Below are 57,671 nucleotides of genomic sequence, written 5' to 3' on the forward strand. Positions count from 1 at the left end.
GTAGTTCGACTTGATGGGTCGCGGGATGATGTCACCCTTCGGGTTGGCCACCAGGCCGCGCATACCGGCGATCTGACGGACCTGCATCCAGTTGCCTCGCGCGCCCGAGCCCACCATGGTGTGCACCGTGTTGTGCTTCGGGAAGTTGTCACGCATCGACTTGTCGACCTCGTTGGTCGCCTGGGTCCAGATCTCGATGAGCTCCTGACGACGCTCGTCGTCGGTGATCAGACCGGTCTCGAACTGATCCTGGACCTTGGCGGCCTTGGACTCGTAGCGCTCGAGGATCTCGTGCTTGTTCCGGGGCGTGGCCACGTCGCCGATGGCGATCGTGATGCCCGAGCGGGTCGCCCAGTAGAAGCCGGCGGCCTTGAGGGCGTCGAGCGAGGCGGCGACCTCCACCTTCGGGTAGCGCTCCGCGAGGGTGTTGACGATGTCGCCGAGCACCTTCTTGTCGACGTTCCGGTTCACGTACGGGTACGAGACCGGCAGGGTGTCGTTGAAGAGCGAGCGGCCCAGCGTCGTGGTGAGCATGAATGGCTCCCCCGCCACGTGGCCCTCGGGCAGCTCGAAGTCGACCGGCGGGACGGTGTCGCCGTCCACGCGCAGGCGGATCTCCGCGTTGAGCGACAGCGTGCCGGCGTCGAGCGCCATCATCGCCTCGGACTGCGAGCCGAACACGAGGCCCTCGCCCTTCTGGTCCTCCTTCTGGAGGGACAGGTGGTAGAGGCCGATGATCATGTCCTGCGAGGGCATGGTCACCGGGCGGCCGTCCGACGGCTTGAGGATGTTGTTGCTCGACAGCATGAGCACGCGGGCCTCGGCCTGCGCCTCGGCCGACAGCGGCAGGTGGACCGCCATCTGGTCGCCGTCGAAGTCGGCGTTGAACGCGCCGCAGACGAGCGGGTGCAGGTGGATGGCCTTGCCCTCGACCAGCTGCGGCTCGAAGGCCTGGATGCCCAGGCGGTGCAGCGTGGGCGCACGGTTCAGCAGGACCGGGTGCTCGCGGATGACCTCCTCGAGCACGTCCCACACCTCGGAACGGCTGCGCTCGACCATGCGCTTGGCGGACTTGATGTTCTGCGCGTGGTTGAGCTCGACCAGGCGCTTCATGACGAAGGGCTTGAACAGCTCGAGCGCCATCTGCTTGGGCAGACCGCACTGGTGCAGCTTGAGGGTCGGGCCGACGACGATGACCGAACGGCCCGAGTAGTCGACGCGCTTGCCCAGCAGGTTCTGACGGAAGCGGCCCTGCTTGCCCTTGAGCATGTCCGAGATGGACTTGAGGGGGCGGTTGCCGGGGCCCGTGACCGGGCGGCCGCGACGGCCGTTGTCGAACAGCGAGTCGACGGCCTCCTGCAGCATGCGCTTCTCGTTGTTCACGATGATCTCGGGCGCACCGAGGTCGAGCAGACGCTTGAGGCGGTTGTTGCGGTTGATGACGCGGCGGTACAGGTCGTTGAGGTCGGAGGTCGCGAAGCGGCCACCGTCGAGCTGGACCATGGGGCGCAGGTCCGGCGGGATGACCGGCACGCAGTCGAGCACCATGCCCTCGGGCGAGTTGGTGGTCGTGAGGAACGCGGTCACCACCTTGAGGCGCTTGAGCGCGCGGGTCTTCCGCTGGCCCTTGCCGTTGGCGATGATCTCGCGCAGGTTCTCGGACTCCGCCTCGAGGTCGAACGTCTGCAGGCGCTTCTGGATCGCCTCGGCGCCCATCGAGCCCTTGAAGTACGAGCCGTAACGACGCGACATCTCGCGGTACAGCATCTCGTCGCCCTCGAGGTCCTGGACCTTGAGGTTGGCGAAGCGGTCGAAGATCGCGTCGAGGCGCTCGACCTCGGCGTCCGCGCGCTTGCGCAGGTTCGCCATCTCGCGCTCGGCGCCGTCCTTGACCTTGCGCTTCACGTCGGCCTTGGCGCCCTCGGCCTCGAGCTCGGCGAGGTCCTTCTCGAGCTTCTCCGCGCGGGCGTTGATGTCGACGTCGCGCTGGTTGACGATCGCCTTCTTCTCCTTCTCCAGCTCGTTGCGGAGCTGGGGAAGGTCCTCGTGGCGGCCCTCCTCGTCCACCTCGGTGACCATGTAGGCCGCGAAGTAGATGACCTTCTCGAGGTCCTTGGGGGCGAGGTCGAGCAGGTAGCCCAGGCGCGACGGGACGCCCTTGAAGTACCAGATGTGGGTGACCGGGGCGGCCAGTTCGATGTGGCCCATCCGCTCACGGCGGACCTTCGAGCGGGTCACCTCGACGCCGCAGCGCTCACAGACGATGCCGCGGTAGCGAACGCGCTTGTACTTGCCGCAGCCGCACTCCCAGTCGCGGGTGGGACCGAAGATCTTCTCGCAGAACAGGCCGTCCTTCTCCGGCTTGAGCGTGCGGTAGTTGATGGTCTCGGGCTTCTTCACCTCCCCGTGGGACCAGGTGCGGATGTCCTCCGCGGAGGCGAGGCCGATGCGCAGATCGCCGAACTCGTTCACGTCGAGCAAGGTTCTACTTCCTTACTGCCGGCGGGACGCCGGCACCGAAAACTTCTTCTGTATGGAGTGAGCGCGTACGGCTCGTCAGATCTCGTCGACGCTCGAGGCATCGGGGCGGCTGGACAGCGAGATGCCCAGCGACTCCGCCGCCTGATAGGCGTCGTCGTCCGACTCGCGCATCTCGATCACGTGGCCCTCGGTGTTGAGGACCTCGACGTTCAGGCAGAGCGACTGCATCTCCTTCATGAGGACGCGGAACGACTCGGGCAGGCCCGGCTCGGGGATGTTCTGGCCCTTGACGATCGCCTCGTAGACCTTCACGCGGCCCGCCACGTCGTCCGACTTGATGGTGAGGAGCTCCTGGAGCGCGTAAGCGGCGCCGTACGCCTCGAGGGCCCACACCTCCATCTCGCCGAAGCGCTGGCCACCGAACTGGGCCTTGCCGCCCAGCGGCTGCTGCGTGATCATCGAGTACGGACCGGTCGAGCGCGCGTGGATCTTGTCGTCGACCAGGTGGTGGAGCTTGAGGATGTACTTGTAGCCCACCGCGATCGGCGCCGGGAACGGCTCGCCCGAGCGGCCGTCGAACAGGCGGGCCTTGCCCTCCTGGTTGACCAGGCGCTCGCCGTCGCGGTTCGGGTTGACCACCGTGCGCAGGCCGCCCAGGACGTCCTCGCGCAGGCCGTCGAACACCGGGGTGGCGACGGGGCGGCCCGGCTCCGACACGCGGGCGTGGTCGGGCAGGTTCTTGGTCCACTCGCCCGTGGCGTCCGTGGCGTCCCAGCCGTGCTTCGCGATCCAGCCGGTGTGGGTCTCGAGGACCTGACCGACGTTCATGCGGCCGGGCACACCCAGCGGGTTGAGGATGACGTCGACCGGCGTGCCGTCCTCGAGGAACGGCATGTCCTCGACCGGCAGGATCGTCGAGATGACGCCCTTGTTGCCGTGGCGGCCGGCGAGCTTGTCGCCCTCCTGGATCTTGCGGCGCTGCGCGATGTGGACGCGGACCAGCTGGTTCACGCCGGCGGGGAGGTCGTCGCCGTCCTCCTCGGTGAACACGCGCACGCCGATGACCGTGCCGGACTCGCCGTGGGGCACCTTGAGGGAGGTGTCGCGCACCTCGCGGGCCTTCTCTCCGAAGATCGCGCGCAGCAGGCGCTCCTCCGGGGTGAGCTCGGTCTCGCCCTTCGGGGTGACCTTGCCCACGAGGATGTCTCCCGCGCGGACCTCGGCGCCGATGCGGATGATGCCGCGCTCGTCGAGGTCGGCGAGCGCCTCCTCCGAGGCGTTCGGGATGTCGCGGGTGATCTCCTCGGGGCCGAGCTTGGTGTCGCGCGCGTCGACCTCGTGCTCCTCGATGTGGATCGACGACAGCACGTCGTCCTGGACGAGGCGCTGCGACAGGATGATCGCGTCCTCGTAGTTGTGACCCTCCCAGCACATGAAGGCGACCAGCAGGTTGCGGCCGAGCGCGAGGTCGCCCTCGTCCGTCGCCGGGCCGTCCGCGATGACCGAGCCGGGCACGATCACGTCGCCCTCGTCGACCAGCACGCGCTGGTTGTAGCTGGTGCCCTGGTTCGAGCGCTCGAACTTGGCGATGCGGTACGAGCCGGTGGTGGCGTCGTCGTGCGCGACGGTGACGAGGTCCGAGGAGACCTCGGTCACCACGCCGGCCTTCGAGGCCACGACCACGTCGCCCGCGTCGATCGCGGCGCGGCGCTCCATGCCGGTGCCGACGAGCGGCGCCTCCGAGCGGACCAGCGGCACCGCCTGGCGCTGCATGTTCGCGCCCATGAGCGCGCGGTTGGCGTCGTCGTGCTCGAGGAACGGGATGAGGGCCGTCGCGACGGACACCATCTGGCGCGCCGAGACGTCCATGTAGTCGACCGCCTCGCGGGCGACGAACTCGACCTCGCCGTCCTTGGCGCGCACGAGGATGCGCTCGTCGACGAACTGGCCGTTCTCGTCGAGCTCCGCGTTCGCCTGCGCGATCACGAAGTGGTCCTCGTCATCCGCGGTCAGGTAGTCGACCCGGTCGGTGACGACACCCTTGACCACCTTGCGGTAGGGGGTCTCGACGAAGCCGAGCGGGTTGATGCGGCCGAAGGACGCGAGCGACCCAATGAGGCCGATGTTCGGGCCTTCAGGAGTCTCGATGGGGCACATGCGGCCGTAGTGCGAGGCGTGGACGTCACGGACCTCCATGCCCGCGCGGTCACGGGACAGACCGCCGGGGCCGAGCGCCGAGAGGCGGCGCTTGTGGGTCAGGCCCGCGAGCGGGTTGTTCTGGTCCATGAACTGCGACAGCTGCGAGGTGCCGAAGAACTCGCGGATCGCGGCGACGACCGGACGCGTGTTGATGAGCGTCTGCGGCGTGATCGCCTCGACGTCCTGCGTGGTCATGCGCTCGCGGACCACGCGCTCCATGCGCGACAGGCCGGTGCGGATCTGGTTCTGGATCAGCTCGCCGACGGCGCGGATGCGGCGGTTGCCGAAGTGGTCGATGTCGTCGGTCTCGACGCGGACGTCGCCCGTGGGCGAGGACATCGAGTCCATGCCGGCGTGCGCGGCGGCGATGTACTTGATGGTCGCGACGATGTCGTCGACGCCCAGCACCGAGTCGCCCAGCTCCTTGCCCACGCCCAGCTTCTTGTTGAGCTTGAAGCGGCCCACCTTGGCGAGGTCGTAGCGCTTGGAGTTGAAGTAGAAGTTGTCGAGCAGGTTCTGGCCCGCCTCGACGGTCGGCGGCTCGCCCGGACGGAGCTTGCGGTAGAGGTCGACGAGCGCCTCCTCGTGGCCGTGCACCGTGTCCTTGGACAGGGTGTCGAGCACGGCGGGGAACTCCGCGAACTCCTCCGCGATCTCCTCGTCCGACAGGCCGAGCGCCTTGAGGAACAGGGTGACGGGCTGCTTGCGCTTGCGGTCGACGCGCACGCCCACGGCGTCGCGCTTGTCGATCTCGAACTCGAGCCACGCGCCGCGCGACGGGATCACCTTGGCGGTGAAGATGTCCTTGTCGGACGTCTTGTCGGGGGTGCGCTCGAAGTAGACGCCGGGCGAACGGACCAGCTGCGAGACGACGACGCGCTCGGTGCCGTTCACGATGAACGTGCCGCGGTCGGTCATCAGCGGGAAGTCGCCCATGAACACCGTCTGCGACTTGATCTCGCCGGTGGTGTTGTTCATGAACTCCGCGGTGACGAACAGCTGCGCCGCGTAGGTGAGGTCCTTCTCCTTGCACTGCGCCGGCGTGTACCGCGGCTCCTCGAAGTACGGGTCGGAGAAGGACAGGGACATGGTCTGTCCGAAGTCCTCGATCGGCGAGATCTCCTCGAAGATCTCGTCCAGTCCGGCCACCAGCGGGACGTCGTTGCGCCCCGCCTCCGCGGCCGCGTCGACGCGAGCCTTCCAGGTCTCGTTGCCCAGGAGCCAGTCGAAGCTCTCGGTCTGCAGGCCGATGAGGTTGGGCACCTCGATGGGCTCGGAGATCTGGGCGAAGGAGATACGGCGCGATGCGGAACGGTTGGCGATGGCGGAATCGGTGCGCGAGGCAGCCAAGGGTGGTTCCTTCCCTCTGTTATCGTGAGTCACCACGATGCCTAGCCGCGGCTCCACCGGATCCCAGGGCTGAACCCGCTACAAGCGGGGCACACAGGGTAGGCATATGAGGGCAGGGCAATAGACAGCGCAAGTGGCTAGCGTACACGGCGCGGCGCGGATTGTCCACCACCGCGCGATGCGCGCCAGCCGACACGCCGGACACGCCCGAACGACCAGGCCTCAGCCGGCCGCCGCCGCGATCCGGTCCCCCAGCACCGGCGCGAAGGTGCGCGCGTAACTCGCCGTCACGTGGTGGCCGTCGGGCCGGTAGACCACGACTCCCCCGATCACCGCGGGGCAGGCGGTCGCGTCGCAGAAGAGGTCGGACAGGTCGACCAGGCGCGCGGCGGGCACGCGAGAGGCGGCCTGCGCCTGCGGATCCGCCGGCAGCGCCTGCCCGCGCTCGACCGCGCACGCCGCCGCGCCGTCGGGCCCCTCGAAGGCGAGGCAGTCGGCGACGTCGCTTCCCAGGCGCGGATTGTCCTCGATCACCACGACCGGCACGCCCGCGGGCACGGATGCCCACGCCTCCACGAGCCCGTCGACCTCGGCGCCCACCAGATCCCCGGTGACGTTCGGGGGCAGGCGGCGGGTGACGATCACCGCGTCGTAGCCGTCCGCGCCGGCGGCGGCGTCGAGCGCCGCGGCACGCCAGGCGTCGCAGCCCTCGCGCCGGTCGGAACCCTCGGGCTCGAGCGCCCTGGTGGTCAGATAGCACCCGGCGTGACCCGCGACGTCGAACCGCCAGCCGCGCTCCTGAGCGAGCCGGTCGTACGCGGCCAGCAGGACGTTGGAGTGGGAGTCGCCCAGGACCAGGTAGCGCACGGGCGCGTCGACGCGGCCCACCGTGCACAGGTTGAATTCCGGCGAGGCGAGTCCGGACCAGCACTCCGCGCGGTTGGCGTCGTCGGAGGCCAGGTCCGCGAGCGCGGGCACGAAGTGCGTCGCGGGCGCATCCGCGCACTCGTCGGGGTGCAGGAGCGTCCCCGCGCCCAGACAGTCCACCGGCTCGGGAGACCCGGCCACGTCCCCGGCCACGTCATCGCCGGAGGGCCCCGCCGCATCGGCGATCTCCTCGGCACGCTCGACGATCTGCTCGGCGGCCTCGCGCTCGGCCTCCGCCCTCAGGTGGGCGCCGACCAGCCCTACCCCGACGGCCGCGGCCACGGCCGCCATGCCCGCGAGCGACCACGCGGCGACCATGGCCGGCGACCGGCCCGCGAGGAGCCGGGGCGAGAAGCGCATGGGGTCCTCGACGAACCGCGTGGTGAGCGCGGCGAGCACCACGGTCGCGACGACGATCGCGACCCGGTCCCCATGCCCCAGCTCGCGGCCCGTCGCGAACGGCACGAGCACCACCAACGGCCAGTGCCACAGGTAGATCGCGTAGGAGGTGCGCCCCAGGTGCGCGACCGGGGCCCACGAGCCGGCACGCGACAGGACCGAGTCGGCCCCGCCGGCGAGGAGCAGCGCCGCGCCCAGCACGGGCAGCGCGGCCGCGTGGCCGGGGAACGGCGTCGACGCGTCGAAGGCGAAGGCGGCGACGAGGATCGCGGCGAGCCCCACGGGGACCGCGAGACGAACGCGGCGCACCCGGGTCAGCGCGACGGCGACGATCCCGCCGAGCACGAACTCCCACAGCCGGGTGAACGTCGAGAAGTACGCCGCCGAGGTATCGGGCGTCTGCACCACGCTGAGCAGGAACGATGCGACGCCCAGGGCGGCGAAGAGGCCCAGCACGGCCGCGCGCCGGGGCAGGCGCGCCCGGGCCGAGGCCGCGAGCACCGCGACGAGGGCGAGCGGGAGGAGGACGTAGAACTGCTCCTCGACCGAGAGCGACCAGTAGTGGACCACCGGCGACTCGGCCGAGCCCGCGCCCAGGTAGTCGACGGACAGCGCGGCGAGGAACCAGTTCTCGCCATAGAGGGCCGCCGCGAGGTGCTCGTGCAGGAAGGAGACCACGGAGGCGGCCGGCGCGAGGATCGCGGTCGCGATCGCGGACACGAACAGCACCAGCAGCGCCGACGGCAGCAGGCGCCGCGCGCGCCGGGCCCAGAAGCGGCCGAGCCGGATGCGGCCGGTCATGGCCGCCTCGCGCCACAGGTGCGAGGTGATGAGGAAGCCGGAGATCACGAAGAAGACGTCGACGCCGACGTACCCGCCGGTGACCGCGCCGGGCCAGAGGTGGAAGGCGACCACGAGCACCACGGCGAGCGCGCGCAGCGCCTGGATGTCGGGCCGGAATCCGGGCTCCGACGCGGGCGTCCGCGGCGCCGCGTGGCGACGAGACGCGCGCGGCGGCGCCGGCGACGGGTGGCGACGAGACGCGCGCGGCGGCGCCGGCGACGGGTGGGACGGGGACAGTTCCAGCATCGGTCGCGATACTCCCACAGGTTCGTGCGAAGGCGAGGCATGCCGCCCGGGCCGGCCGGGCATCGTCCCCCGCCGGGGAAGGCGAACGGGGCCGGGTCCCGAAGGACCCGGCCCCGTCACCAGGTGCGGCTGAGCCGCGGGGAGTTACTTGAGCTCGACGGTCGCGCCGGCGCCCTCGAGCTGAGCCTTGGCCTTCTCGGCGTCCTCCTTCTTGGCACCCTCGAGGACGGGCTTCGGAGCACCGTCGACCAGGGCCTTGGCCTCGCCGAGGCCGAGACCGGTGAGGGCACGCACCTCCTTGATGACCGCGATCTTCTTGTCGCCGAACGAGGCGAGGATGACGTCGAACTCGTCCTTCTCCTCGACCTCGGCGGCGGCCTCGCCGCCGGCGGGGGCGGCAACGGCCACGGCGGCCGGGGCGGCGGCGGTGACCTCGAAGGTCTCCTCGAACGCCTTGACGAACTCCGAGAGCTCGATGAGCGAGAGCTCCTTGAACTGCTCGATGAGCTCCTCGGTGGTGAGCTTAGCCATGATGACTTCCTTCTCTTTAGCCTGCGTGAAGCAGATGAATGGGGTGGGGTGCGGCCGTTAGGCCGCGTCTTCCTGCTTCGCGCGCAGGGCGTCGACGGCGCGCGCTGCCTGAGCGAGCGGCGCCTGGAACAGGTACGCAGCACCAAAGAGCGACGCCTTCATGGCGCCCGCTGCCTTGGCGAGCAGAACATCGCGGGACTCGAGGTCCGCCAGCTTCTTGACCTCGTCCTCCGAGATCACCTTGCCTTCGAGAACGCCGCCCTTGATGACGAGCTTGTCGTTCTCCTTGGCAAAAGCCTTGAGACCCTTTGCAGCCTCCACCGGGTCGCCGGTGACGAATGCAATGGCCGTGGGGCCGGACAGCATGGGGTCGAGACCCTCCACGCCGGCTTCCTTGGCCGCGAGCGCCGTCAGAGTGTTCTTCGCGACGTGGTACGTCGCGGCGCCGCGGAGATTGCCGCGCAGCTCGGCGAGCTGCGGGACAGTCAGGCCGCGGTACTCGGTGATCAGCACGGCGCTGGACCCACGGAACTTGTCCGTGAGCTCGGCTACCGCGGCCACCTTGTCTGGCGTCGCCATAGTTGTCCTTCCGTTGAAGTGACCACCGCGCCCGTCCCGACACAGAGAAGGCCCCGCGCAGGCGGGGCCGAATGCGCTCCGCGCACGAAAAAGGGCGGCTGCGTGAGCCGCCCAAGTGCGCGCGTGTGCGCTCCAGTTCACCTGCGCTGGACCCCGCTGATGCGGGACTTCGGCCGTGTCCGGCGAACCGGACCCGACGACCGGCGGTCTTGGGCTCTACGACTATACGCGATGTCCCGCGGATTGCCAACCCGTGGCCTCGCTCGCCGTCGTGCCCGGGGACGATGCGCGGGGGACGGGGCCGTGGGAGGCCCGCCCGCGCATCGTCCCCGGGAACGGCGAAGGCCCCGACCCCCTTGCGGGGGCCGGGGCCTCGATGCAGTGGTACCTGCGGGGCAGGCCTGCTCTACTGCCGGGCGGTGCGGAGGCTTACGCCTCGACCTTGGCGGCGGCGTCGACCGGGATGCCGGGGCCCTGGGTCGCCGAGATGGCGGCCTTGATGATGTACTTGCCCTTCGCGGCGGAGGGCTTCACACGCAGGACCTCGTCGAGGACGGCGCGGAAGTTCTCGAGGAGCTTCTCGTCGCCGAAGGACGCCTTGCCCAGCACGGTGTGCAGGTTGGCGTGCTTGTCGACGCGGAACTCGATCTTTCCGCCCTTGATCTCGGACACGGCCTTGGTGACGTCCATGGTCACGGTGCCGGTCTTGGGGTTCGGCATGAGGCCGCGGGGGCCGAGCACGCGGCCCAGGCGACCCACCTTGCCCATGAGGTCGGGGGTGGCGACGACGGCGTCGAAGTCCGCGCGGCCCTCCTGAACCTCGGCGATGAGCTCGTCGCCACCGACGATGTCGGCGCCCGCCTCGCGGGCCGCCTCTGCCTTGTCACCGTTGGCGAAGACCAGGACCCTGGCGGTCTTGCCGGTGCCGTGCGGCAGGATGACGGTGGAACGGACCATCTGGTCCGCGTGACGCGGGTCGACGCCGAGCTTGAAGACGACGTCGATGGTCGAGTCGGCCTTCTTGGAGGACGTCTTCTGAGCGAGGCGCACGGCCTCGATCGGGGTGTAGAGCTGGCTGCGGTCGACGAGCTGGGCTGCGTCGCGGTAAGCCTTGGAGCGCTTGGTCATCTGCTTCTTCCTTTGCAGTCGTGGTGCGGGCCAGCGCGGCCCAGCCACTGGGTGGGGCGGTCTTAGTCGACCGTGATGCCCATGGAGCGGGCGGTGCCGGCGATGATCTTCTTCGCGGCGTCGATGTCGTTCGCGTTGAGGTCCGCCATCTTGGCCTCGGCGATCTCCTGCACCTGAGCGTCGGTGATCGAGCCGACCTTCGCGGTGTGGGGGGTGCCGGAGCCCTTGGGGACGCCCGCGGCCTTCTTGATCATCTCGGCGGCCGGAGGGGTCTTGAGCACGAACGTGAACGAGCGGTCCTCGTACACCGTGATCTCGACGGGCACGACGTTGCCACGCTGCGACTCGGTCGCCGCGTTGTACGCCTTGCAGAACTCCATGATGTTGACGCCGTGCTGACCCAGCGCCGGACCGACCGGCGGAGCAGGGTTGGCGGCGCCGGCCTGGATCTGAAGCTTGATCAGACCGGAGACCTTCTTCTTCTTCGGGGGTGCCATGTTGTGGGTCCTTATCTATCTTGCCTGTGCGGCATGGCTGCCGCGGTGTGCGGCCCGGAGGCCGCGGGTGCGGCACCGGGGCCGCGGGACGCGACCCTGGGGGCCGCGCAGTTCGCCGTCCGTCGCCTAGAGCTTGGTGACCTGGGTGAAGGACAGCTCGACCGGGGTCTCCCGGCCGAAGATCGACACGAGCACGTGGAGCTTGCGGCTCTCAACGCTGATCTCGGAGATGGTGCCGGGCAGCGTCGCGAACGGGCCGTCGATGACGGTGATCGACTCGCCCACCTCGAAGTCCACGGAGACCTCGGGCTCCGGGGCCGCGGCGTGCTCGGCCTCGGCGGCCGCGGCGGCGACCTCCGCGGGGGCGAGCATCGAGTACACCTCGTCGATGGTCAGCGGCACCGGGTTGGTGGCGTTGCCCACGAAGCCGGTGACGCCCGGCGTGTTGCGCACGGCGCCCCAGGACTCGTCGGTCAGGTACATGCGCACCAGGACGTATCCGGGCATGCGCACGCGGGTGACCAGCTTGCGCTGACCGTTCTTGACCTCCGCGACCTCCTCGGTCGGAACCTCGACCTGGAAGATGTAGTCCTCCATGTGGAGGCTCTCGGTGCGGTGCTCGATGGCCTGCTTGACGCGCTTCTCGTGGCCCGAGTAGCTGTGGACCACGTACCAGTCGCCCTCCTGCATGCGCAGGTCGGCCTTGAAGGCCGCGACGGGGTCGACGGCGGGGGCGTCGGCGGGGGCGTCGGCGACGGCGGGCGCGTCGTCCAGGTCGCCCTCGGGGGCCACGTCCTCGGCCGCCGCGTCGGCGTCCTCCTCGACCGGCGCATCGGCCCCGGTCTCGAGGTCCGCGGCGGCGTCGAGCTCGGGCGCCTCGTCCACGGGCGCGGTCTCGTCGAAGTTCTGCTCGCTCACTCGGTTCTCACTCCCCTAGGGGCGGCCTCAGCCGCCGAACACCTTGGTTGCGGCCCAGCCGAACGCGATGTCCAGCACGAACACGAGGGTCATCATCACCGCGACGAAGCCGAGCACGATCCACACGTAGCGGATGAGCTCCTCGCGGGTGGGCGTGACGACGCGGCGCAGCTCGGAGATGACCTGGCGCACGAACAGTGCGATGCGCGCGAAGAAGTTCAGGCCCTCGCGCGACTCGTGCCGCGGGTCCTTCTCCCCGGAATCCGTGACGGCAGATTCGCTCACCGAAAAGTCCTAACCTCGTGGATGTCTCCCGTGCGGGAGATACCCGCCGAACGCAGGGCAGGAGGGACTCGAACCCACAACCGCCGGTTTTGGAGACCGGTGCGCTACCAATTGCGCCACTGCCCTTCGGAGGCGGAAGCCCCCGAGGCTCTCTCCGCTCGCGATTCCCGCTCAGGCGCGGGCCATCATCACGAACGTCGATCGCCGAAGTGACATAGTACGCGATCCCGGGGGACGATGCGAATCCCGGGTCGGGAGGACGCCTCGCGGCCCTCCGGCTGTCGGCCCCGCCCCCCTCCGGCTGTCGCACCGCCCCGCCCGGCTGTCCGTCCCGCCCCGCCCGGCTGTCCGTCCCGCCCCGCCCGGCGGATCGATCTCGATTCGGTCCGACATACGTGCTGAACCCAACCCGCATGTCGGAAGGACTGCGAAGCCGTCCGACGGACAGGCGGGGCGGTGCGGACTGGCGGGGCTGTGCGGACAGGAAGGCTGTGCGGACAGGCAGGGCAGTGCGGACAGGCAGGGCAGTGCGGACAGGCGGGGCTGTGCGCACAGGCAGGGCTGCGGCGGCACCGCCAGGGGGTCTACCGACGGGCGATCGGCGCTCGAGGATTCGCTCGGAGGATAGCCGCGATCTCCGCCGCGATCTCGCCCGGTCGAGCGGACTGGATCTCCGCCGCCGTGAAGCGGGCGGTCAGATAGCTGCCCCGCAGACTCGTGCGGTCGCGTCGACGGTCCCGGCTAAACGCGTCATCGCCGTCGTGATAGGCGCGCCCGTCGGTCTCGACGACGAGCCTGCCTTCCACCAGAAGATCGACGCGCCCCACACCGTCCAGGTACACCTGAGGCACCGCCCTGATGCCGGCCTCGACAAGGTCCAGCCGAGCAAGGGTCTCCTGCGCGGATTCGGCACGCGGATCCGCGTGGGCAAGCAGCCATGCGCGTCGATCGCGCCGGGTCGCCGACCACTGCACGAGGTCGCCACCCTTCAGCCGGCCGGCCCTCAGTGCGGCGTCGACCATGACCAGGTGCGCGCGGGCGTCGACGCAGAGGCCCGCGTGGTCGAGTGCGATCGGCACGGGCATTGGTGCGAGCGACCGCCCGCACTGGCTCGAGTAGTGGGTCCTCACTCCCCCGTCAGTCTGGGGAGCGCGGCTCCGCGATCCGACCGCCAGGTGGAGTTGACGCGGGCGGGAGAGCACGGGCAGGCCGGCTTCGGCGATTCGGGAGACGCAGGTGAGGCGGGCCCGCAGCCGCGCGGCCTCCGCACGCGGTGCGGAGAGAGACGGCAGCGCGAGCACGCCCCGCGCGGGCACGACGAGCAGCCCAGTGCGGAGCGCGGCCTCGACCGCGTGCCGCGTCGCTCCGCGGGAGAGCACCTCCACTCGGCGCGCTACGCCGCCGCGCGACGCCACCAGCTTCACCGGGTCCACGGAGCCAGCGTGTGGCTCACAGAACCCTCCGTGCGCTTCCCCACCCGTCGACGGTGGACGGCGATGGCGCGCCGCGGACTGTTGACATCGGCGGCTCGACCCATCCGCGCGTGCTCGATGGTCGGCGCACGCGCAAGGCGTCGGATCAACGTTTCACCGATCCGACATACGTGCCGACGTCAGCCCCGCAGACGGACGGATGCGGCAGTAGTCCGACTGTGGGGCGGGCGGCGGGCGGGCGGAGCGGAGAACGGAAGGCGGACGGGGGGGAAGGCGGATGGATGCGGCAGTAGTCCGACTGTGGGGCGGGCGGCGGGCGGGCGGAGCGGAGAACGGAAGGCGGACGGGGGGGAAGGCGGACGGATGCGGCAGTAGTCCGACTGTGGGGCGGGCGGCGGGCGGGCGGAGCGGAGAACGGAAGGCGGACGGGGGGGAAGGCGGACGGATGCGGCAGTAGTCCGACTGCGGGGCGGCAGGCGGACGGGGGGAAGGCGGACGGATGCGGCAGTAGTCCGGCTGTGGAGCGGAATAAGGAAAGCGCAGGCGGGCGGAAGACGGGCAACGAGCGCGCGGCATGCGCCCGGTGCGGAGGAAGCCCGCGCGCACCGGTGGAACAATGGCCGCATGAAGCCTGCACGCCGCGTTTCCGCACGTCTGGGGGCCATCGCCCCGTCCGCCACCCTCGCCGTCGACTCCAAGGCGAAGGCGCTCAAGGCCGCCGGCCGTCCCGTCATCGGGTTCGGCGCGGGCGAGCCCGACTTCCCCACACCGGAGTTCATCGTCGAGGCCGCCGCCGCCGCGGTCCACGACCCCCGCAACCACCGCTACACGCCCGCGACCGGCCTGCCGGACCTCAAGAAGGCGATCGCGGCCAAGACCCTGCGCGACAGCGGCTACGAGATCGACCCCGCCCAGGTGGTGGTCACCAACGGCGGCAAGCAGGCCGTCTTCCAGGCCTTCGCGTCCATCGTCGACCCGGGCGACGAGGTCCTGCTGCCCGCCCCGTACTGGACCACCTACCCCGAGGCGATCTCCCTCGCGGGCGGCACCACCGTCGAGGTGTTCGCCGGCGCGGACCAGGGCTACCTCGTCACCGTCGAGCAGCTCGAGGCCGCCCGCACGGACAAGACCAAGGCCCTCCTGTTCTGCAGCCCCTCGAACCCCACCGGCGCCGTCTACTCCCCCGAGCAGACCAAGGCGATCGGCGAGTGGGCCCTCGAGCACGGCATCTGGGTCATCACGGACGAGATCTACGAGCACCTGGTCTACGACGACGCGGCCTTCTCCCCCATCGTCAAGGCCGTGCCCGAGCTCGCCGACCAGTGCATCGTGGTCAACGGCGTCGCCAAGACCTACGCCATGACCGGCTGGCGCGTGGGCTGGATGGTCTCCCCCATGGACGTGACCAAGGCGGCCTCCAACTTCCAGAGCCACCTCACCTCCAACGTGGCGAACGTGTCCCAGCGCGCCGCGATCGCCGCGCTCGAGGGCGGCCTCGAGGAGGTCCACGCGATGCGCGCGGCCTTCGACCGCCGCCGCCGCACCATGGTGGAGATGCTGCGCGCGATCGACGGCGTCGTCTGCCCCACCCCCAAGGGCGCGTTCTACGCGTACCCGAGCGTCGAGGGCCTCATGGGCCTCACCATCCGCGGCACCGAGATCACCAGCTCCGCGGACCTCGCGGGCGTCATCCTCGACGAGGTCGAGGTGGCCGTGGTGCCCGGCGAGGCGTTCGGCCCGTCCGGCTTCCTGCGCCTGTCCTACGCGCTGGGCGACGAGGACCTGGTCGAGGGCGTCACCCGCATCCAGAACCTGCTCGCCGAATAGCCGCAGCCCATACGAGAAGCGAGGCCGTGCATCGTCCCCAGGGACGATGCACGGCCTCCTTCGTCCGGCCGACGCCCCCGGGGCGGTCGGCTGGCTAGTCTCGAACCATGAGCGATGCCGCCATCACGATCGCAGGACTGCACAAGCACTACGGCGACCTCCACGCCGTCGACGGTCTCGACCTCGAGATCGGCACGGGCGAGGTCTTCGCCCTCCTGGGCCCCAACGGCGCGGGCAAGTCCACCACGGTGGAGATCCTCGAGGGCTTCCGCCGGCGCACGTCCGGCGAGGTGAGCGTGCTGGGCACGGACCCCCAGCACGCCCCCAAGGAGTGGCGCACCCGCGTGGGCGTCATGCTCCAGTCGACCAGCGAGCACGGGGCGCTCACCGCGCGCGAGGCCCTCAAGTACACCGCCGGCCTGTACCCGAACGCGCGCGACGTGGACGAGACGCTCGCCGCCGTGGGCCTCACGGAGAAGGCGAACGCGAAGCCCGCGACCCTGTCGGGCGGCCAGCGCCGGAGGCTCGACGTGGGGCTCGCGGTGATCGGCCGGCCCGAGCTGGTGTTCCTCGACGAGCCGACCACGGGCTTCGACCCCGAGGCGCGCCGCCAGTTCTGGGACCTCATCGAGTCGCTGCGCGGGGACGGCTCGACCATCGTGCTCACCACCCACTACCTGGACGAGGCGGACCACCTGGCCGACCGCATCGGTATCATCGCGGCCGGCCGCCTGGTCGCCCTCGACACCCCCGCCGGCCTGCGCCGGAGGGCGGCCGATGCGCGGGTCGCCTGGGTCGAGGACGGCACCCCGCGCGAGGTGGAGACCGACGCACCCACCGCGCTCCTGCGCGACCTGCTCGCGCGCCACGACGGGGAGGTCGAGGCCCTCGAGGTGGTCCATCCCTCGCTCGAGGACGTGTACCTGAGGCTGATCGGCGACGCGACGCGCGCCGGCGAGTCCGCCGCGCCCGCCGATCCCACCCAGCCCTCGAAGGAGGCGACGGCATGACCACCACCGCACCCCGTGCATCGTCCACCGCCCCCACGTGGGCGTCGATGACCCGCGCGCGGATCGTCGTGGAGCTCAAGGAGTTCCTGCGCAGCCGCGAGCAGATGGTCTTCATCTTCTTCTTCCCGGTCATGCTGCTCACCCTGTTCGGCGCGGTGTTCGGCGATGCCAACATCGCCCCGGACGTGACGTTCGCGCAGTACTTCCTGCCCGGCATGGTCGCGTCCGGCATCCTCAACACCGGCTTCCAGTCGCTCGCGATGTCGCTCGCCGTGGACCGTGACGAGGACGTGCTCAAGCGCATCCACGGCACCCCGCTGCCGCAGACCGCGTTCTTCACCGCGAAGATCGTCCAGGTGCTCATCGTCTCGGTGATCCAGATCGCGCTGCTCATCGCGATCGGCGTCGCGCTCTACGATGCGGCGATGCCGTCCGACGCCGAGCACTGGTGGACGTTCACGTGGGTGTTCCTGCTGGGCACGGCCGCGTCGACCACGCTGGGCATCGCGACGTCCTCGCTGCTGCGCAACGCCAAGGCGGGCTCCGCGATCATCACGCCGGTGGTGCTGGTGCTGCAGTTCACGTCCGGCGTGTTCCTGGTCTACACCGAGGTGCCCACGTTCCTGCAGCGCTTCGCGGAGATCTTCCCGCTCAAGTGGCTCGCGCAGGGCATGCGCTCGGTGTTCCTGCCCGAGGACTTCGCGATGGCGGAGGCGCGCGGCAGCTGGGAGCACCCCGCCACCGCGATCGTGCTCGCGCTGTGGGTGGTCGTGGGCCTGTTCCTCGCGGTGCGCACGTTCCGCTGGACCCGGCACGACGACAACTGATGCACCTGAGCCGTCAGCGCCTGGGCGACGTCGCGATCGCGGCGGCGCTGCTGGTGCTCGCGCTCATGAGCGCCTTCAACGCGGGCGCGCTGGGCCTGCCCGTGGGGCGCGCGCACGACGCGTTCGGCTACGCGCTGCTCGTGGCCCAGGTGGTGCCGCTGGTGTGGCGGCAGTCGGCGCCGCGCACCGTGCTGTGGTCCGTGTTCGCGCCGTGGGTCGCGTACGTGGGCCTGGGCTACTCGGACAACCCGGCGAGCTTCGCGCTCTACGTCGCGCTCTACGGCATCGCGGCGTACCTGCCGCGGCGGTCCGCGGTCACGCACGGCGTGGTGGTCGCGGGGCTCACGCTCGCGTGGACCGCGGTGGGCGTGCTCATCACGGACTACGTGCCGTGGACCTCGCTCATCGCGGCCGCGCTGGCGGTGGTGGTGCCCATGATGATCGGCTTCGTGGACCACCGCCGGCGCGAGCGGATCACGGAGCTCGAGCTCGCGGAGGAGCGCCGGGAGCAGGCGGAGCGGGTCATCGCGGCCGATGCGGTGCGGGCCGAGCGCGCGCGCATCGCCCGCGAGCTCCACGACGTGGTGGCGCACGAGATCACGGTGATGACCCTCCAGGCCGAGGGCGCGCGGCGCCTCGCCAGGGACGCAGACCCGCGCGTGACCGAGGCGCTGGCCACGATCGCCGCCTCGGGGCGCACGGGGCTGTCCGAGATGCAGCGGATGATCGGCCTGCTGCGCGCGTCCGAGGAGGACGCCGAGCGCGCCGAGGAGCGCGACCGGGAGGCCGCCAGGGCTGCGGGTGCCGCAGGTACCGGCGGTCCTGACGGTCCCGGACGGGGCGGTTCGCGGGGTGTCGGCGGTCCTGACGGTCCCGAACCTGACGGACGAGCCCCCATGCCGTCGCTCGCGGGCCTGCCCGCCCTGGCCCAGCAGGTCGAGGACGCCGGGCTCCCGGTCGAGCTGTCGCTGTCCGGGACCGCGGAGGTCCCGGCGGGCGTCGAGCTCAGCGCCTATCGCATCGTCCAGGAGGCGCTCACCAACGCGATGAAGCACGCCGGGCCGGGCGCCCGCGCGCGCGTGCGGATCGAGCGGCGGCCCGACGCGGTCGAGGTCGCCGTCGAGGACGACGGCCGCGGCGCCATCTCCGAGGCCGCGCGCCAGTCCGGCGGCCACGGGCTGCGCGGCATGGCCGAGCGGGTGCAGGCGCTGGGCGGCACGCTCGACTACGGTCCTCGTCGTGGGGGCGGCTTCCGCGTCGCCGCGGTCCTGCCCACGGGCAGGGACGATGCGGTGGTGCGGGGCGCCCGACGGGTGAGAGGAGCGCGATGATCCGGGTGGTGCTGGTCGACGATCAGGCGATGGTGCGCATGGGCCTGCGCATGATCCTCGAGGCCGAGGACGACATCCGGATCGTGGGCGAGGCCACCACCGGGGACGATGCGCTCGCCCTGGTGACGGAGCACGCGCCCGACGTGGTGCTCATGGACGTGCGCATGCCCGGCATGGACGGGATCGAGGCGACCCGCGCGGTGCTCGCCGCCCACCCCGACGCGCGCATCGTCATCCTCACCACGTTCGACGAGGACGAGTACGTCTACGAGGCGCTGCGCGCCGGCGCGTCGGGGTTCTTGCTCAAGTCCGTCGAGGGCGACGCGCTCGTCGACGCCGTGCGGGTGGTCGCGGGCGGCGAGGCGCTGCTGGCGCCCGAGGTGACGCGGCGCGTCATCGAGCGCTTCGCGGCGCAGGATCCGGCGCGCGGCGCCACGTCCGAGGACGAGGCCGCGAGCGCCGCGGCGATCGGGGACCTGTCCGACCGCGAGGTGGAGGTGCTGCGGCTCATGGCGCGCGGCCTGTCCAACCAGGAGATCGCGAAGGAGCTGTTCGTCTCCGGGACCACGGTGAAGACGCACGTGAGCCACATCCTCACCAAGCTGGGGGTGCGGGACCGGGTGCAGGCCGTGGTCGAGGCGTACGACTCGGGCATCGTGGTGCCGCGGCCGTAGTCCCCTCAGGGATCCTCCCCGGGGACGATGCGCGGAAACCGTCCCCGCGGCCGATGTCGCCGGGCGGCGCGACGGACCAGACTGACGCCGTGCGCATCCGCGCGTGGACATCCGATCAGGAAGGCCCGACCATGACCTCGACTCCCATCGAGCTCGCCGCGACCATGCGCGGCGGCACCAAGGACTACGGCAGCGGCGACACCGCCGTGCGCGCCCTCGACGGCCTGGACGTCGACATCGCCCGCCACGAGTTCACCGCGATCATGGGCCCGTCCGGGTCCGGCAAGTCCACGCTGCTGCACACGCTCGCGGGCCTCGACCGGCTCACCGCGGGCCAGTCGAGCATCGCCGACACCATCATCACCGGGCTGTCCGAGGCCGCGATCACCCAGGTGCGCCGCGACAACATCGGCTTCGTGTTCCAGTCGTTCAACCTCATCCCCTCGCTGTCCGCGAAGGAGAACATCACCCTCCCGCTCGACATCGCGGGCGTGGACGTCGACCCGGCGTGGTTCGACGAGATCATCGGCATCCTGGGCCTGGGCGACCGCCTCACCCACCTGCCGGCCGAGCTGTCCGGCGGCCAGCAGCAGCGCGTCGCCGTCGCGCGCGCGCTCGTCGCCCGCCCCGAGATCATCTTCGCGGACGAGCCGTCCGGCAACCTCGACTCGAAGTCCGGCGCGGAGCTGCTGGGCTTCATGCGCCGCGCCGTCAAGGAGTTCGGCCAGACCATCGTCATGGTCACGCACGACCCGACCGCCGCGTCGTACTCCGACCGCATCCTGTTCCTCGAGGACGGCCGGATCGTGGACGAGATGCGCGAGCCCACCGCGGACCGCGTGCTCGACCGCATGAAGCAGATGGGGCACTGATGTTCCGCCTCGCAGTCAAGTCCGTCCGGCACAACCCCAAGCGGCTGATCCTGACCGCGGTCGCGGTCGCGCTCGGCGTCATGCTGGTCGCCGCGACGCTCACGCTCACCAACGCCCTCTCCAGCGGCTTCTCGAAGCTGTTCGAGGAGATCTACGCGGGCACCGACATCATCGTCGAAACGGACCCCGACGCGGTCGACGCGGACGAGGAGGAGGGGTCGCCCTTCGCGGCCGCGGACGCGGTCCTCATCCCGGACGACCTCGAGGCCATCCGCGCGGTCGACGGCGTCGAGCGCGCCGAGGGCGGCGTCCAGGTCATGGGCTCGGTCCTCGCCAAGGACTTCGAGCCCACGGGCGACCTCACCGGCGCAGGCGGCCCGCCCAGCCAGCTGTTCAACTGGGCGGGCGACCCGCGCATCGACCAGTCCACCCTGGTCGAGGGCTCCGGCCCCGCGGCGGACGACGAGATGGTCCTCGACCTCGACTCCGCGCCCTCCCTGGGCTACGAGATCGGCGACACGGTGTCCGTCGCGACGGAGACCGGCGTGTCCGAGTTCGAGCTCGTCGGGCTCGTGCGCTTCGGAGAGTCGAACTCGCTCCAGGGCGCGACGCTCGGCTACATGACGGAGGCCGCGGCGCTCGAGCTCACCGGCGACGACGGCTACCAGAACGCCGCCGTCATCGTCGAGGAGGGCGCGAACCAGGACTCCGTCGCGGCCGCGATCGGAGAGGTCATCCCCGACGGCACGCGCGCCATCACCGGCGAGGCGAAAGCCGCCGAGCAGACCGAGGCGCTCGACGAGGTGTTCCAGTACATCGACATCTTCGCGATCGCGTTCGCGCTCATCGCGCTGTTCGTCGGCTCGTACATCATCGTCAACACCTTCCGGATCATCGTCACCCAGCGCACCCGCGAGTTCGGCCTCATGCGCGCGATCGGCGTCACCGGCAAGCAGCTGCGCCGCATGATCCTGCTCGAGGCGGTCGTCATCGCCCTCGTGGCGTCGACCGTGGGCCTGGTGGTCGGCTACCTGGGCGCCGTGGGCCTGTCGATGATCGTCGAGAGCTTCACCGGCGACCTGTTCGGCACGGTCACCCTGCCGCTCGACGCGGTGCTCGCCAGCTACGTGCTCGGCATGATCGTGACCGTCGCATCGGCCCTCATCCCCGCCATCCACGCCTCGACCATCTCCCCCATGGAGGCGCTCCGCGAGGCCGGCACCGAGTCCAAGAAGCCGCTCCACCTGCGCAACATCGTGGGCGGCGCGATGGCGCTGCTGGGCGTGCTCGCGATCGCCGTGGGCCTCTACATGGACCTGGACCGCCCGTACATCTACGTGGGCGTGGGTGCCGTCCTGCTGGTGCTGGGCGTGACGCTCCTCGCCGCGCAGGTGCTGGTCCCGCTCGCGTACGCGCTCAAGGCGTTCCTCACCCGCCTGTTCGGCATCGACGGCAAGCTCGCGGCCAACAACATCCACCGCGAGCCGCGCCGCAGCGCCAACACGGCCGCCGCGCTCATGATCGGCGTGATGCTGCTCGCGCTGGTCGCGACGTTCACGGAGTCGCTCAAGACCGTGGTCTCCGACCAGTTCGCGGGCAACAACGCGGACTTCTTCGTGCTCGACCCGTCCGGCCCCATCCCCGAGGGCGCGCTCGAGATCATCGAGGGCGAGGACGGCGTCGCGTTCGTGACCAGCACCGGCCTGGCCCAGGCCACGGTCGACGGCGTCAACCGGTCCGTGGCGACCGTCGACCCGGAGACCGCGGAGCAGGCGTTCGACTACAACAACGAGCCCGGCTTCGACCAGATGGACGGCGGCGTCTTCATCGACCCCACCCTCAAGGAGGCCGGGGTCGCGGTGGGCGACGAGCTCACCATCGAGGGCCCCGAGGGCACCGCCACCCTGACGGTCACCGGCGAGTACCTCAACGCCGGCGACGCCCAGGTGTGGATTCCCGAGGACATCGCCGCGGAGATCCTGGGCGAGGTGGCCATCTTCCAGTCCATGGTGGTGCTCGAGGACGACGCGGACGTGGAGGCCCTGCGCGAGCAGATCGTCGACGCGCTCGCGGAGGACTACCCGCTGGTCATCCTGCAGTCGCCGGACGCGTTCCAGCAGCTCGCGAACCAGTTCATCGACCTGCTGCTCGGCGTCATCTCCGCCCTGCTCGCGGCGGCGCTGATCGTCGCGCTGCTGGGCGTGGCGAACACGCTGCTGCTGTCGGTGACGGAGCGCACCCGGGAGATCGGCCTGCTCCGCGCGGTGGGCGTCAAGCGCGGCTCCGTGTGGCGGATGATCACCATCGAGTCCATGGTGATGTCCGTGTTCGGCACCATCCTGGGCATGCTGCTGGGCGTGGGCCTGGGCGCCGCCCTGGTGCTCGCGCTGCAGGAGTTCGGCTTCGACACCGTCACCGTGCCGTGGATGTGGATGGCGATCTACACGATCGCCGCCGCCGTCGCGGGCATCCTCGCGGCCATCTGGCCCGCGTGGCGCGCGTCCCGCCTCGACATCCTCAAGGCGATCGCCACGGACGGCTGAGCCGCCGCGCTCACGACGCCGTCTCCCTCACGACAGCCGTCGGGCCCTCGGGTCCGGCGGCTGTCGTCGTCCCGAGGGCACCCCGCGCGGTCCCGGGCCCCGACTCCGCTGCTCCCCGCCCCCGCCCTGCTGCTCCCCGCCCGCGCCCCGTCCCCCTTCCTCCCCGCGTCCGGGACACTGAGGACCGCCGATCGCGCCCCGCTGTGCGCTGCGGGACAGTGCGGACCGGCGGCCGCAGGAGTCAGCGGTCCGGAGCGTCCCGCAGCGCGCAGAGACGCGCTCCTGGCGGTCCAGGCTGTCCCGGACCGGCGCGGCGCGGCGCGGCCGGACCGGCACGGCGCGGCGCGGCCGGACCGGCGCGGCGTGGACGGCCGCTCGGCGTGGACGGCCGCTCGGCGTGGCCGGCCAGCCGTCGACAGCCGTCGCCTCAGATCTCGACGCCCACCGTCACCGGCTCGGGGACGAGCGTGATGCCGAACGCGTCGCGCACCCCGTCGCGCACCGCCCGGGCGAGGGCGGCGACGTCCTCCGCCGTGGCCCCGCCCCGGTTCGTCAGCGCCAGGGTGTGCTTGGTGCTGAGGGAGGCCGGCGCCTCGGCCCCGGGCTCGGCGCCCGCGAGCGCAAACCCCTTGCCGAAACCGGCGTGCTCGATGAGCCAGGCCGCGGAGGTCTTGACGAGTCCGTCCCCGGCGGCCGGGTAGCGCGGGGCGCCCTCCGGCACGTCCTGCTCGGGAACGATCGGGTTGGTGAAGAAGGAGCCGGCGCTCCACGTGTCGTGGTCGGCGGGGTCGAGCACCATGCCCTTCGAGGCGCGCAGGGCGAGCACCGCCTCGCGCACCCGGGCGATGGGGACGCGCGCGCCCAGCTCGACGTCCAGTGCGGTCGCGAGCTGCGCGTAGCGCACGGGCGCGGACAGGCTCGCCATCCGGGTGTGGAAGGTGACGTCGAGCACCACGTAGCGCGGGGTGGGTCCCCACGGCCCCTCCGTCATCGACCGCTTGAGCATCGAGTCGCGGTAGCCGAAGCCGAGCGCCACGAGCGGGAAGGTCCGATGCGCGCCCTCCTCGCGATCCCACGTGCGCACGGACGCGACCAGGTCGGCGACCTCCGCGCCGTACGCGCCCACGTTCTGCACGGGGGTCGCGCCCACCGAGCCGGGGATGCCGGACAGCGCCTCGAAGCCGCTCCATTCGGACTCGACGGCCTGGGCGACCAGCGCGTCCCACCAAGTGCCGGCGGTCGCGGTGATGGACACTCCCCCGCATGCGCCGTCGTTGACGAGCGACACGTCCTGGCGCGCGTCGCGCACGACCACCCCGTCGAAGCCGGCGTCGCCCACGAGCAGGTTGGACCCGCCGCCCACGACGAGCAGCGGCACGCCGTCCGAGTCGGCCGCGCGGACCGCGTCGACCAGCTGGTCCTCGCTCTGCGCCTCCACGTAGGTGCCGACGGGACCGCCCACCCGGAAGGTGGTGAGGGAGGCGAGATTCATGCGCTCAGGCTACCGGCGCATCGTCCTCGCTCACCGGGACGGGGGCGGCCGCGGGCGGCCGCGCGGCGGGCGCCAGCGCGAACATGCCCGCCGCGACCACCACCAGCACGAGGAGCGCGCGGCGCAGCTCGACGACCTCCCCGAGCAGCCCGACCACCTGGGGCATGGTGAGTCCGGCGACGGTGCCGAAGGCGGCGACGGCCCCGACCCGGGCGGTGGCGTTGTCGCGCGCATCGGCGGCGCCGGAGATCGCGAGCGGGTAGCCGAGCGAGGCGCCCAGCCCCCACAGGACCAGAGCGACGGGCACGCCCCAGTACCCGGGCGTGAAGGCGAAGACCAGCACGCCGGCGGCGGCCGACGCGGCGCAGCAGCGCAGCACGATCACCCTGCCGACGCGGTCGACCAGGCGGCCTCCCACGAGCCGGACGGCGCTCTGCGCGATCACGAACACCACGAAGAGCGTGGCCGCGACCGCCTCGGTGCGGCCGAAGTCGTCCACCACGGACAGGGGCACCCAGTTGTTCGCGGACATCTCGATGGTGAAGGCGCAGAAGACGATGAGGCCGAGCGCCAGCGTGCGCCGCTCGCGCGCCGCCAGCCGCAGGGTGATGAAGAGGCCGCCGCCGGCCTCGGCGCTGCCTGCGGCCGCCGGCGCGCCGTCGAGGATCGCGGTCCGGGAGAGCGCCAGGTACACGACGCCCACGACGGCGACGTTCGCGGTGAAGTGCCAGACGACGGCGACGCCCGCGCTCGAGTACAGCGCGCCGAGTCCCACCCCGGCGAGCACCGCGAGCGAGAAGGCGGCGTGGAACTGCGCGAGGATCGACCGGCCCACGAGCCGCTCGACCGTCGCGGCCTCCGCGTTCGACAGGGCGTTGATGGTCTCGAAGGCGCCCAGCGTCACGAAGTTCGCGGCGGCGAACAGCGGCGGCAGGCCCAGGTGGGTCGCCAGGCCCATGGTGGCGAAGCCGGCCATCACGGCGACCGTTGCGAGGCGGAACAGGCGGAGGGCTCCCAGGCGCGCGACGAGTCCACCCAGGAGCGAGAAGCCCAGGAGCGCGCCCAGGGAGCCCGCGATGAAGAGCAGCGCGAGCTGCGCGGGCGAGACGCCGAGCCCGTCGCGCACGCTGGGGATGCGCGACACGTGCGTGCCCAGCATGGTGCCCATCCCCACGAAGAACACGATGAGGGCGAGGCGCGCCCGCCGCACCCGGCGCGGCGACGGCGCGAGCGCGCCGACTGCCTCCCCTGACTCCATGCCGCCCCCCTGGACGCGGAAACACCCCCCGGCGCAGCTTCAGGCTACGCCGAGGGGTGTCCCCGGGGAAGGTCTCGCGTCAGGCGATCACGTTGAGGATGGGGCCGAGCGCGAAGTAGACCGCGAACGCGGCGGCGGCGCCCCACATGAGCGGGTGGACCTTCTTCGCGGCGCCCGTGACCACCTGGAGGAGGACGAACGAGATGAAGCCGGCGCCGATGCCCACCGAGATCGAGTAGCCGAACGGCATGAGGATGAACGTGAGGAAAGCCGGGATCGCGATCCGGTAGTCCTTCCAGTCGATGCCCGCGACCTGCGACACCATGAGGAAGCCCACCACCACAAGGACGGGGGTGGCGGCCTCGAACGGCACGAGCTCGTACAGCGGGGTGAGGAAGGTCGACAGCAGGAACGCGAGGCCGGTCACCACGGAGGCGAGGCCGGTGCGCGCGCCGTCGCCCACACCCGCGGCGGACTCGATGTAGGAGGTGTTCGAGGACACCGAGCCCAGGCCACCGCCCACGGCGCCGAGCGAGTCGACGATGAGGATCTCCTGCGAGCGCGGCGGGTTGCCCTCGGCGTCGTTGAGCCCGGCCTCCGCGCCCACCGCGGTCATGGTGCCCATGGTGTCGAAGAAGTCGGCCATGAGCAGCGAGAACACGAGCAGCAGGGCGGTGAGGACGGGCAGCGAGGTGAAGCCGCCGAAGAGGTCCACCTGGCCGATGAGGGACAGGTCCGGGAGCGAGAACGCGTGCGTGGGCACCGCGGGCACCACCAGCGCCCAGCCGTCGGGGTTGTCGACGGACGAGCCGAGCTTCAGCACCGACTCGATGACGACCGCGAGCACGGTCGCCGCGAGGATCGAGATGAGCAGCGCGCCGCGCACCTTCTTCACCATGAGGATGATCGCGGTGAACAGGCCCACGACGAACACGACCATGGGCCACGTGGAGATGTAGCCGCCCACGCCGAACTCGGTGGGGGTGCCGGCGCCGGTGCGCACGATGCCCGCGTCGTAGAGGCCGATGAAGGCGAGGAACAGGCCGATGCCGACGGCGATCGCCTGCTTGAGGAAGGCGGGGACGGCCGCGAAGACGGCCTTGCGGAAGCCGGTGAGGACCAGCACGGTGATGACGATGCCCTCGATCACCACGAAGCCCATGGCCTCGGGCCAGGACATGCCCTCACGCGAGGCGATGCCGTACGCGACGAACGCGTTGAGGCCCAGGCCCGCGGCGAGCGCGAGCGGGAAGCGCGCCCACACGCCCATGAGGATCGACAGGATGCCGGCCACGAGCGCGGTGGCCGCGGCGACCATCGCCAGGTTGGGGGCGTCGCCGCCGCCCAGGAACGTGCCGGTGCCGTCCGCGACCGTGCCGATGATGAGCGGGTTGAGCACCACGATGTACGCCATCGTGAAGAAGGTGGTCAGTCCGCCGCGGATCTCCTGGCCGATGCTCGAGCCGCGCTTGGTGATCTCGAAGTAGCGGTCGAGGCTCCCCGCGAGGCCTGTGCGGTCGGTGGTCGTCGTACTCATGTGTCCTCCTGACAGGGGAGGACGCACACGTCCGCGAACGCTCTCCCAGGGTGTAGTGCGGTCCCCGGAATAGCGACGCTAACGCCTGTGCACGCGGCACACGACGGGATCTCGCGGGGTCACTTTACCCCCGTCCGCCGGGCGCGCCGACACCGTCGCACACAACCGGCCGCGTCCGCCGCACGACCTGCGCACCGGGCGCACCGCGGCCTGCGGCCCCGCCCGCTACGCCCACTACGCCCGCTACGCGCAGGAGACCAGCGCCTGCGCCTTGGTCAGCACCTTCTGCCCGTCGAGCTCGGCCGCGATGTCGATGCGCGCGGTCCGCGCCTCCGCGTCGATCGCCCCCACGGTCGCGGTGAACGTCACGACGGCCGCACCCGGGTTGGGCACCGGGATGGGACGCGAGAAGCGCGTCTGCAGGTCCTGGACGTTGCCCGGGCCGGCCCACTCCTCGACCACCGACGCGGCGAGGCCCATGGTGAGCATGCCGTGCGCGATCACGCCCGGCAGCCCCGCGGAGGCGGCGACCACGTCGTTGTAGTGGATGGGGTTGAAGTCGCCGCTCGCGCCCGCGTAGCGGACCAGGGTGTCGCGGGTGACCTCGACCTCGCGCTCGGCGACCACCTGGCCCACCTCGAGCCCGTCGAGACCGGGCCTGTTCTCCGCGGTCATGCGTCCCCCTCCCGCACCGCGAGGGTGCTGATCACGGTCGAGACCGGCGCGCCGTCCGCGTCGGCGAGCTCCGTGCGCGTGGTGACGAAGGAGATCCCCGCACGCTGCTTGATCGCGTCGATGTGCACGGTCGTGGAGATGAGGTCGCCGGCCACGATGGGCCGATGGTGCGTGAAGCGCTCGTCCGCGTGGACCACGCGGGAGAAGTCGACGCCCACCTCCGGGTCGACCACCACGTGGAACTCGGCCTGCTGGGCGATGATCACGGCGAAGGTGGTCGGCGCGACCACGTCCGCGTAGCCCTCGGCCCGCGCGGCCTCCTCGCTGAGGTGGGCGAAGGACCGGGCGTCCACCGCATCGGCGAACTCGCGGATCTTCACCCGCGTGACCTCGTACGGCTCATGGGGGCCGTACGCCCGCCCCACGGCTTCGGTGTTCACTGGCACGCTCCCACCCTAGCCGGGCGACGCGGGCGGGCAAGGCCCGCACGACCGGGGACGATGCACGGGCCGGCCGGGTCCCGGCCTCCCCGGCCGCCGCATCGTCCCCGGGAACGACGAAGGCCCGCCGCCCCCTGACGGGGCGGCGGGCCTTCGAGCGAAGCTGCTGCTTAGCGCGTCTCGCGGTGCGCGGTGTGCTTGCCGCACTTCCGGCAGAACTTGGAGAGCTCCACACGGTCGGGGTTGTTGCGACGGTTCTTGCGCGTGATGTAGTTGCGGTCCTTGCACTCGGTGCACGCGAGCGTGATCTTGGGACGGACGTCGTTCTTGGCCATGGTTCTCTCCCAGCCTTGTAGGGACGCGCCTCGCGAAGGCGCATGATCAGGCGTCTGCCTGAATCCGTAGCGAGGGCGGGGCTCGAACCCGCGACCTCACGATTATGAGTCGTGCGCTCTAACCAGCTGAGCTACCCCGCCGCGAGCCGCCGAATGGCGGCAATCCATCGTACGTGACGACGGACATGGAGCCCCGACAGGGAATCGAACCCTGGACCTTTTCCTTACCATGGAAACGCTCTGCCGACTGAGCTATCGGGGCCAGCCCGTAGAGAGTACACGCGTTCCGGCCGAAAAGTGAAATCGAGCCCCGGGGCCCCGCCGGAGCGCCTCCCCGCGAGGCGCGAAACCCCTGCTCCACCGCCCCGCGAGGCCCCGATCCCGGCCTAGAGTGGCGCGCGTGACCGAGTCGCTCAGCGCCCCGCAGGCCCGCCGGATCCACCTCGCGGCGCAGTCGCTCGCGCGCCGACGGCCCGGGCGCGCGGTGCGCGAGGCGGACATGCGCGCCTACCTGGCCCGCCAGGGCGTGCTGCAGCTCGACAGCGTCAACGTCCTCGCCCGCGCGCACTACCTGCCGCTGTTCTCGAGGATGGGGCCGTACGACCGCGCCGCCTTCGACCGCCACCTGTGGGAGTCCGGCGAGAACTTCGAGCACTGGGGCCACGAGGCCTCGGTGATGCCGCGCGACCTGCTGCCGGCGCTCCACCCCCGCATGGTCCGGCCGTCGACGTGGCAGGCCCGGACGCTCGACCGCCTCGAGCGCGAGCGGCCGGGGCTGCTCGCGCAGGTGCGCGCGGCGGTCGCCGCGAGCGGTCCGGTGACGGCCGCGGACGTGGAGCACCTGTCGCCGCGCGACCGCTCCGCCGGCTCCTGGTGGGATGCGTCGCACGTCAAGGTGGCGCTGGAGTACCTGTTCATCACGGGCGAGGTGGCGGCATCCCGCGTGCGCGACTTCCGCCGGACGTACGACGAGCCGCGCCGCGCGTGGGGCGTCGCGGGCGCGTCGGAGGCCGACTGGGGGCTCGAGACGCACGCCGCGGAGCAGGCGCTGTTCGATCGCGCCCTCGCCGCCACGGGCGTCGGCACGCCCGCGGACATCGCGGACCACTTCCGGCTCGGAGTCGCGCCCCGCGCCGACGGCCACGCGCGGGGCGCCTCGGTGGGCGCCGCCGGGTGGGCGGCCTCCGCGGTTGAGCGCGGGCTGGCCACCTGGGCGCGTGTCGAGGGCTGGACCGAGCCCGCCCTGCTCGCGACCGGTGCCGCCGATCCCGGCCGGGTCACCGCATCGGCCCTCCTGAGCCCCTTCGACCCGGTGTGCTGGTACCGGCCGCGGCTGCTGCGGCTGTTCGGCGTCGACTACCGGATCGAGATCTACACGCCCGCGCCCAAGCGCGTGTACGGCTACTACTCGCTGCTGTTCCTGCTGGGCGACCGCTTCGAGGCGCGCGTCGACCTCAAGGCGCTGCGCCGCGAGGGCGCGCTGAGCGCGGAGGCCACCTGGCGCGAGCCCGGCCGCCCCGCGGGGGTCCGGACCAGGGACGATGCGACGGTCGCCCGGGCGCTGGCGGCCGAGCTCGCGCTCATGGCGGGCTGGCTGGGGCTTTCCGAGGTGCGCGTGGCGCCGCGCGGGGACCTCGCAGCGGCGCTGGAGCGCGCGGTGGCGGAGGACGCGGAAGCCTGAGGCGCGCCGCTCCCCGCCAGGGACCGGGACGGGACGGAGGTCTCGCGCGCCCGGGAAACCGCGTACCACTCGGGCGGGCACAAACGTTGCGGTGGGCCAAAGGTCCGAGGTGCGGCGCCGTGCCGCAACTTAATGTGAACGTTGCCACAACGCTGTTAGCGTCCCCATCCACAGATTCACCGGAGCATCTCATGCACGTCGCCACGCCGTCCGCGCCCGTGGACCCCAACGCGCCCAAGCCTCGCCTGTCCCGTCGCGTCATCGCGATCAGCCTGGGCGCCGCGCTCGGCGGCTTCCTCTTCGGATTCGACTCGTCGGTGGTCAACGGCGCCGTCGAGGCGATGCAGCACGACTTCGCGCTGGACGACGCGTTCACGGGCATCGCCACGGCGATCGCGCTGCTGGCCTGCGCGTTCGGCGCGTGGTTCGCGGGCCAGATCGCGGAGAAGTTCGGCCGCATCCGCGTCATGGTGATCTCCTCCATCGCGTTCCTCATCTCCGCGATCGGCTCGGGCCTGTGCATGGGCGTGTGGGACCTCATGGGGTGGCGCATCGTGGGCGGCCTCGCGATCGGCGCCGCGTCCGTCATCGCCCCCGCGTACATCGCGGAGGTCGCGCCGTCCGCCTTCCGCGGCCGCCTCGGCTCGCTCCAGCAGCTCGCGATCGTCGCCGGCATGCTCGCGTCCGTGGTCTCCGACCAGGCGTTCGCCGGCAGCGCCGGCGGCGCGAGCGAGGTGCTGTGGCTGGGCATCGAGGCCTGGCGGTGGATGTTCATCGCCGCGGCGCTGCCCGCGCTCATCTACGGCGGCACGTCGCTCATGCTCCCCGAGTCGCCGCGCTACCTGGTGAGCCGAGGCCAGACCCGCAAGGCCGCCCAGATCCTGGCCGACTTCACCGGCGAGGCCGACCCCGCGGGCAAGGTCCAGCAGATCCGCGCCACCATGGGCGAGGGCGAGAAGCGCTCGCTGCGCGACCTCACGCACCCCCGCTACGGCCTCAAGCCCATCGTGTGGATCGGCATCGGACTGTCCGTGTTCCAGCAGTTCTCCGGCGCGAATGCGATCTTCTACTACTCGGTGATGCTCTTCAAGACGGTGGGCTTCACGGAGAGCCAGTCGTTCTGGATCACCACCATCACGAACGTCACGCTGGTGGCGACCACCTTCATCGCGATCGGCCTCATCGACAAGGTGGGCCGCAAGGCGCTGCTGGTCGCCGGCTCGATCGGCATGGGCCTCTCGCTCGCCGCCGTCGCCATGTCCTTCGCGCACGCCACGCGCGACGCCGCGGGCGACCTGTCGCTCACCGGCATCTGGGCCTGGACCGCGCTGATCTTCGCCAACGTGTTCGTGCTCTTCTACGGCGCGACGTGGGGCCCGGTCACCTGGGTGCTCCTCGGCGAGATGTTCCCCAACCGCATCCGCGCCACCGCACTCGCGGTGGGCGCCGCGGCCCAGTGGGTCGCCAACTTCGCGGTCACGGCCACGTTCCCCGCACTCAAGGGCTGGTCGCTCGTGGGCACGTACTCCATCTACACGGTGATCGTGTTCGTGGGCCTGGTGTTCTGCCTCAAGTACGTGCCCGAGACCAAGGGCCGCGAGCTCGAGGACATGGACGACGACCCCCCCGCGGGCGGCGCGGACTCGGCCGACGAGGATGCACCCGCGCCCGCCCTCGCGACGGCCTGAGCAAAACCCCAGCAAACGCGGTTCCCGCCGGGCCCCTGGTCCCACCCCGGCGGGAACCGCGTTTCTTCTTCCCCGCAACAAGCGTTGCGCTGGGCCAAAGGTCCGCCGCGGGCGCCTGTGCGCGGTCCTAGTGTGATCGTCACCACACCGCCGTTCGCACCCCCGTGGGGACCATCGGAGCACCGCATGCATCTCGCAGCACCCGCCGCGCGCCACCGCGCGGCCGCCCCGACCCCCGGGCGCCGCACGCCGGGCTGACCGCAGCCCGGCCAGCCGCGCCCGCCGTCGTGCGGCTCATCGCCGGGAGCACCTCGCCCGACCGGGCACACCAGGCATGACGGCGTTACCGTGAAGCGTAGGGAGCGGGGCCGTGCCCCGCCACGGAAGGGAACATCCACCTCATGAGTACTCACTCCGGCGGGACGACAGCCGCCCCGAGCCTCCACTGGCGGGTCGTCGCCATCAGCATCGGCGCCGCGCTCGGCGGCTTCCTCTTCGGATTCGACTCCTCCGTCATCAACGGCGCCGTCGACTCGATCCAGGGCGAGTTCGAGCTGAGCGAGACGTTCACCGGCTTCGCCGTGGCCTCGGCCCTGCTCGGCTGCGCCGTGGGCGCGTGGTTCGCCGGCCAGATCGCCAACCGCTACGGACGCATCCGCGTGATGTGGATCTCCGCGATCGCGTTCTTCGTCTCCGCGATCGGCACCGGCTTCGCGTTCGGCGTCTGGGACCTCATCGGCTGGCGCATCGTCGGCGGGCTCGCGATCGGCGCCGCCTCCGTGATCGCCCCCGCCTACATCGCGGAGGTCGCGCCCGCGACCTTCCGCGGCCGCCTGGGCTCGCTCCAGCAGATGGCCATCGTGCTCGGTATCTTCGCGGCGCTCCTGAGCGACGAGATGCTCGCCGGCATCAACGGCGGCGCGGACGCGGAGATCTGGTTCGGGCTCGAGGCGTGGCGCTGGATGTTCCTCGTCGCCGCGATCCCCGCCCTCATCTACGGCGTCGCCGCGATCAGGCTGCCGGAGTCCCCGCGCTACCTGGTGTCGAAAGGCGACGAGGCCGCCGCCGCGAAGATTCTCGTCGAGTACACCGGCGAGACCCAGGCCGACCACAAGATCGCGCAGATCCGCTTCTCGCTCGGCACCGACAAGCCCCGCGCCCTCGCGGACCTCAAGGGCAACGCCTGGGGCCTGCACCCGATCGTCTGGACCGGCATCCTGCTGTCCGTCTTCCAGCAGTTCGTGGGCATCAACGTGATCTTCTACTACTCCACCACCCTGTGGAAGTCGGTGGGCTTCGACGAGTCCGACGCGTTCACCACGTCGACCATCAGCTCGATCACCAACATCGTCGTGACCATCATCGCGATCATGCTCGTCGACCGCATCGGCCGTCGCCTGCTGCTCATGATCGGATCCGCCGGCATGACGGTGTCGCTCGCCATCATGGCCGTCGCCTTCGCGAACGCGACCGTGGACGCCGCCGGCGACACCCAGCTGGTGGGCGCCTGGGCGACCACCGCGCTGATCGCCGCGAACGCCTTCATCGTCTTCTTCGGCGCGTCCTGGGGCCCGGTCGTGTGGGTCCTCCTGGGCGAGATGTTCCCCAACCGCATCCGCGCCACGGCGCTCGCGGTCGCGGCCGCCGCGCAGTGGCTCGCGAACTTCCTCATCACCGTGTCGTTCCCGGCGCTCGCGGACCTGTCGCTCGTGGTGGCCTACGGCTTCTACGCGACCATGGCCGCCCTGTCGTTCTTCTTCGTCCTCACCCGCGTGCCCGAGACCCGCGGCGTCGAGCTCGAGGACATGCGCGACGACGCGGACGCCCACACGGTCGAGAACGCGGCCGAGGGGGTCTGACCCCCTCTCCCCCGCGGACACTCCGCACGGAATCCCAGCCGACACGCCGCATCGTCCCTCCCCGGGGCGGTGCGGCGTCGGCGTGTCGGGGCCAGATCCGTGCGGAGTGTCCAGGTGGGCGCGTGTCCAGGCGGGGGCGTGTCCAGGTCGGGCCCCGCGCCCCGCGGCCATCCGGGACACTGCGGACCGCGAATTGGCGGCTGCTGCGCTCTTCGGGACAGTGTGGACCGCGCACCCGCGGGCGCAGCGGTCCTCACGGTCCCGAAGCGCGCGAGATTGCCCCGACAGCGGTCCAGACTGTCCCGGCCCCGAGGGGCGCGGCGGGCGGCACCACGCGGCGGCCGCGCCCCCGAACGCGAAAGCGCCCCCTCCATCCGGAGGGGGCGCTTCTCGTGGTGGCAGGTGAGGGATTCGAACCCCCGAAGCTTGCGCGGCTGATTTACAGTCAGCTCCCTTTGGCCGCTCGGGCAACCTGCCGGTGCACCGCAATGCGGCGCGCATGGAAGGATAGCAAGGAATTCGCCCCGACCTGACACTGCGAAGGTCCCGGGCGCCCGAAAACGACCCGCGGCACACCCGCGTGAGGAGGATTCCCATGGCCGACAGCAGTTTCGACGTCGTGAGCAAGGTGGACCAGCAGGAGGTCGACAACGCGCTCAACCAGGCCGCGAAGGAGATCAACCAGCGCTACGACTTCAAGGGCGTGGGCGCCTCGATCGAGTTCTCCGGCGAGAACATCCTCATGAAGGCCAACAGCGAGGAGCGCGTCAAGGCGGTGCTCGACGTGTTCATCGCCAAGCTCGCGAAGCGCCAGATCTCGATGAAGGCGCTCGAGTGGGGCGACCCGCAGCCGTCGGGCAAGGAGTTCCGCCTGGTCGCCTCGGTCAAGGAGGGCATCGCCCAGGACGTCGCCAAGAAGCTCACCAAGCTGGTGCGCGACGAGGGCCCCAAGTCCGTCAAGGCGCTCATCCAGGGCGACGAGCTGCGCGTCACCTCGAAGTCGCGCGACGACCTCCAGGCGACCATCCAGCTGCTCAAGGGTGCGGACGTGGACACCGCGCTGCAGTTCGTCAACTTCCGCTGACGCGCCTCGAAGGGGGCCGATGCGCGGGCCGGGTCCGCGCATCGGCCCCCGTCGCGCATCGGCCCCCGTCGTGCTGGGGCGCCCGCGCGGCGGGCGGTCGCCGGGTCTAGCCTCGAGGCGTGAGGATCCGCGCGATCGACCTGGTCGACGTCCTGGTCTACCTGGTGGTGCTCGGCGCGTTCGTCCAGCTCTTCCCGGACGTGATCTCCGAGACGTTCCTGCTGTCGGTCCTGACGGCGATCCTGCTCAAGGTGGTGCTCGAGCTGGTGATGCGCGTCAAGAAGCGCATCGTGGCCCGCATCCGCGGCTCCCAGACAGCGGCGCTGCGCGCCGTCAATGTGGCCTCGCTGCTGCTGGTGCTGCCGGGCAGCAAGCTCGTCGTGCTCGAACTGGTCGCTCTCGCGTTCGGCGACGCGGTGCGGCTGGGCGGATTCGTCCAGGTCACGGTGCTGATCGTCGCCCTCATGCTCGCGCGGGCCGGGATGCGGCGGCTGCTGGCCGACTGAGCGCCGCGGAGCCGGCACCGGCCCGCCCTCCGGCGCGGCCGCCAGGAACCGCCCGGGTTCAGGCCGGCAGCGGGAAGAGCTCCTCCGCCGGGACCACGGCGGCGGCGCGGCCCGGAGCGGTCTGCTGCGCCCAGTACGCGTTCGTGTGCGCGATCACCTGCTGGGCCGTGGGGGCGTCGTCGCCGGCGCCGTCCTCCGTGGTGTGCGCGTCGCCCACGAGGGTGACGTCGTAGCCGCGGGTGAAGGCGCCGTGGATGGTCGAGCGGATGCACTGGTCGGTCTGCGCGCCGCACACGACCAGGTGGCCCACCGCGGCGTTCGCCAGCACGGCCTCGAGGCCCGTGCCCTCGAAGGCGTCGCCGTGGCGCTTGTGCACCACCGTCTCGCCGTCCTTCATGGTGAGCTCGGGCACGTAGCGCCAGCCCTCGCTGCCCTCGACCAGGCCCTCGTCGGAGTGCTGCACCCACACGACCGGCACGTGGGCCTTGCGGGCCCGCTTCACCAGCGCCTTGATCCGCGCGATCACCTCGTCGCGGTCGTACGCATGCGCCACCACGTCGTTCTGCACGTCGATCACCGCGAGAGCAGTGCCGGGTCGTCCTGCCAGGGTCGTCATCGCCCACCTCCGTGAGGGTCACGGTAGCGGTCCCGACGCCGCGGGGGAAGGACGGCGGCCCGTCGGCAGCGAGCACGGCGCCCCGCCTGCGGCGAGGACGGCGCCCCGCCTGCGGCGAGCACGGCGCCCCGTCGGGAGCGAGCACGCCACCCCGACGGCGAAGCACGGCGCGCTCGGGGGACGCGCCGCGAGGGTCGTCAGGCGATGAAGCCGCGGTGGTTGGCCATGCCCTCGAGCCGCGCGATGCGCTGATCCATGGGCGGGTGGGTGGCGAACAGGTTGGCCATGCCGGGGCCGCGGAACGGGTTCGCGATCATCATGTGCGACACGTTCTCGAGCTCGGGCGAATCCTTGAGCGGCCGCTCCGCGACCCCGCGCTCGAGCTTGCGCAGCGCGCTCGCGAGCGCGAGCGGGTCGCCGGTGAGCCGCGCCCCGTCCTCGTCGGCGTCGTACTCGCGCGTGCGGGAGATCGCCATGCGGATGAGCGACGCGGCGAGCGGCGCGAGGATCAGCATCGCGAGCAGGCCGATCGCCCCGAACGGGTTCTCGCGGTTGTTCGAGCCGCCGCCGAAGAAGAACAGCATCTGCGCGACCGCGGTGATCATGCCCGCGAACGCCGCGGCCACGGAGCCGATGAGGATGTCCCGGTTGTAGACGTGCATGAGCTCGTGGCCCAGGACGCCGCGCAGCTCGCGCTCGTCGAGCAGGCCCAGGATGCCCTCGGTGCAGCACACCGCCGCGTTCTGCGGGTTGCGGCCCGTCGCGAAGGCGTTCGGGGCCGCGGTGGGCGACACGTAGAGCCGCGGCATGGGCTGGTTCGCCTCGCGGCTGAGCTCGCGGACGATGCGGTACATGGCCGGCTGCTCGACCTCGGTCACGGGCCGCGCGTGCATGGCACGGATCGCGAGCTTGTCCGAGTTCCAGTAGCCGAACGCGGTGCCCGCCACGGACAGCCCCGCGAAGAGCCACAGGTAGTGGCCGTTGCCGATGACCACGCCCAGACCCAGCATGACGGCCCACAGCGCGACGAACAGGCCGGTGGTCTTCAGCCCGTTGAAGTACTTCCTGCCCACGTGTCCTCCGTGTCGTCTCGCCCGGTCAACGGGCATGCCGCCCGCCCGGTTCCCGGCGGGACGGGGTCAGATCGACCAGGCGTGCTCGTCGTCGTCCGCGGCGGGATCCGCGCCGCCGGCGGCGGCATCCGCGCCGGACCCGGCCGCCGCATCGTTCCCGGAGACGCGCCCCAGCGCGATGTCCGTCATCTCCTCGCGCGGGACCACCTTGACGCGCTCGCGCCCCTCGGCCTCACCCAGCGCGCGCTCGTGCGCGTCGAGGACCTCCCAGTCCTTCCACTGCACCACGGGCACGCCGCGGTCCTTGAGGAGTCGCAGCAGGTTGTCCGGGCTGAGCTGCGCCGGCGTCGCCCGCGTGTTCGCGTAGAGCGCCGGGGCATCCTCGACGAGGTTGGCGATGGTCTCCTGCGCATCGGACTTGGTGTGGCCGATGAGGCCCACGGGCCCGCGCTTGATCCACCCGGTGGCGTAGAAGCCGGGGACGGCCTCGCCGTCCTCGGTCACCACGCGGCCGGCCTCGTTGCGGATCACGCCGCGGTCGTGGTTGAACGGCACGCCCTCGATCTCGGTGCCCCAGTAGCCCACCGCGCGGTAGACGGCCTGGACCGGGTAGTCGATGAACTCGCCGGTGCCCTTGACGGTGCCGTCGCCCTGCAGGGCGGTGCGCTCCATGCGCACGCCGACGACCCTGCCGTCCTCGCCCAGCACCTCGTGCGGGGCCTGGAGGAAGCGCAGGTGGATGCGGCGAGAGGCGCCCGTGGGCTCCTTGAGCGTCCAGTCGGTCAGGGTCTTGACCACGAGCTTGGTCTGCTTGTTCTTCTCGGCGGCCTCCATCGAGGCCTCGTCGAAGTCGAAGTCCTCGGGGTAGACGATCACGTCCACGTCCGGGACGTGGCCCAGCTCGCGCAGCTCGAGCGGCGAGAACTTGACCTGGGCGGGGCCGCGCCGTCCGAACACGTGGACGTCCGTCACGGGCGAGCCCTTCAGCCCCTCGACCACGTTCGCGGGGACCTCGGTGGGCATGAGGTCGGGCACGTGCTTCGAGAGCACGCGGGCCACGTCGAGCGCCACGTTGCCCACGCCGAACACCGCGACCTCCTTGGCCTCGAGCGGCCAGGTGCGCGGCACATCGGGGTGGCCGTCGTACCAGGACACGAAGTCCGCGGCACCGAACGAGCCCTCGAGGTCGATGCCCGGGATGTCGAGGTCCGCGTCGTGGAACGAGCCGGTCGCGAAGATCACGGCGTCGTAGTGCTCGCGCAGGTCCTCGAGCGTGAGGTCCGTGCCGATGTTCACGTTGGCGAGCAGGCGGATGTCCCCGCGACCCAGGACATTCGCGAGCGCGACGATGATCTGCTTGATGCGCGGGTGGTCCGGCGCGACCCCGTAGCGGACCAGGCCGAACGGCGCGGGCAGGCGCTCGATGATGTCGATCGAGGCATCAAGGTCGGACTTCGACAGGATGTCGGCGGCGTAGGTGCCCGCCGGGCCGGCGCCGATGATGGCGACGCGGAGCGGTCGTTCGGTGGTCACGGAGAGTCCTCGCGGGTCGGAGTGAGGCGCCGCCTGGTGGTCGGGCGCGGTCGCGTCCGACTATATAGACACGACGGCATGACGGAAACCCGCGGACACGGGACGATGCACGGGCCCGGCGGGGCGGCGTGCCACGGGACGATGCGCGGGCCGGGCGGGGAGGTCCCGGCCGGGGGATCGGGCGCGCGACCCCCGCCTCAGTCCCGCTGGGCGGCCTCGGCCTCGGCGAGGCCGGCGTGGCCGGCCAGCCGCACGGTGGTGAGCAGGGTGAGCTCGGTGAGGTTCTCCCCCGCGGCCGCGAGCCGATCCACCAGGTCCTCGTAGAGGCGCAGCGTGCGCGGCGAGTAGGTGCCCAGCTCGCCGCGCAGGTAGGTCTCGAACGAGGTGTCCGCGACCGTGTCCTGGTCCGAGGTGAGCAGCCGCATCGCGTCGCCCAGGCGGGGGTAGCGCGAGCGGAAGTCCCGCGCCCACGCCACCTGCGCGGCGATGATCCGCTCCTGGACGGCCACGCGCGCCGTCGACAGGCGCGGCAGGTGCGACTCGATGTCGCGCGCGTACCGCTCGGGCTCCGCCGAGGCCATCATGCGCCCGTACTTCTCCGTGAGCAGGTTGCGGCCCAGCGCGTCGGCCTCGTCGAGGTCACGCGCGTACGAGTCGAGCAGCCGCTGCGGCCAGGTGAGGAACTGGCTGATGCGCATCTGGTGGAAGGTGGGCCAGTCGTCCTGGCAGTTCGCGCGCCCGCCCTCGTTCGCGACCACCTGGAACTGGCGCCACTCGTGCCGCACGATCTCCTCGGCGCGGTCGAGGCGGCGCCCGGCCGCGGCATCGTCCCGAGGCCCGTCGACGCCCGCCCCGCCGGCCGGCCGCGCCTCGAAGGGCGTCGCGGCGCTCACTGCGCCGCCAGCCACGGGTCGGAGATGCGCGCCGCCAGCTGCGGGCGGTGGTGCTCGAGGAAGTCGGAGTCGGACTCGGTGAGGCCCTGGACGCGCAGCTCCTCGACGAAGGCCGCGCACACGCCGGCGATCGCGGCCTCGAGCCCGGCGCGCGCGGGCCCGGCGCCCTTGCCGCCCTCCCCGAAGCCGGCGCCGCCGAAGCATGCCGCGGACGCGAGCCTCAGCGCGTCCTCGAGCCCGCCGACCACACCGGGCAGCCGCGAGGCGGGCCGCGCCGCGAGCGCGCGCAGCGCCGCGAAGTGCCACTTGTAGTAGGGCAGGTAGCCCACCGAGGTGGGGCCGTTGAGCAGGAAGACGAGCGATGCGGAGGCCTGGGCGAACTCCCCCACGGCGAGCCACGCGGCGGCGCCGTCGCCCCGGTCGAGCATGCGCGGCACGTTGTACTGGCCGGCCTGCGCCACCATCCCCAGGCGGCGCGAGACGAGCGCGAGGCGCACGTCCTGCGGCATGCGCTGGAAGCCCCCGCGGGCCTTGCCGAAGGCGCCCAGCGGGTCCGCGAACACGCGCCCGTTGGTCGCGGCGGCGAGCGTGGCCTCGTCGAGGAGGAGCCACTCGTGCGCCGTCGTGGGCGCCTGGGGCCGGCCGGTCAGCGACGTGAAGAACTCGCCCACCTCGAACACGCCCACCCGACGACCCTCGCCGCGCGCCCGCGTGGTCTCGAGGCGCGCGGGGAAGCCCAGGAACTCGCGGGGCAGGGCCTCGTAGTCGGCCTGGAGACGGTCGCCGATCTGGGCGTGGTCCGCGGCCGTGAGCCACAGGCAGAAGCCCGGCCCGAAGTCGTGGTCGCGCGACGCCGCGTCGTCGAAGCCGTAGCAGTCCGAGCCGTGCCCCACGAGCCCCGCCGCGATGCGCCCGCGGTACTCGGGGTAGCGCTCCTCGAGCATCGGCCGACCGTGCTCCTCCCAGTAGCGGCGCGCGAGCTCGAGGCCGGAGATGTCGGGAAGGGCTGCCTGGTCGAAGGGTTTGACGGGGTCCGGGCGGGCGGGCGTGACGGGGGACGATGCGGCGGGCCGGGACGGCGCGGACGCCGCCCGGGCGGCGGCGGAGTCGGGAGCCGGGGCGGCGGGGTCGGGAGCCGGGGCGGCGGTCGGGCGGGCGTCTGTCCCGCCAGCGGCCTCGCGCGCCTGGGCGAGGTTCTCCGCCGTGACCCGGTACGCATCCGTGTCCTCGCCGTAGCACTCGGCGATGATGCCGAGCGCGTCCTCGTACAGGGCGGCGGCGTCCGCGGGGCGCCCCATGCGGAAGCTCGCCTCGGCCTGGCCCGCGAGCGCGGCGGCGAAGTGCGGGTCCCGTTCGTGGCCGCCGCGGCGGCAGATCTCGATCGAGCGGGCGGCGTGCTCGCCGGCGCGGTCCTGCTCGCCGCGCGAGTACTCGACGAGGGCCAGATTGGTCAGCGTGGTGGCCACGTCGAGGTCCCCGCCCGGATCGACGGAGGTGGCCTCGAGGATCGCGAGCGCCGCCTCGAGCTCCGCGGCCGCCTCGTCGAGCGCGCCGGTCTCGGAATGGAGGATCGACAGGTTGTTGTGCAGGGCTGCGAGCCGGCGGTCGGTCGCGCCCATCGTCGCGCGGGAGGCCTCGAGCGCGTCGCGGTAGACGCCCTTCGCCTCGTCGTGCAGGCCCGCGGCGCGCAGCGCCGTCGCCGCGTTGATGAGCGTCGTGGCGTACGCCTCCGAGCCGGCGAGGCCCAGCGCATCGGCGAGGGCGAGAGCGTCCCGCGCGGCGGACACCGCCTCGTCGTGCCGGCTGACCGAGCGCCAGAATCCCATCATCTCGTTGAGGATCGTGAGGCGCGCACCCAGGTCGCCCAGGCCCTCCGCGTGGGCGAGCGCGGCCCGCAGGTGGCGCTCGGCGGCGTCGGGCCCGCGGCGTCCGGCGAAGATCGCGTCGAGCTCGCGCAGGAACGCGTCGAGGTCGAATCGGGCGGCTCCACCTGCGGGAACGGTCATCGGGAGAACTCAGCCCCTTCGTCGGGCGGCGGATGGCGGGGACGGCGCCGCGCTTCGAGTCTAGGGGCGCGCACGGACATTGCGGACAGGTGTCCACCGGGTGCATTTGCTGTGAATGTCCGGTGAAAAGTGTGTATAGGGGCCCAAGTCCCTTCTCAAACCTGACATAACGATGCAACCCTAGGGGGTATGACCTTCGTTGAGCCGCGACCGTCCACGCGCTCCCTCCCCACCGCGAAGCCGGCCGTCGCCACGCGCGCGGTCGTGCGCGACCTCGCGTCGACCCCCCTCGTCGGGACCCCGGGGACCGGCGCCGCCGGCCCCGTCCTGCTGCCCGGCCTCGACTACCTGGCAGACCTGATCGGCCGCGTGCGCCGCGCGCGCCGCCGCGTCCGCCTCACCACGCTCACGCTCGCCGACGGCGCGCTCACCGGTGCGCTCATCGACGCCCTGGTCGAGGCCGCCCACCGCGGCGTCGACGTGTGCGTCCAGGCGGACACGTTCACCTACCGCGACTCGGCGACCACCGTGCTCCCGCGCCAGGTCCCCACGCGCTCGCGCCGCGCCGCCGCCGCGCTGGCCGCCCGCATCCGCGAGGCGGGCGGCACCTTCACGTGGCTGGGCACCGAGCGCGGCCTGCTGTTCAAGGGCCGCACCCACACCAAGCTCACCGTGGTGGACGACGCGGTGTACGCGTTCGGCGGCGTCAACCTCGACGACAAGGGCGTCACCAACGTCGACTTCATGCTCCGCTTCGAGGACGCGGCGATGGCCGATGCGCTGGCGGACGTGCATGGCGGCATCCGCGACGTCAACGTGGCGCCCCGGCCCGCATCGTTCTCCCTGGACCACCACCACGGCGAGGTGCTGGTCGACGAGGGCGCGAAGGGCGACTCGATCATCTACGACCGGGCGCTCGAGGTCGTGAGCGAGGCCGAGGAGGTCACGCTGGTCTCGCAGTACTGCCCCACCGGCGAACTGGGCCGCGCCATCAAGGCCCGCGAGCACCGGATCTACTTCAACCGCCCGGAGCACGCGTCGCCGTTCAACCGGATCCTCATCGCCTCCTCGATGATGACCACCGGCACCCAGACCTCGTACACCCACAGCGACTACCTGCACGCCAAGGTGATCATCGCGCGCATGCCCGACGGCACCCGCGCCGCGATCACCGGCTCGCACAACTTCGTGTGGCGCGGGGTCGAGTACGGCACGCGCGAGATCGCGCTGCTCACCCGCCACGAGCCCAGCATCGACGCGATCGAGACCTTCGTGAACGCCGAGGTCCACGCGCGCGGCGCGGAGGACTGACACCCCGCCCCCACACACCCCCGGGGGCATATCCCCTGGTAGGCGGGCCGCACATCGTCCCCTGCCAGGGGTTCCCAAGCGCGCACCGGTGTGCCATCATCGCCGCATGGCAACCGTGACCAACGTCCCGACTCTCGTCGGCGCGCGTCGCTGTGCCATGTGTCCGCAGGCCTGAGCCGCCCACGGATCCCCTTCCCGCATCCTGGGCGCTCGGCCACCGAGCGCACACGCCTGCGCGCTCGAGGGCCGCGGCGCCCGCCGACTTCCAGGAGCACCGGTGAGCCCCGACACCACCACCCCGGCGCCGACGAGCACCCCCTCCGAGGCCGACGAGCGCCGCCGCCAGCGCGAGGAGGCGCGCCTCATCCGCACCCGCGAGGCCGCCGCGCGCCGCGGCACCGCGGCCAAGGACGGCCAGTGGGCGTCGGGCGACCGCACGCCGCTGAACCCCAATGAGGAGTTCAAGGCCACGTCCGACCCCCTCGCGGTGCGCCACCGCATCGAGACCATGTACGCGCGGTGGGGGTTCTGGTCCATCCCGCCCACGGACCTGCGCGGCCGCTTCCGCTGGTGGGGGCTGTACACGCAGCGCCGGCCCGGGATCGACGGCGGGCGCACCGCGTCGCTCGAGCCCCACCAGCTGGACGACGAGTACTTCATGCTGCGGGTGCGCTCGGACGGCGGCCAGCTCACGGTCGCGCAGGCGCGCGCCATCGCGGGGATCTCCCAGGAGTTCGGGCGGGACACCGCCGACGTCTCCGACCGCCAGAACATCCAGCTGCACTGGATCCGGGTCGAGGACGTGCCGGAGATCTTCCGCCGCGTCGAGGAGGTCGGACTGTTCACCACAGAGGCGTGCGGCGACTCGCCCCGCGTGATCCTGGGCTCGCCGCTGGCGGGCGTCGCGAAGGACGAGCTCATCGATCCCACGCCGCAGATCCAGGCGATCATCGACCGCGGGATCGGGAACCCGGAGTTCTCGAACCTGCCGCGCAAGTTCAAGTCCGCGATCTCGGGGATGCGGATCCCGGACATCGTCCACGAGGTGCAGGACATCGCGTTCGTCGCGGTCGAGCACCCCGAGCTGGGCGTGGGCTACGACCTGTGGGTGGGCGGCGGGCTGTCCATCAACCCGCACCTGGGCGTGCGGCTGGGAGCGTTCGTCGAGCCGGATCGCGTCGCCGACGTGTGGGCCGGCGTGATCGGCATCTTCCGCGACCACGGCTACCGCCGGCTGCGCACCCGCGCGCGGCTGAAGTTCCTGGTCAAGGCCTGGGGAGCGGAGAAGTTCCGCCAGGTGCTGCAGGACGACTACCTGGGCTGGGAGCTGCCCGACGGCCCCGGGCCCGCGGTGCCGGCGCCCGGGGACCGCGGCGACCACGTGGGCATCCACGAGCAGCGCGACGGCCGCTACTACGTGGGCGCCGCCCCCGTGGCGGGGCGCATCTCCGGCACCAAGCTCGCGGCCATCGCGGACCTTGCCGAGGCCGCGGGCTCGGACCGGATCCGGCTCACGCCGCTGCAGAAGATCGTGGTGCTCGACGTGCCGGAGGAGCGGGTGAACGACGTGGTCAACGGGCTGCGCGCGCTCGAGCTCGAGGCCGCGCCCGGCGAGTTCCACCGCAACGTCATGGCCTGCACCGGCATCGAGTACTGCAAGCTCGCGATCGTCGAGACCAAGGCCACGGCGCGCGAGGTGGTCAAGGAGCTCGACGCCGCGTTCCCCGGCCTCGACTCCCCCATCTCCGTGCACGTCAACGGCTGCCCCAACTCGTGCGCCCGCATCCAGGTCGCGGACATCGGCTTCAAGGGCCAGCTGGTGCTGGACGACGAGACCGGCGAGCAGGTGCCGGGCTTCCAGGTGCACCTGGGCGGGCGGCTGGGGCGCGGCGAGGACAACGACTTCGGCCGCAAGCTCCGCGGCCACAAGGTCAAGGCCGACGGCATGCCCGCCTACGTCTCGCGCGTCACCCGCCACTACCTCGAGACGCGCACGGCCGGCGAGACCTTCGCCGACTGGGCGTTCCGCGCCGACGAGGAGCAGTTGCGATGACAACCCCGCTCACCCTGCTCAACCCCGCGTCCTGGGACGCGTCCACGTGCGCGGAGGTGGACGCCCGGCTGACCAGCGCGTCCGCGGAGCACATCGCGGACTGGGCGGTCGCGACCTTCGGGTCGCGGCTCGCGGTCGCCGGGTCGATGCAGGACACGGTGCTGCCCCACCTGCTCGGGACCCGGCTTCCCGGCGTGGACGTGCTCTTCCTCGACACGGGCTATCACTTCCCCGAGACCCTCGCGACGCGCGACGAGGCCGCGCGCGCGTTCGAGATCACCGTGGTGAACGTGACGCCGACGACCACCGTGGCGGAGCAGGACGCGGCCCTGGGCCGCGACCTGTTCGCCCGCGACCCGGGCCTGTGCTGCCGGCTGCGCAAGATGGAGCCGCTCGCCCGGGCCCTGTCCGGCTACGACGCGTGGATCACCGGCGCGCGCCGGGTCGATGCCGCGACCCGGTCCGAGCTGCCGGTGGTGAGCTGGGACGAGCGCCACGGCCTGGTGAAGATCAACCCCCTGGCGCTGTGGGACGACGCGGCGGTCGAGTCCTACCAGGAGCGTCACGGGCTGCCCCGCAATCCCCTGGTCGCGCAGGGCTACCCGTCGATCGGCTGCGCGCCCTGCACCCGCGCGGTCGCGCCCGGCGAGGACCCCCGCGCGGGGCGCTGGTCCGGCCAGGACAAGACCGAGTGCGGCATCCATGTCACCTGAACCCGTGCATCGTCCCCCGGCACCCGGCCGTCCGCACCCGACCCCGTCCCCCGTGCTCCCCAGAACGGCACCCGGCCATCGCATCGTCCCCACCAGCGAGGAACCATGACCCATCACTCCCCCGCCCGCGCGAGCACGCTCGACGTGCTCGAATCCGAGGGCATCCACATCATCCGCGAGGCGGCCGGCGGCGCGCGCCGGCCCGTGCTCCTGTTCTCCGGGGGGAAGGACTCGGTGGTGGTGCTGCACCTGGCCGCCAAGGCCTTCTGGCCGGGCCGCGTGCCGTTCAACCTGCTCCACGTCGACACCGGGTACAACTTCGACGAGGTGCTCGACTTCCGCGACCGCACGGTCGCGCGGCTGGGCCTGCGGCTCACCGTCGCGCGGGTGCAGGACTACATCGACGACGGCCGCCTGCGCGAGCGGCCCGACGGCACCCGCAATCCCCTCCAGACCATCCCGCTGCTCGACGCGATCGCGGGGCACGGCTACGACGTGGTGTTCGGCGGCGCGCGCCGCGACGAGGAGAAGGCGCGCGCGAAGGAGCGCGTGGTGAGCCTGCGCGACGAGTTCGGCCAGTGGGACCCGCGCCAGCAGCGGCCCGAGCTGTGGAACCTCTACAACGCGCGGCATCTGCCCGGCCAGCACGTGCGCGTGTTCCCGCTGTCCAACTGGACCGAGCTGGACGTGTGGCGCTACATCGCCCGCGAGCGCATCGAGCTGCCGTCGCTGTACTTCGCGCACGAGCGCGAGGTGCTGCGCCGGGACGGGATGTGGCTGGCGCCGCATCACTCGGTGCGCGCGCGGGCCGGCGAGGCCGCGGTGGCGCGGCGGGTCCGCTACCGCACCGTGGGCGACGCGAGCTGCACCGGCGCCGTCGAGTCCGACGCCGCTACGCTCGAGCAGATCATCGCGGAGGTCGCGTCGACGCGGCTCACCGAGCGCGGCGCCACGCGCGCCGACGACCGCCTCTCCGAGGCCGCCATGGAGGATCGCAAGAAGGTGGGGTACTTCTGATGACCACGACGACCACGACGTCGACCGAGCCCGACGCCCCGGCGCCGTCCCTGCTGCGCTTCGCGACCGCCGGGTCCGTCGACGACGGCAAGTCCACCCTGGTGGGGCGGCTGCTGCACGACACGAAGTCGATCCTCGCGGACGCCTACGAGTCCGTGGAGCGCGCGAGCCGGTCCCGCGGCGCGGAGACGGTCGACCTCGCGCTCCTCACGGACGGGCTGCGCGCCGAGCGCGAGCAGGGCATCACCATCGACGTGGCCTACCGCTACTTCTCCACGCCGCGGCGCACCTTCATCCTGGCCGACTGCCCCGGGCACGTGCAGTACACGCGCAACGCGATCACCGGCGCCTCGACGGCCGACGCGCTCGTGGTGCTCGTCGACGCCCGCTACGGCGTGGTCGAGCAGACGCGCCGGCACCTCGCGGTGGCGGCGCTGCTGCGGGTGCCGCACGTGATCGTGGCGGTGAACAAGATCGACCTGCTCGACTTCGCGGCGGGCCCCTTCGAGACCATCGCCCGCCGAGTCCGCTCGCACGCCGAGGCGCTGGGCCTGCCGGACGTGGTCGCGGTGCCGGTGAGCGCGCTGCACGGCGACAACGTGGCCGTGCGCTCCGAGCGGACCCCCTGGTACGAGGGCCCCACGGTGCTGGAGGCGCTCGAGACCGCGCCGAGCGTCGACGAGGCGGCGGTTGCCGGGGCCGGGGGTGGTGCGGGGGCCGGGGGTGTTGGCTCGGCCGGGGATGTTGCCGGGGCCGGGGAAGGACTCGAGGCGAGCGCCGGGGCCGATGCTCGGGCCGGCTGGCGGTTCCCGGTCCAGCTGGTGCTGCGCCCCCAGGACGCGGCCATCGCGCCCGAGTTCCGCGAGTACCGCGGCTACGCGGGCCAGGTCGCGGAGGGCACCGTGCGCGTGGGCGACGCGGTGGTGGTGCAGCCGTCGGGCTCCCGCACCACCATCGCCGCGATCGACACCGCGGACGGGCCCCTGCGGGAGGCGGGCGCCGGGAGGTCGGTCGCCGTGCGGCTCGCGGACGACGTCGACGTGGCACGTGGGGACCTGTTGAGCTCGGTGGACGATGCGGCGCCCGCCGCGCGCCGATTCCACGCCCACGTCGCATGGCTGGCGGAGCGTCCCCTGCGGGTGCGCGACCGGGTGCTGGTGCAGCACGGCTCGGCCGTGGTGCAGGCGATGGTCGCGTCGATCGACGGGGTGCTCGACATCGCGCTTCCGGGGGGCACACTCGATTCCTCGATCCGCGCGGGCCACGAGCTGCTGCTCAACGACATCGGCGTGGTCGAGCTGCAGCTCGCCCAGCCGCTGGCGGTGGAGGACTATGGCCGCCATCGTCGTACCGGAGCCTTCGTCCTCGTGGACCCGCAGGACGGCGCGACCCTCGCGGCGGGCACCGCGCGGGCCCAAGCCCCGGGATCCGCGAGCGACGCGTACGTGCGCATCTGATGAGCGCCTCGGTGGTCCTCGAGGACGTCGCCCAGGCCTTCTCGGGCCCGGGCGGCGGGACGCGCCTCGCGCTCGACGGGGTGAGCCTCGAGGTGGCCGCCGGCGAGTTCGCATGCGTCGTGGGCCCGTCCGGCTGCGGCAAGTCGACGCTACTCGACCTGGTGGCCGGCCACACGCGGCCGCTGCGGGGCTCGGTCGCCGTGGGCGGCGCACCTGTCGCGGGGCCGGGCGCGGACCGGGTGATGGTGTTCCAGGAGCCGGCGCTGTTCCCCTGGCTGTCCGTGGCGGACAACGTGGGCTTCGGGCTCAAGCAGACGGGCGTTTCCGCGGGTGAGCGCGCCGCGGCCGTGTCCCACTGGCTCGCCAGGGTGGGGCTCGCGGAGGCGGCCGCGCTGCACCCGCATCAGCTGTCGGGAGGGATGCGGCAGCGGGCCGCGCTCGCGCGCGCCTTCGCGATGCGGCCGCAAGTGCTCCTCATGGACGAGCCGTTCAGCGCGCTCGACGCCCCCGCGCGGGACCGGCTCCACGTCGACCTGCAGGACCTGTGGGCGGAGGCCGGCACCACCGTCGTGTTCGTGACCCACAACGTGCGCGAGGCCGTCGCGCTCGGCGACCGCGTCGTGGTGCTCGCGAGCGGGCCGGGGCGCGTGATCGGCGAGGTGGAGGTGGGGCTCCGGCGCCCCCGGGTGGTCGAGTCGACCACGGTCGTCGGGCTCGCCCAGGAGGTGCGCCGCCTCCTCGACGCCGCGGACCAGCTGGGCATCGGGACTCCGCGCGTCGGGAGGGACGGGCATGTCGTCATCTGAGGCCGCCGCGTCGTCCCCCCGAGCGCCGGGACGGGTCCGCGGGTCGGGGTCACGCGGCCGTGGGCTTGCGTCACGCGGCCGTGGACGGGCCCCGGCCCGGGGCTCCTGGGCCGCGGCCGCCCCCGCGGCGCGGCGCCTACTCCCCGTGGGCGTCGTGGGGCTGGTGCTGCTGGGCGCGTGGGCGCTGGCCGGAGCCATGGCCGATGCGCTCCCCGGCCCCGGCGCGACCCTCGCCGAGCTCGCCGCGATGGCGGGCGACGGCCGCGCCCTCTCGATCGGCTGGCGCGTCGCGGCCTTCATGGGCGGCTGTTTCGCGGCCGCAGCGGCCGCGGGCGTGGCGCTCGGGCTCGTGCTCGGTGCGCACCCCGCGCTCGATCGGGGTGCATCTCCCTACCTGGCCGCGCTGCAGGCGATGCCGACCTCGATGTGGGTCCCCGTCGCGGCCATCGTGCTGGGCACCTCGCCGTGGTCGCTCGCCGCGGTGGTGAGCGTGGGAGCGATGCCGGCGATCATGCTGGCCACCCGGACGGCGGTGAAGAACGTGCCGCCGCTGCTGCTGCGCGCGGGTCGGACCTTCGGGGCGCGGGGTTGGGGACTGATGCGTCAGGTGACGCTGCCCGCGGCGCTGCCCGGCATCGTCACCGGGCTCGAGCTGGGCTGGTCGATCGCGTTCCGCTGCCTGGTCGCCGGCGAGATCTTCTCGGGGGCGCTCTCCGGGACCGGGATCGGCGACGTGATCTTCCGCTCCCGCGAGAGCGGCGACCTCACGGAGATGATGGCGACCATCCTCATCGTGCTCGCGTTCACGATGACGGTCGACAGGCTCGTGTTCGCGCGGGCGCAGCACCGGTTGCGTTCCTCCCGCGGCCTCGTCGACGCGGGGCTGCCCCACTGACCCGGGCCCGCCGAATTGGTGCGGGCCACCCGGCCACCCGGCCACCCGGCCACCCGGCCACCCGGCCACCCGGCCACCCGGCCACCGCATCGTCCCCCGCCACCCGGCCAGCGCATCGTCCCCCGTCGCCCGTCCCGACGTAGCCTGGCCTCATGATCGAGGTCCATCCGGCGACCGCGGACCGCTGGGACGACGTGCGCACCATCCTGGGTCCCAAGAGCCTCGACACCCCGTCGTGCTGGTGCCTGTCGATGCGGATCAGCGCCGGCGATCCGCGGGTCAAGGGCCGGCCGCCGCGCGAGCGCGCGGAGGTGCTGCGCTCGCTGTGCGCGGAGGAGGTGCCGCCCGGCGTGCTCGCCTACGTGGACGGCGAGATCGCGGGCTGGTGCTCGGTGTCGCCGCGGAGCTCGTACCACCGGCTCGTGCGGTCGCGGGTGATCCCCCGGCTGGACGATGCGCCGGTGTGGTCGGTGGTGTGCTTCGTCGTGCGGGCGGGCTACCGGCGCCAGGGGCTCGCGGGATCGCTGCTGGACGGCGCGGTCGAGTTCGCGCGGGGCCACGGCGCGACGCTCGTCGAGGGCTACCCGGCCGACACGGGCGGCGAGCGGATCGACGTGGCCTCCGCGTACGTGGGGACGCGATCCCTGTTCGAGCGGCACGGCTTCACGATGGCGAGCGAGACCTCGTCGGTCACCTGTGGACGGCCGCGCGTGCTGATGCGGCGCGCGCTCGACTGACGCGCGGCGAATGGTGGGCCCCGGCGAATCCTGACCGGGGGTGCAAGAATCGCCGAGTGACCGCCACCGACCGCGCCGGGCTCGCGTTCGGAGCGAGCGCGTATCTGCTCTGGGGCCTCTTCCCCCTGCTCATGCACGCCCTCGAACCCGCGGGCGCGGTCGAGATCACGGCGCATCGCGCGGTGTGGTCGCTGCTGGTCTGCGCCGTCGTGGTCACGGCCGTGCGCGGGTGGGGGCGCCTGCGCGCGCTCGCGGTGGATCGACGCGCGCTGCTCACGCTCACCGCCGCCGCGGGACTGATCGCCACGAACTGGCTCGTGTACGTGTACGCCGTGGTGACGGACCGCGTCGCGTCGGCGTCGCTGGGCTACTACATCAACCCGCTCGTGTCCGTCGCGCTCGGCGTGCTGGTCCTGGGCGAGCGGCTGCGACGTCTTCAGATGGTCGCGGTGGTGGTCGCCATCGCCGCCGTCGCGGTCATCGGCGTCGAGATGCGCGGGGTGCCGTGGATCTCGCTCGTGCTCGCGGGATCGTTCGGGCTGTACGGGCTCATCAAGAAGCGCGTGGGCGCCCGCGTGGACGCGCTGTCGGGGCTCACGGTCGAGACGGCCGTGCTGACGCCGGTGGCGCTGGGCGTGCTCGCGTGGATCGCGGCAAGCGGCGGGGCCACGTTCCTCGCCCGGGGCGAGGAGGGCCTCGGGTGGGGGCACGATGCGCTGCTCGCCTCGACCGGCATCTTCACCGCGGGTGCGCTCCTCCTGTTCGCGGCCGGGGCGCGCCGACTGCCGCTCTACGTCACCGGCCTGCTCCAGTACATCGCCCCCACCATGATGTTCATGCTGGCCGTGGGCGTGTTCGGCGAGGACATGCCGGCGGCGCGCTGGGCTGGCTTCGGGCTCGTGTGGGTCGCGCTGGTGGTGCTCACGGCGGACGGGCTGCGCGCGCGGCGGAGGCCGCCGGTCGCCGAGCCCGTCTGACGCGACTCGCCTCGATCCGGCGGTCGCGGCAGTCGCGCCAGTGCGACAACCCACTACCCCTGAGGCGCGGCACCTCGCTCAACCGACAACCATCTACCCCTCAGGCGCGCGAACCTCGCGGAAGCGACAACCATCTACCCATTCCGGTTTGGGTGGGGCGGGGCGGGGCCGGGTGGGGCGGGTGGCGGGTCAGGCCGCGCGGGCCACCAGCGCGTCGGCGAAGGCCTGGAGCGCGTCACGCACCTCGCCCTCGGGGAGGCCCTCGATCGCCTCGGCCGCGCGGCCGGCCCACGCGTGGGCGAGCGCGGCGGTCTCGTCGACCACGGGATGCGCGGCGAGGCGGGAGACCACGTCGGCCAGCACCGCGTCGTCCGACAGGTCGCCGTCGATGTCCGCGAGCAGCGCGCGGTCCTCGTCGGTCCCGCGTTCGGCGACGCGGCGGCGCAGCAGCAGCACCGGCATGGTGGGCACGCCCTCGCGCAGGTCCGTGCCGGGGGTCTTGCCGGTGGTGGCGGCGTCGGAGCGGATGTCGATGACGTCGTCGGCGAGCTGAAAGGCCACCCCGGCGCACTCGCCGTAGTGGGTCACCTGCTCGACGATGGACCGCGTGCACCCGCCGAACATCGCGCCGAAGCGCGCGGAGGTGGCGATGAGCGACGCGGTCTTGTCCGCGAGCACCTGGAGGTAGAAGTCGACGGGGTCGTCGGCGTCGGCCGGGCCCACGGTCTCGTGGAGCTGGCCCAGGCACAGGCGCTCGAAGGTCTCCGCCTGGATGCGCACGGCCTGGGGACCGAGCCCGGCGACCACCATCGAGGCACGCGCGAACAGCAGGTCACCGGTGAGGATCGCGACCGAGTTGCCCCACACCTCGTGCGCGGACGGGGCGCCGCGACGGGTGGGCGCGGAGTCCATGACGTCGTCGTGATAGAGCGTCGCGAGGTGCGTGAGCTCCACGACGGCGGCCGCGTCGACCACCTCGGGCCGCGCGCCGTCGCCCAGCTGGGCGCACAGCAGCACCAGCAGCGGGCGCAGGCGCTTGCCGCCGGCGTCGACCAGGTGGCGCGAGGTCTCGTCGGCGAGCTGGTCGGACTGGGCGACCGCGTCGCGCAGCCGCTCCTCGACCAGGGCGAGCCTGGGGCCGATGCGCGCCTCCAGCTCGGCGTTGCCCAGCGGGGGCGAAGCGATGGTCATCCGGCGGCTCCGATCAGCAGCACGCCGGCGTTCTCGAACGCGGCGAGGACAGGCCCGGGCACGACGCCCAGGAGCACGATCGCGACGGCCGTCACGATGACGACGACGCGGGCGAGCGGCGAGTAGTCGATCGCGATCGCGTCCTCCTGGTCCTCGGGCACGTCGGTGAGGAACATCAGCACGACGAGGCGGACGTAGAAGAACGCGGCCGCGGCGGAGGCGATGACCGCGATGAGCACGAGCGGCCAGCCGCCCTCGGAGATGGCCGCGCCGAACGCGACGAACTTGCCGACGAAGCCCGCGGTGAGCGGGATGCCGGCGAAGGACAGGAGGAACAGCGCCATCGCGCCGGCGAGCCACGGCGAGCGGCGGCCCAGGCCGGCCCACTGGCCCAGCCGGGTGGCCTCGCCCAGCACGGTGCCGTCCTCGCCGCGCTCACGCACCTGCGTGATGACGGCGAAGGCCCCGAGCGTGGCGAGCCCGTAGACGAACAGGTAGAAGGGCAGCGCCCAGACGGCCTGGTCGGGCAGCCCGGCGAGCGCGACGAGGATGAATCCGGCGTGCGCGATCGAGGAGTAGGCGAGCATGCGCTTGATCTCGGTCTGCACCAGCGCGACGACGGTGCCCAGCAGCATCGACGCGATCGCGGTCACCCAGATGAGCCACGACAGCTCCCACGCGAGCGGGTGCAGCGCGACGTAGAGCACGCGGATGAGCGCGGCGGCCGCGGCGGCCTTGGTCGCGGCGCCCATGAAGGCGGTGACCGGGGTGGGGGCGCCCTGATAGGCGTCGGGCGTCCACGAGTGGAACGGCACGGCGCCCAGCTTGAACAGCAGGCCGACGACCACGAAGACCGCACCCGTGAGGATGATCGGGTCGAGCCCGGAGGCTCCCACGATCCCCGTGCCCACGCCCGCGAAGGCGGTGGTGCCGGTCGCGCCGTACAGCAGCGCGGCGCCGAAGAGGAACACCGCGGAGGAGAACGCGCCGAGCAGGAAGTACTTCAGCGCGCCCTCGTGCGACAGGAGCCGGCGACGGCGGGCGAGCGCGACGAGGATGTACAGCGGCAGCGAGAACACCTCGAGCGCGACGAACAGGAAGATCAGGTCCGTCACGGAGGTGAACAGCATCATGCCGCCGACCGCGAAGAGCGCGAGCGGGAACACCTCGGTCACCTGCAGGCCCTTGCGTCGGGCCAGGGTCTCCTCGGTGGAGCCGGGCGACGCCGCGCCGAGCGAGGCGAAAGCCTCCTCCCCCGCGCGGGTGCGGGCGGCGAACAGCAGGGTGCCGAGCAGCCCGGAGACGAGGAGCACCGCCTGCCACGCGAGCGACTGGCGGTCGACGGTGAGCATGCCCTCGAGGACCACGGTGCCGGCGCCCTTGAGCATGGCCCACTGGACGATCACGAGTCCGAGCGCGGCGAGCAGCGCGACGAGCGACAGGATCAGCTGGACGAGCCGGCGCGTGGCCGGGGTGCGCACGATCGCCTCGACGAGGATGGCCAGCGCCGCCGCGCCGAGCACGACGATGAAGGGCGCGGTGGGCGCCCACTCGATGGCGGGGGTGGTGAAGGTCACTGTCCGGCCTCCTCGGCGACGACGGCCACGATGTCCTGCGAGGGCTCACGGATCGTGTCGATCGCGAGCCCGGGACCGAAGCCCAGGATGAGCATGAGCGCGATGAGCGGCCACAGCACCAGGCGCTCGCGCAGGGACAGTTCTGGGGTGTCCTCGCGTCCCTCGCGCACCGGCCCGGTGAACACCTTCTGGTAGGTGAGCAGCACGTAGAGGGCGGCGAGCACGACGACGATCGCGGCGATGATGACGGCGACGCCGGCGACCTCGAAGGCTCCGACGAGCACCATGATCTCGGAGACGAAGGGCGACAGGCCCGGCAGCGCGAGGGCGCTGAGGCCGATGATCAGGAAGGTGCCGGCGAAGACGGGCACCACCCGCTGGAGGCCGCCGTAGTCGGACACGTCCGCGCTGCCGTGGCGCGCGATGAGGAAGCCGACCACGAGGAACAGCGCCCCGGTCGAGAGTCCGTGGTTGAACATGTAGAAGGCGGCGCCCTCGATCGAGGTCTGCGTGAAGGCGAAGATGCCCAGGATCATGATGCCGAAGTGGCTCACCGAGGTGAACGACACGAGGCGCAGCATGTTCTGCTGGCCGATCGCGAGGATCGCGCCGTAGATCACGGAGATGACCGCGAGCACGATGATCACCGGCGCGGCCCAGCGGGCGGCGTTCGGGAAGAGCGTCACGGCGAGCGTGAGCATGCCGAAGGTGCCGATCTTGTCGAGCACCGCGACGAGCAGCGCCGTGGTGCCCGGACGCGCGGTCTCCGCGACGGTGGGCAGCCACGTGTGCACCGGCACCATGGGCGCCTTGATCGCGAACGCGACGAAGAAGGAGACGAACAGCAGCCGCTCGGTCGTGGTCGACAGCGTCAGCCCGGTGAGGTTGTCGGTGAGGAAGGCCTGCTCGCCGCCGGGGCCCTGGAAGTACAGGGCGACGACGCCGACGAGCATGATGAGCCCGCCCGCGAGCGAGAACAGCAGGAACTTCACCGCGGCGTAGCGGCGCTGGGCGCCGCCGAACGAGCCGATGAGGAAGTACAGCGGGATGAGCATCGCCTCGAACAGCACGTAGAACAGGAAGACGTCGCGGGCGGCGAAGATGCCCATCATGAACGCCTGGCTGAGGAGGACGAGCGCGAGGTAGTGGCGGCGACGGTCGGGGGACGATGCATCGTCCCGCCACCCGGCGATGATCACCAGGGGGGTGAGCAGGGCGGCCAGGAGGATCATCAGGAGGCCGATGCCGTTGACGCCGAGCGCCCAGCTCGCGCCGATCTGCGGGATCCAGGCGTGGGTCTCCGAGAACTGGAACGCGCCCGCGGTGGCCGTGTCGAACTGCACGACCAGCACCGCGGCGAGCACGAGCTCCACGGCCGTGACGGCGAGCGCGACCTCGCGGGCGCGGCTCCGGGCCGATGCGGGCAGCGCCCACAGCAGGCCGGCGCCCGCCACGGGCAGCGCCACCATGACGGTCAGGAACGGGAACATGGCTTAGAGACCCCCCAGGACCACGATGAGGACGACGATGACAAGGCCGACGACCATGGTCGCCGCGTACGAGCGGACCTGACCCGACTGGGCGCGGCGCACGGCCTCGCCCGTCTTGGGCCATCCCTGGGCGCCGCCGTTGACGGCGCGGTCGATGACCGCGGCGTCCGCGTAGACGAGCGTCCGGGTGAGGTGGGTGCCGGGGCGCTCGAAGACGCCGCGGTTGACCGAGTCCTGGAAGAAGTCGTTGCGGGCGGCGACGGTCGCGAGCGAGACGTCGGGCGCCTCGGTCGGCACGTCGGCGGCGCCGTAGCGGCGCCAGGCCTCCCACACGCCCAGCGCGACGAGCGCGAGGGTGAGCGTCATGATGAGCCAGATGGGCATGACCGGGTCGTGGTGCTCGGCGTGGCCGGTGACCGGCTCGAGCCAGTGCGCGAACCGGTCGCCCACCGCGAGGAACAGTCCCAGGAACGCGGAACCCACCGCGAGGATGATCATGGGCACCGTCATGAGCGCGGGCGACTCGTGCGGGTGCTGGTCGTCGGTCCACCGGGCCTTGCCGTGGAACGTCATGAAGAACAGACGCGACATGTAGAAGGCGGTGAGCCCGGCGCCGACGAGGGCCGCGCCGCCCAGGATCCAGGGCTGGACGCCCTCGCCCACGAAGGCGGCCTCGATGATCTTGTCCTTCGACCAGAAGCCCGAGAAGGGCGGCACGCCCAGGATCGCGAGCCAGCCGAGCCCGAAGGTGACCCAGGTGGTCACCATCGCGGCGCGCAGGGCGCCGAAGCGGCGCATGTCGACCTGGTCGTTCATGCCGTGCATGACGGATCCGGCGCCCAGGAACATGCCGGCCTTGAAGAAGCCGTGGGTGACCAGGTGGAAGATCGCGAACGCGTAGCCGATGGGGCCGAGGCCCGCGGCGAGCATCATGTACCCGATCTGCGACATGGTCGAGGCGGCGAGCGCCTTCTTGATGTCGTCCTTGGCCATGCCGATGAGCGCACCCATGATGAGGGTGAGCGCGCCGACGGCCGCGACGACGAGCTGCGCGTCGGGGGCACCCTCGAAGACGGGGGCGGAGCGGACGATGAGGTAGACGCCGGCGGTCACCATGGTCGCGGCGTGGATGAGCGCGGACACGGGCGTGGGGCCCGCCATCGCGTCGCCCAGCCAGGACTGCAGCGGGAACTGCGCGGACTTGCCGCACGCGGCCAGCAGCAGCGCGAGCCCCGTTGCGGTGAGGGTCGCGGTGGAGGCGCCGGAGACGCCGTCCGCGACGGTGGCGAAGTCGACGCCGCCGAAGCTCGCGAGCATGAGGCCCATCGCGAGGATGAGGCCGATGTCGCCGATGCGGTTGACCACGAACGCCTTCTTGGCCGCGGTCGCGTACGCGGGCTTGTGGTTCCAGAACCCGATGAGCAGGTACGACGCGAGGCCCACGCCCTCCCAGCCGACGAACAGCAGCAGGTAGCTGTCCGCGAGCACGAGCAGCAGCATCGCCGCGACGAAGAGGTTGAGGTAGGAGAAGAAGATGCGCCGGTTGGGGTCGTGCTCCATGTACGCCACGGAGTAGACGTGGATGAGCGTGCCGACGAAGCTCACCAGCAGGACGAACGTGAGCGACAGCGGGTCGACCAGCAGACCCGCGTCGAGCTGCAGGTCGCCGCCCGGGATCCAGGAGTAGAGGTGGACCGCGTGGGAGCGCTCCTCCCCCGCCATGCCGAGCATCTGCAGGAACGCCCCGAACCCGACCACGAAGGTCGAGGCCGAGGCGGCGACGCCGAGCCAGTGGCCCCAGGCATTCGCGCGTCTGCCGGCGAGCAGCAGGATGCCGCTGGAGACCAGCGGCACCGCGATGACGAGCCAGA

At 72.0% G+C, this 57,671-nt stretch carries 46 protein-coding genes and 4 tRNA genes (2 of these 50 cut by a window edge); 21 read left to right on the top strand and 29 right to left on the bottom strand.

All coding sequences use genetic code 11. From position 1 onward, the window contains the following. From AOM03_RS09380 to AOM03_RS09430, 11 genes are all read right to left on the bottom strand, one after another. Positions 1-2,481, bottom strand: partial view of a DNA-directed RNA polymerase subunit beta' gene (locus tag AOM03_RS09380; protein WP_062380649.1) — the 5' portion only. It extends 1,392 nt beyond the left edge of the window; only the first 2,481 of its 3,873 coding nucleotides appear in the window; it begins with the start codon at positions 2,479-2,481; its stop codon lies beyond the left edge, outside the window. 75 nt (positions 2,482-2,556) lie between these two features. Beyond that, positions 2,557-6,030, bottom strand: coding sequence for a DNA-directed RNA polymerase subunit beta (gene rpoB, locus AOM03_RS09385; RefSeq protein WP_062380651.1), 3,474 nt, complete (start codon positions 6,028-6,030; stop codon positions 2,557-2,559). A 222-nt stretch (positions 6,031-6,252) separates the two neighbouring features. Then, positions 6,253-8,445 (bottom strand): acyltransferase family protein, encoded by a 2,193-nt coding sequence (locus AOM03_RS09390; RefSeq protein WP_062380653.1) that lies wholly within the window; start codon positions 8,443-8,445, stop codon positions 6,253-6,255. A gap of 144 nt (positions 8,446-8,589) precedes the next feature. Continuing rightward, positions 8,590-8,976 (bottom strand): 50S ribosomal protein L7/L12, encoded by a 387-nt coding sequence (gene rplL / locus AOM03_RS09395; protein ID WP_062380655.1) that lies wholly within the window; start codon positions 8,974-8,976, stop codon positions 8,590-8,592. 57 nt (positions 8,977-9,033) lie between these two features. Next, positions 9,034-9,555 carry a 50S ribosomal protein L10 gene (rplJ, locus tag AOM03_RS09400; protein ID WP_062380657.1) on the bottom strand — a complete coding sequence of 174 codons (522 nt, stop codon included), beginning with the start codon at positions 9,553-9,555 and terminating at the stop codon, positions 9,034-9,036. A 429-nt stretch (positions 9,556-9,984) separates the two neighbouring features. Beyond that, complete coding sequence (gene rplA / locus AOM03_RS09405) at positions 9,985-10,683, bottom strand: 50S ribosomal protein L1 (RefSeq protein ID WP_062380659.1); 699 nt, start codon at positions 10,681-10,683, stop codon at positions 9,985-9,987. A gap of 62 nt (positions 10,684-10,745) precedes the next feature. After that, a complete protein-coding gene (gene rplK / locus AOM03_RS09410; RefSeq protein ID WP_062380661.1) occupies positions 10,746-11,180 on the bottom strand; it encodes a 50S ribosomal protein L11 in 435 nt (144 codons plus the stop codon). A gap of 126 nt (positions 11,181-11,306) precedes the next feature. After that, positions 11,307-12,098, bottom strand: a complete 792-nt coding sequence (gene nusG, locus AOM03_RS09415) for a transcription termination/antitermination protein NusG (RefSeq protein WP_062380663.1) — start codon at positions 12,096-12,098, stop codon at positions 11,307-11,309. A 27-nt stretch (positions 12,099-12,125) separates the two neighbouring features. Continuing rightward, entirely contained in the window at positions 12,126-12,383 is a 258-nt protein-coding gene (gene secE / locus AOM03_RS09420; RefSeq protein ID WP_062380665.1) for a preprotein translocase subunit SecE, read from the bottom strand. A 53-nt stretch (positions 12,384-12,436) separates the two neighbouring features. Next, positions 12,437-12,509, bottom strand: a tRNA-Trp gene (locus AOM03_RS09425). 458 nt (positions 12,510-12,967) lie between these two features. After that, the gene (locus tag AOM03_RS09430) at positions 12,968-13,816 is read right to left on the bottom strand and encodes a putative endonuclease domain-containing protein (RefSeq protein ID WP_062380667.1); all 849 of its coding nucleotides are present in this window, start codon (positions 13,814-13,816) and stop codon (positions 12,968-12,970) included. A gap of 624 nt (positions 13,817-14,440) precedes the next feature. On the opposite strand from AOM03_RS09430, the gene AOM03_RS09435 reads away from it, so the two are divergent. The 7 genes from AOM03_RS09435 (at position 14,441) to AOM03_RS09465 (ending at position 22,900) form a co-directional block, all read left to right on the top strand. Further along, the gene (locus AOM03_RS09435) at positions 14,441-15,643 is read left to right on the top strand and encodes a pyridoxal phosphate-dependent aminotransferase (protein ID WP_062380669.1); all 1,203 of its coding nucleotides are present in this window, start codon (positions 14,441-14,443) and stop codon (positions 15,641-15,643) included. A gap of 107 nt (positions 15,644-15,750) precedes the next feature. Further along, a complete protein-coding gene (locus AOM03_RS09440; RefSeq protein WP_062380671.1) occupies positions 15,751-16,653 on the top strand; it encodes an ABC transporter ATP-binding protein in 903 nt (300 codons plus the stop codon). After that, positions 16,650-17,480 carry an ABC transporter permease gene (locus AOM03_RS09445; RefSeq protein WP_082092294.1) on the top strand — a complete coding sequence of 277 codons (831 nt, stop codon included), beginning with the start codon at positions 16,650-16,652 and terminating at the stop codon, positions 17,478-17,480. The genes AOM03_RS09440 and AOM03_RS09445 overlap by 4 nt, the downstream gene beginning before the upstream one ends. Next, positions 17,480-18,811: a sensor histidine kinase gene (locus tag AOM03_RS09450; protein ID WP_062380673.1), complete on the top strand. Its 1,332-nt coding sequence runs from the start codon at positions 17,480-17,482 to the stop codon at positions 18,809-18,811. Before AOM03_RS09445 ends, AOM03_RS09450 begins: the two co-directional genes overlap by 1 nt. Next, positions 18,808-19,485 (top strand): response regulator, encoded by a 678-nt coding sequence (locus AOM03_RS09455; RefSeq protein WP_062380675.1) that lies wholly within the window; start codon positions 18,808-18,810, stop codon positions 19,483-19,485. The genes AOM03_RS09450 and AOM03_RS09455 overlap by 4 nt, the downstream gene beginning before the upstream one ends. Before the next feature lie 131 nt (positions 19,486-19,616). Next, positions 19,617-20,357, top strand: coding sequence for an ABC transporter ATP-binding protein (locus tag AOM03_RS09460; protein ID WP_062380809.1), 741 nt, complete (start codon positions 19,617-19,619; stop codon positions 20,355-20,357). Then, positions 20,357-22,900 carry an ABC transporter permease gene (locus tag AOM03_RS09465; protein WP_062380677.1) on the top strand — a complete coding sequence of 848 codons (2,544 nt, stop codon included), beginning with the start codon at positions 20,357-20,359 and terminating at the stop codon, positions 22,898-22,900. The genes AOM03_RS09460 and AOM03_RS09465 overlap by 1 nt, the downstream gene beginning before the upstream one ends. 427 nt (positions 22,901-23,327) lie before the next feature. Here AOM03_RS09465 and AOM03_RS09470 read toward each other — a convergent pair whose 3' ends face one another. From AOM03_RS09470 to AOM03_RS09505, 8 genes are all read right to left on the bottom strand, one after another. Continuing rightward, a complete protein-coding gene (locus tag AOM03_RS09470) occupies positions 23,328-24,392 on the bottom strand; it encodes a UDP-N-acetylmuramate dehydrogenase (RefSeq protein ID WP_062380680.1) in 1,065 nt (354 codons plus the stop codon). 4 nt (positions 24,393-24,396) lie between these two features. Next, complete coding sequence (locus AOM03_RS09475) at positions 24,397-25,650, bottom strand: MFS transporter (protein WP_062380681.1); 1,254 nt, start codon at positions 25,648-25,650, stop codon at positions 24,397-24,399. A 79-nt stretch (positions 25,651-25,729) separates the two neighbouring features. Then, a complete protein-coding gene (locus AOM03_RS09480) occupies positions 25,730-27,187 on the bottom strand; it encodes an NCS2 family permease (RefSeq protein ID WP_062380683.1) in 1,458 nt (485 codons plus the stop codon). A gap of 243 nt (positions 27,188-27,430) precedes the next feature. Continuing rightward, entirely contained in the window at positions 27,431-27,862 is a 432-nt protein-coding gene (locus AOM03_RS09485; RefSeq protein WP_062380685.1) for a MaoC/PaaZ C-terminal domain-containing protein, read from the bottom strand. Next, positions 27,859-28,308: an FAS1-like dehydratase domain-containing protein gene (locus AOM03_RS09490; protein ID WP_062380686.1), complete on the bottom strand. Its 450-nt coding sequence runs from the start codon at positions 28,306-28,308 to the stop codon at positions 27,859-27,861. Before AOM03_RS09490 ends, AOM03_RS09485 begins: the two co-directional genes overlap by 4 nt. A gap of 164 nt (positions 28,309-28,472) precedes the next feature. Then, the gene (gene rpmG, locus AOM03_RS09495; RefSeq protein ID WP_042213233.1) at positions 28,473-28,637 is read right to left on the bottom strand and encodes a 50S ribosomal protein L33; all 165 of its coding nucleotides are present in this window, start codon (positions 28,635-28,637) and stop codon (positions 28,473-28,475) included. A 67-nt stretch (positions 28,638-28,704) separates the two neighbouring features. After that, a tRNA-Met gene (locus AOM03_RS09500) sits at positions 28,705-28,778 on the bottom strand. A 45-nt stretch (positions 28,779-28,823) separates the two neighbouring features. Beyond that, positions 28,824-28,899: transfer RNA gene (locus AOM03_RS09505), tRNA-Thr, on the bottom strand. A gap of 138 nt (positions 28,900-29,037) precedes the next feature. Between AOM03_RS09505 and AOM03_RS09510 the strand changes: the two genes are divergently transcribed. The 3 genes from AOM03_RS09510 to AOM03_RS09520 all read left to right on the top strand — a co-directional run bounded on the left by AOM03_RS09510 (position 29,038) and on the right by AOM03_RS09520 (position 33,865). Then, complete coding sequence (locus tag AOM03_RS09510; RefSeq protein WP_062380688.1) at positions 29,038-30,318, top strand: winged helix-turn-helix domain-containing protein; 1,281 nt, start codon at positions 29,038-29,040, stop codon at positions 30,316-30,318. A gap of 191 nt (positions 30,319-30,509) precedes the next feature. Further along, on the top strand, positions 30,510-32,006 hold the full coding sequence (locus AOM03_RS09515) for a sugar porter family MFS transporter (RefSeq protein ID WP_082092296.1): 1,497 nt from the start codon (positions 30,510-30,512) through the stop codon (positions 32,004-32,006). A 401-nt stretch (positions 32,007-32,407) separates the two neighbouring features. Further along, positions 32,408-33,865, top strand: coding sequence for a sugar porter family MFS transporter (locus AOM03_RS09520; RefSeq protein WP_062380692.1), 1,458 nt, complete (start codon positions 32,408-32,410; stop codon positions 33,863-33,865). Positions 33,866-34,258: 393 nt separating this feature from the next. On the opposite strand, the gene AOM03_RS09525 is transcribed toward AOM03_RS09520, so the two are convergent. Further along, positions 34,259-34,342, bottom strand: a tRNA-Tyr gene (locus AOM03_RS09525). A gap of 118 nt (positions 34,343-34,460) precedes the next feature. On the opposite strand from AOM03_RS09525, the gene AOM03_RS09530 reads away from it, so the two are divergent. Next, positions 34,461-34,949 (top strand): YajQ family cyclic di-GMP-binding protein, encoded by a 489-nt coding sequence (locus AOM03_RS09530; RefSeq protein ID WP_062380694.1) that lies wholly within the window; start codon positions 34,461-34,463, stop codon positions 34,947-34,949. Positions 34,950-35,068: 119 nt separating this feature from the next. Further along, on the top strand, positions 35,069-35,455 hold the full coding sequence (locus AOM03_RS09535; protein WP_062380695.1) for a hypothetical protein: 387 nt from the start codon (positions 35,069-35,071) through the stop codon (positions 35,453-35,455). A 58-nt stretch (positions 35,456-35,513) separates the two neighbouring features. On the opposite strand, the gene AOM03_RS09540 is transcribed toward AOM03_RS09535, so the two are convergent. The 5 genes from AOM03_RS09540 to AOM03_RS09560 all read right to left on the bottom strand — a co-directional run bounded on the left by AOM03_RS09540 (position 35,514) and on the right by AOM03_RS09560 (position 41,576). After that, a complete protein-coding gene (locus AOM03_RS09540) occupies positions 35,514-36,071 on the bottom strand; it encodes a cysteine hydrolase family protein (RefSeq protein ID WP_062380696.1) in 558 nt (185 codons plus the stop codon). Between the two features lie 197 nt (positions 36,072-36,268). After that, a complete protein-coding gene (htpX, locus tag AOM03_RS09545) occupies positions 36,269-37,180 on the bottom strand; it encodes a zinc metalloprotease HtpX (protein ID WP_062380697.1) in 912 nt (303 codons plus the stop codon). Positions 37,181-37,210: 30 nt separating this feature from the next. Next, positions 37,211-38,677, bottom strand: coding sequence for an FAD-dependent oxidoreductase (locus AOM03_RS09550; protein ID WP_082092297.1), 1,467 nt, complete (start codon positions 38,675-38,677; stop codon positions 37,211-37,213). A 197-nt stretch (positions 38,678-38,874) separates the two neighbouring features. Beyond that, entirely contained in the window at positions 38,875-39,570 is a 696-nt protein-coding gene (locus AOM03_RS09555; protein ID WP_082092298.1) for a DUF4125 family protein, read from the bottom strand. After that, complete coding sequence (locus AOM03_RS09560) at positions 39,567-41,576, bottom strand: DUF4037 domain-containing protein (protein ID WP_062380698.1); 2,010 nt, start codon at positions 41,574-41,576, stop codon at positions 39,567-39,569. The genes AOM03_RS09555 and AOM03_RS09560 overlap by 4 nt, the downstream gene beginning before the upstream one ends. Positions 41,577-41,765: 189 nt before the next feature. On the opposite strand from AOM03_RS09560, the gene AOM03_RS09565 reads away from it, so the two are divergent. The 9 genes from AOM03_RS09565 (at position 41,766) to rarD (ending at position 51,542) form a co-directional block, all read left to right on the top strand. Beyond that, positions 41,766-42,887 (top strand): phospholipase D-like domain-containing protein, encoded by a 1,122-nt coding sequence (locus tag AOM03_RS09565; protein ID WP_062380700.1) that lies wholly within the window; start codon positions 41,766-41,768, stop codon positions 42,885-42,887. Positions 42,888-43,164: 277 nt separating this feature from the next. Continuing rightward, positions 43,165-44,940: a nitrite/sulfite reductase gene (locus AOM03_RS09570; RefSeq protein WP_156157694.1), complete on the top strand. Its 1,776-nt coding sequence runs from the start codon at positions 43,165-43,167 to the stop codon at positions 44,938-44,940. After that, positions 44,937-45,653 (top strand): phosphoadenylyl-sulfate reductase, encoded by a 717-nt coding sequence (locus AOM03_RS09575; RefSeq protein WP_062380706.1) that lies wholly within the window; start codon positions 44,937-44,939, stop codon positions 45,651-45,653. Before AOM03_RS09570 ends, AOM03_RS09575 begins: the two co-directional genes overlap by 4 nt. A 105-nt stretch (positions 45,654-45,758) precedes the next feature. Next, positions 45,759-46,670 (top strand): sulfate adenylyltransferase subunit CysD, encoded by a 912-nt coding sequence (cysD, locus tag AOM03_RS09580; RefSeq protein ID WP_062380708.1) that lies wholly within the window; start codon positions 45,759-45,761, stop codon positions 46,668-46,670. Then, positions 46,670-48,127: a sulfate adenylyltransferase subunit 1 gene (locus AOM03_RS09585; protein WP_062380709.1), complete on the top strand. Its 1,458-nt coding sequence runs from the start codon at positions 46,670-46,672 to the stop codon at positions 48,125-48,127. The genes cysD and AOM03_RS09585 overlap by 1 nt, the downstream gene beginning before the upstream one ends. Beyond that, positions 48,127-48,933: an ABC transporter ATP-binding protein gene (locus tag AOM03_RS09590; RefSeq protein WP_062380711.1), complete on the top strand. Its 807-nt coding sequence runs from the start codon at positions 48,127-48,129 to the stop codon at positions 48,931-48,933. The genes AOM03_RS09585 and AOM03_RS09590 overlap by 1 nt, the downstream gene beginning before the upstream one ends. Before the next feature lie 145 nt (positions 48,934-49,078). Then, positions 49,079-49,828, top strand: coding sequence for an ABC transporter permease (locus AOM03_RS09595; RefSeq protein WP_062380713.1), 750 nt, complete (start codon positions 49,079-49,081; stop codon positions 49,826-49,828). Positions 49,829-49,980: 152 nt separating this feature from the next. Further along, entirely contained in the window at positions 49,981-50,565 is a 585-nt protein-coding gene (locus AOM03_RS09600) for a GNAT family N-acetyltransferase (RefSeq protein WP_062380715.1), read from the top strand. 56 nt (positions 50,566-50,621) lie between these two features. Then, on the top strand, positions 50,622-51,542 hold the full coding sequence (gene rarD, locus AOM03_RS09605; protein WP_062380717.1) for an EamA family transporter RarD: 921 nt from the start codon (positions 50,622-50,624) through the stop codon (positions 51,540-51,542). Between the two features lie 189 nt (positions 51,543-51,731). On the opposite strand, the gene AOM03_RS09610 is transcribed toward rarD, so the two are convergent. The 4 genes in view from AOM03_RS09610 to nuoL are tightly spaced (at most 3 nt apart) and all read right to left on the bottom strand, a layout consistent with a single transcriptional unit that may run on beyond the window. Then, positions 51,732-52,733, bottom strand: coding sequence for a polyprenyl synthetase family protein (locus AOM03_RS09610; protein WP_062380719.1), 1,002 nt, complete (start codon positions 52,731-52,733; stop codon positions 51,732-51,734). Beyond that, a complete protein-coding gene (nuoN, locus tag AOM03_RS09615) occupies positions 52,730-54,310 on the bottom strand; it encodes an NADH-quinone oxidoreductase subunit NuoN (RefSeq protein ID WP_062380721.1) in 1,581 nt (526 codons plus the stop codon). The genes AOM03_RS09610 and nuoN overlap by 4 nt, the downstream gene beginning before the upstream one ends. Beyond that, the gene (locus AOM03_RS09620; RefSeq protein ID WP_062380723.1) at positions 54,307-55,800 is read right to left on the bottom strand and encodes an NADH-quinone oxidoreductase subunit M; all 1,494 of its coding nucleotides are present in this window, start codon (positions 55,798-55,800) and stop codon (positions 54,307-54,309) included. Before AOM03_RS09620 ends, nuoN begins: the two co-directional genes overlap by 4 nt. Before the next feature lie 3 nt (positions 55,801-55,803). Continuing rightward, on the bottom strand, positions 55,804-57,671 hold the 3' portion of the coding sequence (gene nuoL, locus AOM03_RS09625; RefSeq protein ID WP_062380725.1) for an NADH-quinone oxidoreductase subunit L. The gene runs 13 nt beyond the window's last position; only the last 1,868 of its 1,881 coding nucleotides appear in the window; its start codon lies off the right edge, out of view; it ends in the stop codon at positions 55,804-55,806.

It is taken from the genome of Demequina pelophila, from assembly GCF_000971175.1.
Taxonomy (GTDB): Bacteria; Actinomycetota; Actinomycetes; order Actinomycetales; family Demequinaceae; genus Demequina; species Demequina pelophila.

What these genes read in the sequence shown, in the direction of transcription:
- AOM03_RS09470 (WP_062380680.1), bottom strand. Translation starts at nt 24,392, where the DNA reads ATGAATCTCGCCTCCCTCACCACCTTCCGGGTGGGCGGTCCCGTCGGC.
- AOM03_RS09475 (WP_062380681.1), bottom strand. Translation starts at nt 25,650, where the DNA reads ATGGAGTCAGGGGAGGCAGTCGGCGCGCTCGCGCCGTCGCCGCGCCGG.
- AOM03_RS09575 (WP_062380706.1), top strand. Translation starts at nt 44,937, where the DNA reads ATGACAACCCCGCTCACCCTGCTCAACCCCGCGTCCTGGGACGCGTCC.
- AOM03_RS09520 (WP_062380692.1), top strand. Translation starts at nt 32,408, where the DNA reads ATGAGTACTCACTCCGGCGGGACGACAGCCGCCCCGAGCCTCCACTGG.
- AOM03_RS09565 (WP_062380700.1), top strand. Translation starts at nt 41,766, where the DNA reads ATGACCTTCGTTGAGCCGCGACCGTCCACGCGCTCCCTCCCCACCGCG.
- AOM03_RS09515 (WP_082092296.1), top strand. Translation starts at nt 30,510, where the DNA reads ATGCACGTCGCCACGCCGTCCGCGCCCGTGGACCCCAACGCGCCCAAG.
- htpX (WP_062380697.1), bottom strand. Translation starts at nt 37,180, where the DNA reads ATGCCCGTTGACCGGGCGAGACGACACGGAGGACACGTGGGCAGGAAG.
- AOM03_RS09590 (WP_062380711.1), top strand. Translation starts at nt 48,127, where the DNA reads ATGAGCGCCTCGGTGGTCCTCGAGGACGTCGCCCAGGCCTTCTCGGGC.
- AOM03_RS09610 (WP_062380719.1), bottom strand. Translation starts at nt 52,733, where the DNA reads ATGACCATCGCTTCGCCCCCGCTGGGCAACGCCGAGCTGGAGGCGCGC.
- AOM03_RS09445 (WP_082092294.1), top strand. Translation starts at nt 16,650, where the DNA reads ATGACCACCACCGCACCCCGTGCATCGTCCACCGCCCCCACGTGGGCG.
- rplA (WP_062380659.1), bottom strand. Translation starts at nt 10,683, where the DNA reads ATGACCAAGCGCTCCAAGGCTTACCGCGACGCAGCCCAGCTCGTCGAC.
- AOM03_RS09585 (WP_062380709.1), top strand. Translation starts at nt 46,670, where the DNA reads ATGACCACGACGACCACGACGTCGACCGAGCCCGACGCCCCGGCGCCG.
- rplL (WP_062380655.1), bottom strand. Translation starts at nt 8,976, where the DNA reads ATGGCTAAGCTCACCACCGAGGAGCTCATCGAGCAGTTCAAGGAGCTC.
- AOM03_RS09620 (WP_062380723.1), bottom strand. Translation starts at nt 55,800, where the DNA reads ATGTTCCCGTTCCTGACCGTCATGGTGGCGCTGCCCGTGGCGGGCGCC.
- AOM03_RS09485 (WP_062380685.1), bottom strand. Translation starts at nt 27,862, where the DNA reads ATGACCGCGGAGAACAGGCCCGGTCTCGACGGGCTCGAGGTGGGCCAG.
- AOM03_RS09560 (WP_062380698.1), bottom strand. Translation starts at nt 41,576, where the DNA reads ATGACCGTTCCCGCAGGTGGAGCCGCCCGATTCGACCTCGACGCGTTC.
- AOM03_RS09460 (WP_062380809.1), top strand. Translation starts at nt 19,617, where the DNA reads ATGACCTCGACTCCCATCGAGCTCGCCGCGACCATGCGCGGCGGCACC.
- AOM03_RS09440 (WP_062380671.1), top strand. Translation starts at nt 15,751, where the DNA reads ATGAGCGATGCCGCCATCACGATCGCAGGACTGCACAAGCACTACGGC.
- rplJ (WP_062380657.1), bottom strand. Translation starts at nt 9,555, where the DNA reads ATGGCGACGCCAGACAAGGTGGCCGCGGTAGCCGAGCTCACGGACAAG.
- AOM03_RS09530 (WP_062380694.1), top strand. Translation starts at nt 34,461, where the DNA reads ATGGCCGACAGCAGTTTCGACGTCGTGAGCAAGGTGGACCAGCAGGAG.
- AOM03_RS09540 (WP_062380696.1), bottom strand. Translation starts at nt 36,071, where the DNA reads ATGACGACCCTGGCAGGACGACCCGGCACTGCTCTCGCGGTGATCGAC.
- AOM03_RS09450 (WP_062380673.1), top strand. Translation starts at nt 17,480, where the DNA reads ATGCACCTGAGCCGTCAGCGCCTGGGCGACGTCGCGATCGCGGCGGCG.
- AOM03_RS09390 (WP_062380653.1), bottom strand. Translation starts at nt 8,445, where the DNA reads ATGCTGGAACTGTCCCCGTCCCACCCGTCGCCGGCGCCGCCGCGCGCG.
- cysD (WP_062380708.1), top strand. Translation starts at nt 45,759, where the DNA reads ATGACCCATCACTCCCCCGCCCGCGCGAGCACGCTCGACGTGCTCGAA.
- AOM03_RS09465 (WP_062380677.1), top strand. Translation starts at nt 20,357, where the DNA reads ATGTTCCGCCTCGCAGTCAAGTCCGTCCGGCACAACCCCAAGCGGCTG.
- AOM03_RS09480 (WP_062380683.1), bottom strand. Translation starts at nt 27,187, where the DNA reads ATGAGTACGACGACCACCGACCGCACAGGCCTCGCGGGGAGCCTCGAC.
- rplK (WP_062380661.1), bottom strand. Translation starts at nt 11,180, where the DNA reads ATGGCACCCCCGAAGAAGAAGAAGGTCTCCGGTCTGATCAAGCTTCAG.
- AOM03_RS09455 (WP_062380675.1), top strand. Translation starts at nt 18,808, where the DNA reads ATGATCCGGGTGGTGCTGGTCGACGATCAGGCGATGGTGCGCATGGGC.
- rpmG (WP_042213233.1), bottom strand. Translation starts at nt 28,637, where the DNA reads ATGGCCAAGAACGACGTCCGTCCCAAGATCACGCTCGCGTGCACCGAG.
- AOM03_RS09600 (WP_062380715.1), top strand. Translation starts at nt 49,981, where the DNA reads ATGATCGAGGTCCATCCGGCGACCGCGGACCGCTGGGACGACGTGCGC.
- AOM03_RS09435 (WP_062380669.1), top strand. Translation starts at nt 14,441, where the DNA reads ATGAAGCCTGCACGCCGCGTTTCCGCACGTCTGGGGGCCATCGCCCCG.